43 protein-coding genes and 2 pseudogenes are annotated in these 51,298 nt (G+C 71.0%); 24 read left to right on the top strand and 21 right to left on the bottom strand.

From position 1 onward, the window contains the following. Positions 1–133: 133 nt before the first annotated feature. The 6 genes from ACIGJO_RS26690 to ACIGJO_RS26665 all read right to left on the bottom strand — a co-directional run bounded on the left by ACIGJO_RS26690 (position 134) and on the right by ACIGJO_RS26665 (position 7,986). Entirely contained in the window at positions 134–964 is an 831-nt protein-coding gene (locus tag ACIGJO_RS26690; protein ID WP_399962198.1) for a M55 family metallopeptidase, read from the bottom strand. 129 nt (positions 965–1,093) lie between these two features. Further along, positions 1,094–2,623, bottom strand: a complete 1,530-nt coding sequence (locus ACIGJO_RS26685) for an SDR family oxidoreductase (protein WP_399962196.1) — start codon at positions 2,621–2,623, stop codon at positions 1,094–1,096. Between the two features lie 82 nt (positions 2,624–2,705). Then, positions 2,706–3,812, bottom strand: coding sequence for a hypothetical protein (locus ACIGJO_RS26680; RefSeq protein ID WP_399962194.1), 1,107 nt, complete (start codon positions 3,810–3,812; stop codon positions 2,706–2,708). Positions 3,813–3,953: 141 nt separating this feature from the next. Continuing rightward, entirely contained in the window at positions 3,954–5,615 is a 1,662-nt protein-coding gene (locus ACIGJO_RS26675) for an ABC-F family ATP-binding cassette domain-containing protein (RefSeq protein ID WP_399962192.1), read from the bottom strand. A 320-nt stretch (positions 5,616–5,935) separates the two neighbouring features. Further along, positions 5,936–7,396, bottom strand: coding sequence for a polyprenol phosphomannose-dependent alpha 1,6 mannosyltransferase MptB (mptB, locus tag ACIGJO_RS26670; RefSeq protein WP_399962190.1), 1,461 nt, complete (start codon positions 7,394–7,396; stop codon positions 5,936–5,938). A 320-nt stretch (positions 7,397–7,716) separates the two neighbouring features. Next, the gene (locus ACIGJO_RS26665; RefSeq protein ID WP_399962188.1) at positions 7,717–7,986 is read right to left on the bottom strand and encodes a hypothetical protein; all 270 of its coding nucleotides are present in this window, start codon (positions 7,984–7,986) and stop codon (positions 7,717–7,719) included. A 189-nt stretch (positions 7,987–8,175) separates the two neighbouring features. Between ACIGJO_RS26665 and ACIGJO_RS26660 the strand changes: the two genes are divergently transcribed. From ACIGJO_RS26660 to ACIGJO_RS26645, 4 genes are all read left to right on the top strand, one after another. Beyond that, a complete protein-coding gene (locus ACIGJO_RS26660) occupies positions 8,176–9,006 on the top strand; it encodes a PP2C family protein-serine/threonine phosphatase (protein ID WP_399962186.1) in 831 nt (276 codons plus the stop codon). A gap of 70 nt (positions 9,007–9,076) precedes the next feature. Further along, complete coding sequence (locus ACIGJO_RS26655) at positions 9,077–10,096, top strand: MASE1 domain-containing protein (RefSeq protein WP_399962184.1); 1,020 nt, start codon at positions 9,077–9,079, stop codon at positions 10,094–10,096. Positions 10,097–10,381: 285 nt separating this feature from the next. After that, positions 10,382–10,576 carry an antitoxin gene (locus tag ACIGJO_RS26650; RefSeq protein ID WP_399962182.1) on the top strand — a complete coding sequence of 65 codons (195 nt, stop codon included), beginning with the start codon at positions 10,382–10,384 and terminating at the stop codon, positions 10,574–10,576. Between the two features lie 173 nt (positions 10,577–10,749). Next, positions 10,750–12,366 (top strand): sigma-70 family RNA polymerase sigma factor, encoded by a 1,617-nt coding sequence (locus tag ACIGJO_RS26645; protein ID WP_399962181.1) that lies wholly within the window; start codon positions 10,750–10,752, stop codon positions 12,364–12,366. Between the two features lie 75 nt (positions 12,367–12,441). Here the strand turns inward: ACIGJO_RS26645 and ACIGJO_RS26640 are convergent, their stop codons facing one another. The 4 genes from ACIGJO_RS26640 to ACIGJO_RS26625 all read right to left on the bottom strand — a co-directional run bounded on the left by ACIGJO_RS26640 (position 12,442) and on the right by ACIGJO_RS26625 (position 16,478). Further along, positions 12,442–12,783 carry a hypothetical protein gene (locus ACIGJO_RS26640; protein ID WP_399962180.1) on the bottom strand — a complete coding sequence of 114 codons (342 nt, stop codon included), beginning with the start codon at positions 12,781–12,783 and terminating at the stop codon, positions 12,442–12,444. 44 nt (positions 12,784–12,827) lie between these two features. Then, complete coding sequence (gene ctaD / locus ACIGJO_RS26635; RefSeq protein ID WP_399962177.1) at positions 12,828–14,558, bottom strand: cytochrome c oxidase subunit I; 1,731 nt, start codon at positions 14,556–14,558, stop codon at positions 12,828–12,830. 175 nt (positions 14,559–14,733) lie between these two features. Beyond that, on the bottom strand, positions 14,734–15,747 hold the full coding sequence (adhP, locus tag ACIGJO_RS26630; RefSeq protein ID WP_399962174.1) for an alcohol dehydrogenase AdhP: 1,014 nt from the start codon (positions 15,745–15,747) through the stop codon (positions 14,734–14,736). A 179-nt stretch (positions 15,748–15,926) separates the two neighbouring features. Beyond that, positions 15,927–16,478, bottom strand: coding sequence for a glycoside hydrolase family 25 protein (locus ACIGJO_RS26625; RefSeq protein WP_399962464.1), 552 nt, complete (start codon positions 16,476–16,478; stop codon positions 15,927–15,929). A 190-nt stretch (positions 16,479–16,668) separates the two neighbouring features. Between ACIGJO_RS26625 and ACIGJO_RS26620 the strand changes: the two genes are divergently transcribed. Beyond that, positions 16,669–17,328, top strand: a complete 660-nt coding sequence (locus tag ACIGJO_RS26620) for an NADPH-dependent F420 reductase (protein WP_399962172.1) — start codon at positions 16,669–16,671, stop codon at positions 17,326–17,328. Positions 17,329–17,414: 86 nt separating this feature from the next. On the opposite strand, the gene ACIGJO_RS26615 is transcribed toward ACIGJO_RS26620, so the two are convergent. Together ACIGJO_RS26615 and ACIGJO_RS26610 are read right to left on the bottom strand one after the other, a co-directional pair. Further along, on the bottom strand, positions 17,415–18,809 hold the full coding sequence (locus ACIGJO_RS26615) for a radical SAM protein (RefSeq protein WP_399962170.1): 1,395 nt from the start codon (positions 18,807–18,809) through the stop codon (positions 17,415–17,417). Between the two features lie 234 nt (positions 18,810–19,043). Then, entirely contained in the window at positions 19,044–19,883 is an 840-nt protein-coding gene (locus ACIGJO_RS26610) for a pentapeptide repeat-containing protein (protein ID WP_399962168.1), read from the bottom strand. Positions 19,884–20,031: 148 nt separating this feature from the next. Here ACIGJO_RS26610 and ACIGJO_RS26605 point away from each other — a divergent pair, with 148 nt between their 5' ends. The 4 genes and pseudogenes from ACIGJO_RS26605 to ACIGJO_RS26590 all read left to right on the top strand — a co-directional run bounded on the left by ACIGJO_RS26605 (position 20,032) and on the right by ACIGJO_RS26590 (position 22,148). After that, positions 20,032–20,694, top strand: a complete 663-nt coding sequence (locus ACIGJO_RS26605) for a hypothetical protein (RefSeq protein WP_399962166.1) — start codon at positions 20,032–20,034, stop codon at positions 20,692–20,694. Beyond that, entirely contained in the window at positions 20,694–21,170 is a 477-nt protein-coding gene (locus tag ACIGJO_RS26600) for a hypothetical protein (protein ID WP_399962164.1), read from the top strand. The genes ACIGJO_RS26605 and ACIGJO_RS26600 overlap by 1 nt, the downstream gene beginning before the upstream one ends. Before the next feature lie 130 nt (positions 21,171–21,300). Then, positions 21,301–21,823 (top strand): annotated as a pseudogene (locus tag ACIGJO_RS26595) (hypothetical protein). A 97-nt stretch (positions 21,824–21,920) separates the two neighbouring features. Beyond that, complete coding sequence (locus ACIGJO_RS26590; RefSeq protein ID WP_399962162.1) at positions 21,921–22,148, top strand: hypothetical protein; 228 nt, start codon at positions 21,921–21,923, stop codon at positions 22,146–22,148. Between the two features lie 64 nt (positions 22,149–22,212). Here ACIGJO_RS26590 and ACIGJO_RS26585 read toward each other — a convergent pair whose 3' ends face one another. Next, on the bottom strand, positions 22,213–23,295 hold the full coding sequence (locus tag ACIGJO_RS26585; RefSeq protein ID WP_399962160.1) for an enoyl-CoA hydratase/isomerase family protein: 1,083 nt from the start codon (positions 23,293–23,295) through the stop codon (positions 22,213–22,215). A 273-nt stretch (positions 23,296–23,568) separates the two neighbouring features. Here ACIGJO_RS26585 and ACIGJO_RS26580 point away from each other — a divergent pair, with 273 nt between their 5' ends. After that, positions 23,569–25,713 (top strand): SpoIIE family protein phosphatase, encoded by a 2,145-nt coding sequence (locus ACIGJO_RS26580; protein ID WP_399962158.1) that lies wholly within the window; start codon positions 23,569–23,571, stop codon positions 25,711–25,713. 157 nt (positions 25,714–25,870) lie between these two features. Here ACIGJO_RS26580 and ACIGJO_RS26575 read toward each other — a convergent pair whose 3' ends face one another. The 4 genes and pseudogenes from ACIGJO_RS26575 to ACIGJO_RS26560 form a co-directional block, all read right to left on the bottom strand. Beyond that, on the bottom strand, positions 25,871–26,494 hold the full coding sequence (locus ACIGJO_RS26575) for an LAETG motif-containing sortase-dependent surface protein (protein WP_399962156.1): 624 nt from the start codon (positions 26,492–26,494) through the stop codon (positions 25,871–25,873). Positions 26,495–26,707: 213 nt separating this feature from the next. Next, positions 26,708–27,196: a GNAT family N-acetyltransferase gene (locus tag ACIGJO_RS26570; protein WP_399962154.1), complete on the bottom strand. Its 489-nt coding sequence runs from the start codon at positions 27,194–27,196 to the stop codon at positions 26,708–26,710. Positions 27,197–27,652: 456 nt separating this feature from the next. Then, positions 27,653–28,472: pseudogene (locus tag ACIGJO_RS26565) on the bottom strand (DUF6397 family protein); the annotation flags it as partial. Positions 28,473–28,583: 111 nt separating this feature from the next. After that, entirely contained in the window at positions 28,584–28,997 is a 414-nt protein-coding gene (locus ACIGJO_RS26560; RefSeq protein WP_399962462.1) for a roadblock/LC7 domain-containing protein, read from the bottom strand. Between the two features lie 137 nt (positions 28,998–29,134). Between ACIGJO_RS26560 and ACIGJO_RS26555 the strand changes: the two genes are divergently transcribed. The 5 genes from ACIGJO_RS26555 to ACIGJO_RS26535 all read left to right on the top strand — a co-directional run bounded on the left by ACIGJO_RS26555 (position 29,135) and on the right by ACIGJO_RS26535 (position 33,986). After that, positions 29,135–29,563 (top strand): PPOX class F420-dependent oxidoreductase, encoded by a 429-nt coding sequence (locus ACIGJO_RS26555; RefSeq protein WP_399962152.1) that lies wholly within the window; start codon positions 29,135–29,137, stop codon positions 29,561–29,563. A gap of 320 nt (positions 29,564–29,883) precedes the next feature. After that, entirely contained in the window at positions 29,884–30,249 is a 366-nt protein-coding gene (locus ACIGJO_RS26550) for a metalloregulator ArsR/SmtB family transcription factor (RefSeq protein ID WP_329941487.1), read from the top strand. Continuing rightward, positions 30,233–33,016, top strand: a complete 2,784-nt coding sequence (mgtA, locus tag ACIGJO_RS26545; RefSeq protein ID WP_399962150.1) for a magnesium-translocating P-type ATPase — start codon at positions 30,233–30,235, stop codon at positions 33,014–33,016. Before ACIGJO_RS26550 ends, mgtA begins: the two co-directional genes overlap by 17 nt. An 86-nt stretch (positions 33,017–33,102) precedes the next feature. Continuing rightward, positions 33,103–33,267, top strand: coding sequence for a Sec-independent protein translocase subunit TatA (tatA, locus tag ACIGJO_RS26540; protein ID WP_266927042.1), 165 nt, complete (start codon positions 33,103–33,105; stop codon positions 33,265–33,267). 143 nt (positions 33,268–33,410) lie between these two features. Then, positions 33,411–33,986, top strand: a complete 576-nt coding sequence (locus ACIGJO_RS26535; RefSeq protein WP_399962147.1) for a TerD family protein — start codon at positions 33,411–33,413, stop codon at positions 33,984–33,986. Positions 33,987–34,226: 240 nt separating this feature from the next. On the opposite strand, the gene ACIGJO_RS26530 is transcribed toward ACIGJO_RS26535, so the two are convergent. After that, complete coding sequence (locus ACIGJO_RS26530) at positions 34,227–35,162, bottom strand: oxygenase MpaB family protein (RefSeq protein WP_399962145.1); 936 nt, start codon at positions 35,160–35,162, stop codon at positions 34,227–34,229. Between the two features lie 174 nt (positions 35,163–35,336). Here ACIGJO_RS26530 and ACIGJO_RS26525 point away from each other — a divergent pair, with 174 nt between their 5' ends. Beyond that, positions 35,337–36,317, top strand: a complete 981-nt coding sequence (locus tag ACIGJO_RS26525) for a hypothetical protein (protein WP_399962143.1) — start codon at positions 35,337–35,339, stop codon at positions 36,315–36,317. Positions 36,318–36,442: 125 nt separating this feature from the next. Here the strand turns inward: ACIGJO_RS26525 and ACIGJO_RS26520 are convergent, their stop codons facing one another. Both ACIGJO_RS26520 and ACIGJO_RS26515 read right to left on the bottom strand, forming a co-directional pair. Beyond that, positions 36,443–36,625, bottom strand: coding sequence for a hypothetical protein (locus ACIGJO_RS26520; protein ID WP_399962140.1), 183 nt, complete (start codon positions 36,623–36,625; stop codon positions 36,443–36,445). A gap of 85 nt (positions 36,626–36,710) precedes the next feature. Beyond that, positions 36,711–37,757, bottom strand: a complete 1,047-nt coding sequence (locus ACIGJO_RS26515) for an acyl-CoA desaturase (RefSeq protein WP_399962460.1) — start codon at positions 37,755–37,757, stop codon at positions 36,711–36,713. 451 nt (positions 37,758–38,208) lie between these two features. On the opposite strand from ACIGJO_RS26515, the gene ACIGJO_RS26510 reads away from it, so the two are divergent. The 8 genes from ACIGJO_RS26510 (at position 38,209) to ACIGJO_RS26475 (ending at position 50,169) form a co-directional block, all read left to right on the top strand. Next, positions 38,209–41,127: a DEAD/DEAH box helicase gene (locus ACIGJO_RS26510; protein WP_399962138.1), complete on the top strand. Its 2,919-nt coding sequence runs from the start codon at positions 38,209–38,211 to the stop codon at positions 41,125–41,127. Next, on the top strand, positions 41,124–42,575 hold the full coding sequence (locus tag ACIGJO_RS26505; protein ID WP_399962136.1) for an SWF or SNF family helicase: 1,452 nt from the start codon (positions 41,124–41,126) through the stop codon (positions 42,573–42,575). The genes ACIGJO_RS26510 and ACIGJO_RS26505 overlap by 4 nt, the downstream gene beginning before the upstream one ends. Before the next feature lie 199 nt (positions 42,576–42,774). Beyond that, positions 42,775–44,136 (top strand): esterase-like activity of phytase family protein, encoded by a 1,362-nt coding sequence (locus tag ACIGJO_RS26500; RefSeq protein WP_399962134.1) that lies wholly within the window; start codon positions 42,775–42,777, stop codon positions 44,134–44,136. A 355-nt stretch (positions 44,137–44,491) separates the two neighbouring features. After that, on the top strand, positions 44,492–44,851 hold the full coding sequence (locus ACIGJO_RS26495) for a hypothetical protein (RefSeq protein ID WP_399962131.1): 360 nt from the start codon (positions 44,492–44,494) through the stop codon (positions 44,849–44,851). A gap of 487 nt (positions 44,852–45,338) precedes the next feature. Continuing rightward, positions 45,339–46,355: an acetamidase/formamidase family protein gene (locus tag ACIGJO_RS26490; RefSeq protein ID WP_399962129.1), complete on the top strand. Its 1,017-nt coding sequence runs from the start codon at positions 45,339–45,341 to the stop codon at positions 46,353–46,355. Positions 46,356–46,392: 37 nt separating this feature from the next. Beyond that, complete coding sequence (locus ACIGJO_RS26485; RefSeq protein WP_399962126.1) at positions 46,393–46,974, top strand: N-acetylmuramoyl-L-alanine amidase; 582 nt, start codon at positions 46,393–46,395, stop codon at positions 46,972–46,974. A 135-nt stretch (positions 46,975–47,109) separates the two neighbouring features. Next, positions 47,110–48,363 (top strand): GAF domain-containing protein, encoded by a 1,254-nt coding sequence (locus ACIGJO_RS26480; protein ID WP_399962124.1) that lies wholly within the window; start codon positions 47,110–47,112, stop codon positions 48,361–48,363. A 282-nt stretch (positions 48,364–48,645) separates the two neighbouring features. After that, a complete protein-coding gene (locus tag ACIGJO_RS26475; protein WP_399962121.1) occupies positions 48,646–50,169 on the top strand; it encodes an aldehyde dehydrogenase family protein in 1,524 nt (507 codons plus the stop codon). Between the two features lie 898 nt (positions 50,170–51,067). Here the strand turns inward: ACIGJO_RS26475 and ACIGJO_RS26470 are convergent. Beyond that, positions 51,068–51,298: IS3 family transposase (locus ACIGJO_RS26470; protein WP_399962119.1), on the bottom strand; the 231-nt coding region annotated here is incomplete at its 5' end.

Below are 51,298 nucleotides of genomic sequence, written 5' to 3'. Positions count from 1 at the left end.
GCCCGGGGGGGGGGGGCGGCCCGCGCGGCCCCCCCCGGGCGGCCCCCCCCCCCCCCGGGGGCGCCGCGGCCGCCCGCGGCGGGGGGGGGGGGGGGGGCCCCCCCGGGCGGGCCCCCCCGCCACTGCCCGCCGGTCAGCAGTAGGGCGCCTGGTTGGTCAGCGAGGACGCGAGGCGGGCCCACACCCCGAAGAGCCGGTACAGGACGGGCAGCGACCCCTGCGCCTGGACGGTCCGCGAGTCCGTCGACGTCACCCCGGGGATGCCCTGGAGCATGGAGGCGATCGAGGCCGACTGCCAGCGGACGGTGAGGGTCGCCCGGCCGTCCGCCGTCGCCGGACGGGTCGGCGGCGTGGCGAGACGGGCGGCGACCGCTTCCTCGATGGCCGCCCGTGCCTCGTCCGCCGGGCGCAGCTCCGCGGCGAAACGGTCCTTCGCGTACTTCACGGCCACGGTGGTGACGGAGCCGTCCCACTTCGCCATCTCCTCGCAGGCGCTGTCGTCCCCGGTGAGAACGAGCACGGGAACGCCGATGGCCGCCGCCGTGGCCCGGGCCAGACCGATCTCGCCCACGGGCGCCCCGTCCAGCCACATGTCCTCGATCTCATGTCCCAGGAAGCTGTGGCTGAGCACCCCGAGCGCTCCGGCCCGCGCGTGGTAGCCGACGCAGATCACCGCGTCGTGCTCGGGGCCGAGCCCTTCGAGCATGCCCATGTTCTTGGGCCTTCCCCGGATCAGGCGGACCGCGGGGTGGAGCATCTCGGGCAGCAGGTTCCGCATGGGGCCGTGCGCGTCGTTGACGGTGATGTCGGTGGCTCCGGCCGCGAGGGCACCCCGGACAGCGGCGTTGACGTCCTCCGCCATCATCAGCCGCCCGCGTTCGTAGTCCCGGCCTCCGGGCTGGACGTCCTCGACATCGACCAGCCCGGTGACGCCTTCCATGTCAACGCTGATGTAGATCCGCACAGCACGTTCTCCTCGGGCTCGCTTGCCTGCCGACTCTCCACCGGAGAACGTAGCAAGGGCGTGACCGCGCGGTACGTGTATAAGTCAGCCAACAAGGACGGAGGAAACCTGCCCCGGGGTCACACCGCTTCAGAGAGCCGCGGCCGCCTCGGCCTGCTCCACCCGCGTCGGCTTCAGTGCGGCTCGCGTGATGTTCCGCGCCATGCCGCCGAACACGACGGAGTGAAACGGAAAGACACTCCACCAGTAGGCGTGGCCCAGCAGCCCCCGGGGATGGAACAGCGCACGCTGTCTGTACCGGGCACCGCCCTCCCCGTCCTCCTCCGCGTACAGCTCCAGCCAGGCCAGGCCGGGCAGCCGCATCTCGGCGCGCAACCGGAGCAGATGTCCGGGCTCGATCTCCTCGACGCGCCAGAAGTCCAGTGCGTCGCCCACTCTGAGCCGTCCGGCGTCCCTGCGTCCGCGCCGCAGGCCGACACCGCCCACGACACGGTCGAGCCACCCTCGGACGGCCCAGGCCAGCGGGAAGGAGTACCAGCCGTTGTCGCCTCCGATGCCTTCGATGACACGCCACAGCGCCTCGGGGGACGCGTCGATCCCCGTGTCCCGTTCGTCGGTGTACAGGCTGCCGCCCGCCCAGTCCGGGTCGGTGGGCAGCGGGTCGCTCGGTGCGCCGGGTACGGAGGCCGACGACCACCGCGTGGTCACGTTCGCCTCACGCACCCGTTGCAGTGCGAGGGTGAGCGCCCGCCGGAAGGTGAAGGGCTGCCCCGGGGCGTCGGGCACATACCGCCGGATGTCGTGTTCGGCGCAGACGACCTCGTACTTCAGCGACTCCGCGAGCGGCCGGGCTATCGAGCGGGGCACCGGTGTGACGAGTCCGATCCAGTGGCTGGACAGGCGTGGCGTCAGCATCGGGACGGGCAGGATCAGCCGGGGCCGCAGCCGGGCGACGGAGGCGTACTCCTCCATCATCTCCCGGTACGTCACGATGTCCGGGCCGCCGATGTCGAAGGTGCGGTTCACCTCGGCGGGCATGGCGGCGCTGCCCACCAGGTACCTCAGTACGTCGCGGACGGCGATCGGCTGGATCCTGGTAGACACCCAGCTGGGGGTGACCATGACGGGCAGGCGTTCCGTGAGGTAGCGCAGCATCTCGAAGGAGGCCGAGCCCGAGCCGATGATCACGGCCGCGCGCAGCACCGCGGTCGGCACTCCGGACCCCAGCAGGATGTCGCCGACCTCGGCACGCGAGCGAAGGTGCGGCGAGAGTGCTTCCTGCGGCACGCCGGCGGGGGTGAGGCCGCCCAGGTAGACGAGGCGGGACACGCCGGCGGCACGTGCCTGTTCGGCGAAGTTCCGGGCCGCTTCACGGTCCGTGGCCTCGAAGTCCCGGCCGCTGCCGAGCGCGTGCACCAGGTAGTAGGCGACGTCCACCCCCCGCATGGCCGTACGGAGCGATTCCGGGTCGAGGACGTCACCGCGGACGATGTCGGTCCGGTCCGTCCAGGGGTGGTCGCGCAGCTTCTCGGGGGTCCGCGCGAGGCACCGTACGCGATGCCCGGCGTCGAGCAGCTCGGGGACGAGCCGCCCTCCGATGTAGCCGGTCGCACCCGTCACCAGGCAGTGAAGTCCCGGAGCGGTGTCCTGCTGGTCCATGGTGCCTCCGTGTCTCGCGGTCACCGGCCCTTCCACCGTGCCCGCCCCCGGCCGATTCCGCTTCCGGAACCGTGGGGAACCGCTAGAAGGCTCCCCCGCTGTCCACCCATGTGATGTCCTCGCGTTCCCACGGCTCGACGCGTACGCGGCTCTCGCTCAGCCGCCTGCGGCGTTCCTCGTCGAGGGCGCTCATCACCGGTCGCGGGAGCGCGGCGCAGTGGGTGCGGAAGGGGTCATGGCGCTGCGGCCAGGCGCTCAGCGCGAGCCAGACGAGGGGGACGGCGATCATCAGGCCGGTGATCACGGTGAGGAACAGCGCGAAGAGTATGTCCGCCGGCTCGGCGGCTACCGGTTCGCGCCAGAACGCCAGCTGGACGGCGTAGAAGAAGGACAGCGCGAACGCGGTGGCACACGCCGCGGCGCCCAGGTGGTCCTTCTGCCGGCCTGCCCAGCGGGGCACCGCGGCATCCTGTTCACGGAGGAATGCCTCGCACCGCACGCGCAGTCCGGTGTCCCAGCGGAGCCGGCGCAGAGTGACGGGGGCGCGGGAGCGTACGGCGTCCAGCAGGGCGTCGCAGACCGGATGGCCCGCATCGCCCTCGCCAGTCACCTCCAGCCGCCCGTCGCCGTCGATCCGCAACCGGCCCTGGAGCAGCAGCGCCGCGGCCGCGTGCTCGACGGCGTCATGTCTGTCGCCCGCCGTGGCCGCCGCGTGACAGGGATCGATGTCCACGTCGCCCAGCCGCGCGGCGGCTGCCCGGTCGGCCCTGGCCCGTAGCATCCAGAGGACGGCCAGGACGGTGTACACACCCGCCGCGCTCACCAAAGCGGTTACTGCCAGCTGGAGTTGGGTCACACTCTCCATGATGGCAGCGGCCCCCCGGGCCGGGCCAGAGCCCGGCGGGAGCAGCGGTCGCCCCCGGTTGACCCGTGGCCGGCCCGCACGGACTTCACGTACCCCGGCGTACGCTCCGTCCGCCGTGCCGCACCGGGCGGACCAGCCGCCCGTCCACCATCCCAGCACTCTGTCCCGATGGCGTTCGCGCGACGTGCGGTCAGGGGTGACCATGACGACAGGGCCGGTGAACCGCTCCACCGCTTCCCGCAGTTGCCCGGCCGGATCCAGGACGAGGTGGTTGCCGGGCTCGTCGAGCAGCAGCAGGTGCGGGCCTCGCGCGAACAACAGCACGAACAGCAGACCGAGTTCGAGGCGCCGCAGCCGGCCCGCGGACAGCCGGTCGACCGGAGTGCCGAAGTCCGTGGCCCCGAACGGGCCGGATCCGGTCAGTTCCGCCGCGGCGTCGTCGAGGTGACGCCGCGGCGGGAGCCGTCATTCCGCGCCCGGCGCTCCGAGCATGCCGCGGACCTCTTCGGCGGTGGTCTCCCGCAGCTCCTCGTCGACCAGCAGCCAGCGGGTGATGCCGATGGATTCCAGGAAGGGCAGATCGTGGCCCGCGATCAGGAGTGCGCCCTCGTAGTGGTCGAGCGCGCTCGTCAGCTGCCGCACGCTGGCCATGTCGAGGTTGTTGGTCGGCTCGTCCATCACCACCAGTTGGGGAGCGGGGGCGGCGAGCATCGTCGCCGCGAGCGCCGCTCGGAAGCGCTCCCCTCCCGAGAGGGTGCCCGCCGGCTGTTCGGCGCGAGCTCCCCTGAACAGGAACCGCGCGAGCTGGGAGCGAATGTGGTTGTCGTCGACACCGGGAGCCATCCGCGCCACGTTCGCCGCGACGCTCAGCTCCTCGTCCAGCACGTCCAGGCGCTGCGGAAGGAATCGCAGCGGCACGAAGGTCCTGGCCTCGCCGGCCAGGGGTGCCAGCTCCCCGGTGAGGGTGCGCAGCAGCGTCGTCTTGCCGGCCCCGTTGCGCCCGACCAGGGCGATGCGTTCGGGACCGTGCACCTGGAGGTTGCCGTCCAGCAGCTTGCCGTACCGCGGGCGAAGCTGTTCCAGGGTCAGCACGGTGCGGCCGGCGGGCACGGCCGTACGGGGCAGGCTCACCCTGATCTCGGCATCGTCGTGGATCGCGTCCGCGGCCTCCTCCCTCCGCTCGCGTGCCTCGTGCAGGCGGTCCTCGTGCAGTCCGCGGAGCTTGCCCGCGGACTCCTGCGCGGCCCGCTTGCGCGCACCGGCGAGGATCTTCGGCAGCCGCCGCTCGGCTTCCACCTTGCGGCCCTGCCGCTCACGGCGGGCCAGTTTGATGTGGGACTCCTCCAGTTCCCGCTTCTGCCGCCGTACGTCCGCGTCGGCGGCCCTCAGCATGCGCTCGGCGGCTTCCTGCTGGGTGGCCAGGGCCTCTTCGTACGCCGACCAGCCGCCCCCGTACCAGCTCACGGACCCCGACCGCAGTTCGGCGATGCGGTCCACCCGCTCCAGCAGCTCACGGTCGTGGCTGACGACGACCAGCACACCGGAGCGCCAGGAGTCGACGGCCTCGTACAGCCGGCGCCGTGCGAACAGGTCGAGGTTGTTGGTCGGTTCGTCGAGCAGCAGAACGTCGGGGCGCTCCAGCAGGAGCGCGGCCAGGCCCAGGAGTACGGTCTCGCCGCCGGACATCTCGCCCACGGTCCGGTCCAGCCCGACACCGTCGAGCCCGAGTGAGTCCAGGGTCGCCCGGGCCCGCTCCTCCACGTCCCAGTCGTCGCCGATGACCGCGAAGTGCGCCTCGTCCACGTCTCCCGCCTCGATGGCGCTCAGTGCGGACCGCCGCTCGGCGATGCCCAGGGCCCGGTCGACGCGGAGGGTCGTGTCGAGGGTGATGTTCTGCGGCAGGTAGGCGAGTGTTCCGCCGACCGTCACCGACCCCTGGGAGGGACGCAGCAGGCCCGCCAGGAGGCGCAGCAGGGTGGACTTCCCTGTGCCGTTGGCACCGACGAGGCCGGTGCGTCCCCGGCCGATGCTGACGGAGAACCCGTCGAAGAGGGGAGTGCCGTCCGGCCAGTTGAAGGACAGGCCCGAACAGGTCACGGAGGCGCTGGGCAGGGTGGGGTTGGCCATGGAGATCCTCGCAGTCGCAAGCGTGGTGCACAGGGGGACTTCGTATGCGAGCACCACACGGCGACCGAACCGGGAAAGGAGGGAGTGCGGCCTTCCGAGAAGTCAGGGACGGCTCATGCACCGAGGTCGCATCCACGCGGGGTCACGGGCGGCGGAAATGCCGGCAGCGGCGTGACGGGTGTACGGACTGTGCCGTACCGCGTGATGATCGCGGACCTCAGATGCGCAACGTCCACCTCTATCGGAGACAATGGGACCCCAGCATTATAGCCCCACGCCTCGCGCCGGTGGCAGGCCTTTACGTCCGACGCCGGGCCGGCTCAGAGGTGAAGGCGTGGGTGGAGGTCCTCCTCGGTACGGCTGTCCGGTATCAGGGGCCCGTCCGGTACGGGCCGCTCGCGGCGCACGAGACGTGCGGCCACCACACAGACGACGCCCACCAGGACGAAGCCGTACGCCGGTGTGCTCCCCGAGGGATGGGTCTCGTACACCAGTGCCGCCGACAGCACGGCCAGTACCCGGGCTGTGCGGCCGCGCCATTCGGTGGCGGCGATCACCGTCACGCCCCACAGGAGGTACCAGGGCTGCACCATCGGCGAGAGTGCGACCAGGGCCACCAGGGACAGTCCCAGGGCGTGCACCGCCGTGAGACGCCCGTTCACCGCCTGCCAGGCGAAGTGCAGGATGAGGACGAGTGCAGCCGCCAGGCCCAGGGTCTGCACCGCGCTCTTGACCGGCTCGACGTCGGATCCGATGAGCAGGTGCAGCAGTTCGCCGAGTGCGAGGCCGAGGTCGCTGGTGACCGACAGTGCCGTGTGTATGGAACCCGCGACCCCCTGGCTGCCGAGCCAGCCGAAGCCCGTGCCGCCGAGCAGTGCCGCCGCCGCGGCGACCGCCCCCGCGACCAGACCGGGCCCCAGCAGCCCCTTGGCCACGCGTCGTACCAGGGGCCCGGTCGCCGCCCTGCCCACGAGTACGCCGATGAAGAGCAGCGCCAGCGCCGCCGGGGACTTGACCATCATGGCGAGCCCGACGAGCGCGCTGCCCGCCACCCACCGTCCGCGGGTGGCGAGCACCATGCCCGCGAGCATGAGCCCGATCATCAGCCCGTCGTTGTGTATCCCGCCGACCACATGGATGAGCAGCAGCGGGTTGAGTGCGCCGAGCCACAGGGCGCCGCTCTCGCTCCTGCCGTACTCGCGCGCGAGACGCCGCAGCGCCCAGACGATCAGGACCAGCCCGACCAGGGCGATGAGCCGCATGCCCAGCACTGCGGGAACGATCGTCCCGCCCGTCGCCCAGGTCACGAGCCGCGCGAGGATCAGGAAGAACGGGCCGTACGGTGCGGGCGTGTCGGTCCAGTTCCTCCCGACGCTCGCGGCTGCGTCACCGCCGAGCCCGCCGGGGTCGAGGACCGAGGGTCCGACGCTGTAGACGTCGTGCCCCTCGATGACCATCGCACCCTGGGCAATGTAGCTGTACACATCGGCGCTGTAGAGGGGCGGTGTCAGCACGAGCGGGGCCGCCCACCAGAGGAGGGTGACGAGTGTGTCGCGCACACCGGCCCCGGCCTTGCCGTACTGCCACCAGGCGACGACCAGCAGCGTCAGCCCGGCATAGGCGAGCACGGCTGCCGCCGCGGTCACTCCGGGCCCGTAGGCCTGCCAGATCCCCCACGGGTCACGGGCCGGCAGCGATCCCGCGCCCCAGCCGCCCACGGCGGCGGCCGCGGATCCGATTGCGCCCAGCCGACGGTACCCAACAGCGCTCAATGCCCTCATGACGCGCCAACCTACCGAACCGGCGCGCGGCGAAACACCACAGCTCAACGGGGCAGGGGACGTTCCGGAAGGCTCGACGACCCGATACGGAGGGCCGGTACGTGTTCACGGATGCGGCCGGGAGGCGGACCGGAAGCACCCGGAAGGGAGAACTGGCCCGAGAGGGCCAGGGCGCGGCCGGACCACCGCCCGTAATCCGATCCTCGCGCCGGAACCGGACGTCCGCATCTGGATCTACGGCGCCCTCGGTGGCGCGGCTCCCGGTGAAGGGAGCACGCCCCGGCCCGGCCGTCCCGCCGGCGTCCGGGCGGCCGGCGCGTCTAACGCACGTCGCCCCGCCAGTCCCACCGGTCCGGATCGGCGGCGCGCGGCCCGTACTCCGCCCGCCCGCCGGGACCGTAGGCCCCGATCTCCGTGATCAGCCCCGCACCGTCGCGCAGCGCCGCGTCGCTCCAGCCCGTGACATCCAGGAGCAGTCCGTCCAGCGGACCGCCCACCAGTTCGCGGTACTCGTGGCCGGCCTTCGGTCCGGGGTGCGGGTCGTCGTGGTCCGTGCCGTAGACCCGGCGCTGCCTCATGAGCTCGTCCATGCGGGCAGCATCCCACCGGGCACTGACAACGGCGCGGTGCGTCGGGCCATCCGGCATCCGGCGGTGCCCGGCTTCCGCGGCCGTACCGGATCGCCCTGCGGCGGCCCGTCCCCGACGGCCACCGTCCGAAGTCGCCCCGCACAGGTGCCCGAAATATGATGCAGGGACTAACGCACCGCGGAGCGGCCCATGAACCCGCGTCGGACTCCCCGCTCAGCAAGCGCCGAGGAACTGCTCAACACACTGCAGAGTCTCACCGCCCGCGCTCGGCAGGAAGTGGAACTGCACCAGGCGCGCGTCGAGCTGGCGCAGGCCCTCCAGCGCGAGATGCTGCCCGCGTCGCTGCCGACACTGCCGGGACTGCAGAGCGCCGCCCGCTACGCCCCCGCCCGCCACGGGCTGGACATCGGGGGTGACTGGTACGACGGATTCCCGCTGCCCGACGGAGCGCTCGGCTTCGCGATCGGGGATGTCCAGGGCCACGACGTCGAGGCGGCGGCCTTCATGGGACAGGTACGCATCGCCATGCGCGCGATCGCGGCCACGGCCTCCGACCCCGGCGACGTCATGGCGCGTACGAACGATCTGTTGCTGTCCGTGGACTCCGCTCTGTTCGCGACCTGCACGTTCCTCCGGCTGGACCCGCGCACCTGGGAGCTGCACAGTGCGCGGGCCGGTCATGTGGCGTGCGTATGGGGGACCGTGGACGGACTGTCCGGCATCACCGAGGACCCCGGCGGGCTGCCTCTGGGCATCGAGGCCGGGGAGCACTATCCCGTCACCCGGCGCACGCTCGACACCGCCGGAACCCTCGTACTCCTCACGGACGGCGTGGTCGAGGGCCCGTCGCTGCTGATCGAGGACGGCCTGGACCGGGTGCGCCGGCTGGTCGGGGCCCATTCCGGGGCGAGCGCGGAGGAACTGGCCGACGAGGTACTGGGGGCGGCGGAGTTCACCGGCCACGAGGACGACGCGGCCGTGCTCGTCCTGCGTCATGAGGCCGCCCGCCGGCCGCGGTGACACCTTCCGGGCCGCGCCCGCCGAGCGTGTCACAGCCGCCACCCCGTGAGGCCGGTGTCTGATGACAGGTGTGATCCGCAGCAAGGAAGCCAGACATCGGGCCGTGGCCGTCGCGCAGATACTGGGCGTCGCCGCCGTCTACTACGGGTCGGGACGGCTCGGCCTGCTCAGGGAAGTGGTGGTCCAGGGGGCCATCGTCACTCCGCTCTGGCCGCCCACGGGCGTCGCTCTGGGCGCGTTGCTGATTCTGGGAACGAGGATCTGGCCGGGCATCGCCCTCGGGGCGCTCCTGACGATCACCGCGACCGGTGGATCCGTCACGTTCTCCGGTCTCGGCATCGTGGCGGGCAATACGGTCGCACCGCTGTGCGCGTATCTCATGCTGCGCAGAGTGGACTTCCGGGTCGATCTGGCACGTCTGCGGGACGGCATCATGCTGGTACTCCTCGGCGCGTTCGTGGGCATGCTCATCAGCTCGACCGTGGGCAGCGTGGCGCTGCTGCTCAGCGGCAAACTTCCGGCGAGCAGCTTCTGGCTGGTCTGGTCGTCCTGGTGGGCGGGCGATGCCATGGGGGTGCTGGTGGTCACCCCGCTCCTGCTGGTCCTGCGACGGGCGAGGCTGCCGCGGATGACCGACCGGTGGGTGGAGGCTTCGGTGCTGGCGGTCGTGACGCTGTCGGTCGGCCTGCTGGCGACACGGAGCACGCTGTCGATGATCTATCTGGTGTTTCCGGTGCTCACCTGGGCGGCGTTGCGCTTCCAGCTGCCCGGGAGCGCGCCCTGCGCCTTCCTGGTGTCCGTGCTGGCGATCGTCGCCGGAACCGATGGCGTGGGGCCGTTCGAGGACCACAGCCTGGTGGAGATCATGGTGAACCTGTCACTGTTCAACGGCTGTGTGGCGCTCACCGCGCTGCTGCTGGCCGCGATCGTGGCCGAACACACCAACATCCGCCTCAGGACGGAGCATGCCGTCGAGGAGCTGCAGGCGCTGGTGGAGCAGTTCGCACCGCTGTCGGGGGCTCCGCCTCAGCGGCGGCCCGGCGGCGGCGAGGATCACGGCCCGGACAGCGGGCCGCCCTTCACCGCGTGACGGGCCCGCCGGCCGCGCCGGATCCGCTCAGTACGGCAGCGGACGACCGGACGGGGTCCGCAGATCGAGCGGGGGCGGCCCGGACGGGGGCGGCGGACGGCGGACGATCCTGATGCGGCCCATTGCCACCACCTCCTACTGGTCAACCGGTATCTGCCCACGCAGCCGGTCTTCAACCTTCCGGCGCCCACGACGGCGCCTCAGCCCGGCGTACGCCCCCGGATGCGGGCCGGGCGCCGTGCGGTGACCCTGGATGGGTGGGGGACACAGCGAGGAGGCCCGGCGATGTCCGCACTGGACAAGCTCAAGAGGATGCTCAAGGGGCACGAGGCCCAGGCAGGCAAGGCCGTCGACAAGGGCGGTGACATGGTCGACGACCGGACAAAGGGCAAGTACAGCGGCCAGGTGGACACCGCGCAGGACAAGCTCAAGCAGCAGCTCGGCGACGACCGCGACCAGGACGGGCCGCCCACCCGCTGACCTGCGCCACCGGCCGTGCCCGCGAACGGCTTCACCACGACGGCCGGTGCGGCCGCCGTCCCCGAGAGCGGGAACTTGGGATGGCCCGGCGGATTCTTGTTATTGTCCCGCCCGCACCGCGTCTCCCGGGTGTGGGAAGAGACGGAACAGGACCCCGGAAGAGTGAGCACAGCATGGGCGAGGAACACGGCACGGCGTTGATCACTGCGGCGCGGAGCGGCGACCAACAGGCGCAGGACCGGCTCGTCGCGTCGTATCTGCCGCTGCTCTACAACATCGTCGGCCGCGCGCTGAACGGGCATGCGGACGTCGATGACGTCGTGCAGGAGACCGTGCTGCGCATGCTGCGGGGTCTTCCCGGGCTGCGTGATCCCGGGCGTTTCCGCTCCTGGCTCGTGGCCATAGCCATGAACGAGATACGCGAGCACTGGCGGGAGCAGCGGTCCGGGGCCGTGCCGGCCGATCGTCTGGACGACGCTCACGACAGGCCCGACCCGGGTGCCGATTTCGTCGATGTGACCATCCTCCGGCTCGGTCTGACCGGGCAGCGCCGCCAGGTGGCGGAGGCGACGCGGTGGCTGGACGAGGACGACCGGGCCCTGCTGTCGCTGTGGTGGCTGGAGGCCGCGGGACAGGTGTCCCGGGCCGAGGTCGCCGCCGCTCTGGAGCTCACCCCGCAGCACACGGCGGTCCGGGTCCAGCGGATGAAGGCCCAGCTGGAGACGGCCAGGGTGGTGGTGGGCGCGCTGGGGTCCAACCCGCGTTGCGTGTTGCTGGAGGAGATCGTCGCCGAATGGGACGGGGTACCCTCGGCCCTCTGGCGCAAGCGTCTGGCCCGTCATGCCCGTGGCTGCACCGTCTGCTCGGGGCACGCCTCGCAGCTCGTCCCCGCGGAGGGCCTGCTCGTCGGACTGGCCCTGGTACCTCTGGCGCCGTCCCTCCCGGGAGACGCCCCCGCCCTGCGCACCACGGCCGCCGGACGTCCCGCCGCCGCCCGTAACGCGGCCAGTTCCGCCACCACCGCGGCCGTCCGTCCGTCCCGGCCCGGACGTGCGGAGCGCCGGCGTGGCCTCCGGCGGCGACGGCGCAACACGGTCGTGGCCGCGCTGGTCGCGGTCGCGGCCCTGGGCACCGGTGGCGGCGCCGTACATCTCTACGCGGACGACGCGGACACCGACCGGGACGAGGCGGCGGTCACGGCCGGTGCGCCCGATGCCCCCGCCCGGTCCTCGGCGCCCGCGGCGGCCCCGTCGCGGGCGGCTCCCCCGGCGTCGTCCTCGCCCACCGGTTCACCGTCGCAGACGCCTTCTCCCACCGCCGAGGCCACGGCGAGCAGGAGTGCACGGCCCACACCCGGCACCCCGGCGCCCTCTCGCCGCCCTGCCACTCCGGCGCCGCCCGCCCCGCCCTCCATGTCGCAGCAGGTCACCGATCTCGTCAATGCCGAGCGCGCGAAGGAAGGATGCGGTCCGGTACGCGGAAACGGCCTGATGTCCACGGCAGCGCAGCGGCATTCCGCCGATATGGCGTCCCGCGACTACTTCGCGCACACCTCGCCCGACGGCACCGACCCGGGAGATCGCCTCACCACGGCCGGCTACCGCTGGAGCACGTACGGGGAGAACATCGCGAAGGGCCAGCGCACTCCGGCGGATGTGATGAGTTCGTGGATGGACAGTCCCGGGCACCGGGCCAACATCCTCAACTGTTCGTTCAAGGAGATCGGTGTGGGGATACAGAGCACCGGGAGCGGGCCCGTGTGGACCCAGAACTTCGGCGCCGCCGGATGAGACCTCCCGGCCGGCCGTTCTCCCGGACGGCGGTTCGCTGAGCTGCGGCCGTGATCGCGACAGGCGCGCGCCGGTTCAGCGGGTGAGGACGGTGAGCGCGGTGCAGGCGCCGCTCACGGCGCTCACCGCCACCACGGAAGCCGCCACACAGCGGGCCCGGAGCTGCTCGTAGCGCTCGGTGTACTCGCCGCGCAGCTCGGCGGCCCGGCCGGTGATCCGGGTGAGCGACTCCCGGCAGCCGGCCATCCGTTCCATGAGGTAGACGCGCTCCACGTCCTCGCGCTGCGCCGTGGTGAGCCAGGGCAGTTGTCCGGTCAGGCGACGGGCCTGTCTGCGGGCCTCCTCGATCTCGGCGTTCCACAGCAGATAGCCCTCCAACTGGGCCAGGCCGCGGGCACTGTCCTCATGTGGTTTCACCGGTCCTCCTGTCGTCGGGCTTTCCTGGTCCTGGGCTGCCGCCCTCACGCCTGCTTGTCCCCCGGGGCCACCGTCGTGGAGGCGGCGGGTCTGTTGGCCGCCTCGTCCAGGGCGCGTACGACGGGGTGGTGCAGGTCGAACGCCGGGGATTCGGAACGGATCCGCGGCAGTGTGACGAAGTTGTGCCGCGGCGGCGGGCACGAGGTCGCCCACTCCAGGGAGCGGCCGTAGCCCCACGGGTCGTCGACCTCGATCTTCTTGCCGTACTTGGCCGTCTTCCAGACGTTGTAGAAGAACGGCAGCATCGACAGGCCGAGCAGGAACGAGGAGATCGTGGAGATCGTGTTCAGCGCGGTGAAGCCGTCGGCGGCGAGGTAGTCCGCGTAACGACGCGGCATTCCCTCGGCACCGAGCCAGTGCTGCACCAGGAACGTGCCGTGGAAGCCCACGAACAGCGTCCAGAACGTGATCTTGCCGAGCTGTTCGTCCAGCATCTTGCCGGTGAACTTCGGCCACCAGAAGTGGAATCCGGCGAACATCGCGAAGACCACCGTGCCGAACACCACGTAGTGGAAGTGCGCGACGACGAAATATGAGTCGGAGACCTGGAAGTCCATCGGCGGCGAGGCCAGGATGACGCCGGTCAGGCCACCGAAGAGGAATGTCACAAGAAACCCGATGGACCAGAGCATCGGTGTCTCAAGAGACAGCGACCCCCTCCACATCGTGCCGATCCAGTTGAAGAATTTCACACCGGTCGGCACCGCGATCAGGAAGGTCATGAAAGAGAAGAACGGGAGCAGCACGGCTCCGGTGACGAACATATGGTGCGCCCACACGGTCGCGGAAAGCCCCGCGATGGCGATCGTCGCGGAAATCAGACCGATGTATCCGAAGATCGGTTTACGGCTGAACACCGGAATGATCTCGCTGACGATACCGAAGAACGGCAGGGCGATGATGTACACCTCCGGATGGCCGAAGAACCAGAAGAGGTGCTGCCAGAGCAGCGCGCCGCCGTTGGCCGCTTCGAAGACATGCGCACCGAACTTGCGGTCCGCCTCCAGCACCAGCAGCGCGGCGGCGAGGACCGGGAAGGCCAGCAGGACCAGCACACCGGTCAGCAGGACGTTCCAGACGAAGATCGGCATGCGGAACATCGTCATGCCGGGGGCGCGCAGGCAGATGATCGTGGTGATGAAGTTGACCGAACCGAGGATCGTGCCGAATCCGGAGAACGCCAGACCCATGATCCACATATCGGCGCCGATGCCCGGCGAGCGGACGGCGTCGGTGAGCGGGGAGTAGGCGAACCAGCCGAAGTCCGCGGCACCCTGCGGAGTGAGGAAGCCACCCACCGCGATGGCCGAGCCGAACAGGTACAGCCAGTATGCGAACATGTTCAGCCGCGGGAACGCCACATCGGGCGCACCGATCTGGAGCGGCATGATCCAGTTCGCGAATCCGGCGAAGAGCGGCGTCGCGAACATCAGCAGCATGACGGTGCCGTGCATCGTGAATGACTGATTGAACTGCTCATTTGAAATGATCTGCGTGCCGGGACGGGCCAGTTCGGCGCGCATGAAGAGCGCCATCACTCCGCCGATGCAGAAGAAGGCGAACGACGTGACCAGATAGAGCGTGCCGATCGTCTTGTGGTCGGTGGTGGTCAGCCACTTGATGACGACATTTCCCGGTTCCTCGCGCCGTACCGGCAGTTCATTCTGGTAGGCGGCATCGGCTTCCACCGGTTGAGAGATGTCCCTCGTCGTCACTGCGACGCTCCTTCGGTCGACGGCCCGTTACGGACTCGGCGACCAGAATGGACCCGCGGGGATCGGCGCGGTGGGACATCTCTCCGAGCGCTGCGCGAGCGCCCGCCAAGGACACTCAAATGGCCCATCGGACAGGGCCGCCCGGAAGGGGCGGGCCCGCCCGGCGGATCTCTCCTCAGCGCAGGTCGAAGACGAGGCGCCCGGAGACCTTGCCGCTCAGGACCTCGTCGATCGAGGTGTTGATGTCGCCGAGGCCGCGGGTTTCCCTGACGACTCTCGTACGGCCGAGTCGATGGAGCTGGAACACCTCGGCGAGGTCCTCGCGGGTGCCGACGATGGAGCCGACGACCTTCGTGCCGTTCAGCACCGTGTCGAATACGGGGAGTTCGAGTTTTCCCTCGGCCGGAAGCGCCACCAGCACGAGGGTGCCGCCGCGGCGCAGCGCACCGTAGGCCGCGGCGAACGATTCATTGCTCACGGCCAGGGAGATCGCCGCGTCCGCGCCGCCCAGCCTGCGGGTCTCCTCGGCCACGTCCTGGACGCGGGCGTCGATGACATGGTCGGCGCCCAGTTCCCGGGCGAGCGCCAGCTTCTCGTCGGTGACGTCGACCGCGATGGTCTCGGCGCCGAAGATCCGCGCGTACTGGAGGGCCAGGTGCCCGAGTCCGCCGATCCCGGAGACCAGGGCGCGTGTGCCGGGGCGGGCTCCGGACAGCTTCACCGCCTTGTAGGTGGTGACACCGGCACAGGTCAGGGGCGCGGCATCGAGCGGATCGACGCCGCCGGGGACGGGAACCGCGTAAGTGCCGTGCGCGAGTGCGTACTCGGCATGACTGCCGTCGACCGAGTAGCCGCTGTTCTGCTGCTGGAGGCAGAGTGTCTCCCAGCCGGAGACACAGTGGTCGCAGTGCCCGCACGCCTCACCGAGCCAGGGAATCGCCACCCGGTCCCCCACCGCGAGATGGCCCACCTGGTCCCCGGCCGCCTCCACGATCCCGATGCCCTCGTGGCCCGGGACGAACGGCGGGCTCGGTTTGACGGGCCAGTCCCCCCGGGCCGCGTGGATGTCGGTGTGGCAGAGCCCGGACGTCTCCATCCGCACCAGGACCTGGTGGCCGGCCGGGGTGGGCACCGGCCGGTCCTCGATCACGAGCGGTTCGGCGAAACTGCGGACTACGGCGGCTTTCATGGGGGCACTCCTCCGCTTCGCTCAGGCACGGGAGACACGTCGGAGACGCGGGCATGCTGAGGCATGTTGAACAAAGGCCTCAGGACAGACTATTTCGATCGCCCGGGGTTCGCTTCCCGAGCAATCGGGGGCCTGCCCTCCCGCGGGTGGCCGCACGTGCCCGGCGCGGCGGCTTCCGGCTATCCGGCCGCCCAGTCGCGCATCGCCCGCAGCGAGGAGAAGTCGGCCACGTCCTTGTCCAGCGGATGGTCGGTGTACTGGTGAATGCGCCACGACGCCTCGATACGGGGCTTGCCCGCCGAGACGTAGTCGGCGATCCACAGCCCGTCGCCCGCGTACGAAGTCGTGTCGTGATTCAGCCAGAAGGAACGGTTGCAGTACAGGAGGACGCGGCGACCGGGCCGCAGGCGCTTCACCTCACGGATGAAGCGGTCCTTCTCGGCATTGCTCGCCCGGGTGCCGTCTCCGGTCTCCTCCCAGTCGACAGCGAGCAGATCACCGGCCTTCTCCGGTGCCTTGCTCAGAAAGTACGCCGCCTGGTCCGCCACGTTCCCCGGCCACAGGAAGTGGTAGAAGCCGACGACGCATTCGGCGTCCCGTGCCCGCTTGACCTGTGCGCTCAGAGCCGGATTGACATATGAACGGCCCTCGGTTGCCTTGATGAACACGAAGTCGAGGCCGTCGGTGTCGAAGGACGGCTGATACGCGCTGATGTCGACGCCGTGCAGCATGGGCACTGCCTCCAAGTGGGGCTCTGTGGTTCCGGTTCTTGTCCTGGTATGTGCCCGCGGCGATCCTGTTCCACCCTCGGCATCGGCGGGGAATCCGCTCGGCCGGACACGGAATAGCGCACGCCGGTGCGCAGTTGGTGATGCGACGAGACCACTTCTCATCAGGCAGTCGGCGGCGGAAGGTCGGACCATGAAGATCGGCATCATCGGAGCGGGCAACATCGGCGGCAACCTGACCCGGCGGCTCACCGCGCTCGGACATGAGGTGTCCGTCGCCAATTCCCGTGGCCCGCAGACGCTCACGGCGCTCGCCGAGGAGACCGGCGCCACCCCGGTCGACGTGACCGAGGCCGCGAAGGACGCCCGGATCGTCGTGGTGACCATTCCTCTCAAGGCAGTGCCCGCTCTGCCCTCCGGCGTCCTCGACGGCGCGGCGCCGGAGGCCGTGGTCATCGACACCGGCAACTACTACCCGCAGGAGCGCGACGGCAGGATCGCGGCCATCGAGGACGGTCTGCCCGAGAGCCGCTGGACCGAGCAGCAGATCGGGCACCCGGTGATCAAGGCCTTCAACGGGACGTACGCCCAGGACATCCTGGACCGGGGCCGCCCGCAGGGCAGCAGCGGCCGTCAGGCGCTGCCGGTCGCCGGCGACGACGCCGCGGCGAAGCAGGCCGTGCGCGACCTCATCGACGAGCTCGGCTTCGACACCGTGGACGCGGGCGGTCTGGACGAGTCATGGCGGCAGCAGCCCGGAACCCCCGTCTACGGGAGCCGCGGCGATGCCGATGCCATCGTGAAGCAACTGGCGGAGGCGTCGCCGGAGCGCACCTCTCAGTGGCGTGCCTGACCCCGTCACCGCGGGGAGCCGTGCCGCGCCCCGGCGGCGTCCGGCCCTGGACACGGGCGGGACCGGGGCGGGCACGGTGCCGGGGGTCAGCCGGCCGCACCGTCCTGCGGTGCGTCCTGGTCCGGGGCCAGGCTGTCCATGAAGGAACTCACCGAGAACACCGCGCGGCCGGCGCCGGCGGGACCGTATCCGGGCGGTGAGGACAGGCCGTACTCCTCCATGGTCGACCGGTAGGCGTCCAGCAGCCTGATGTGGTATTCGAGCGGCGCCCCGTCCGGATTGGTCCTGCCGAGCGGGGTGGTGGGCTCGGGGCACCAGGTGGTGAAGCGCGGGGTGATGCCGTGCGACATGAAGAAGCGCAGGCCCTCGGTCGTGGAGTCGATGGCCTCGTCGACCGTCGCGAAGCCGGAGGGCGCGGCCATCTCCACACCGGCGACGAAGTTCGGGATGACGTTGCGCGGGCCGAAGACCTCGGCGGAGTCGAGGATGCGGCGGTGCCATTCGTCGCGCCCGACGTAACGCTCCTTCCCGGGGCAGTACAGCTCGAACAGACGGCGGTCCCACACCTCGTAGTTCGGGTGGTAGATCCGCACTCCGTAGTCGTGGAAGCGCTGCACATCGGCCTTGGGCAGGGCCTGGGCGACGACCTTGCCGATCCAGCGGCCGGGGAAGCGCTCCTCGATGGCCTTGGCGTACTGCCCGTAGAAGTCGGCCTCGTCGCGCCCGCCGAGGTGCGTGGTGATCGCACCGCCGGTGAGCGTGTAGGCGGTGGAGGTCTTCGCCGTGTCGTACCGGTCGATGATGGCGAGGGCCTCCAGGACCTCCTCGACGTCCTTCACCCCGGTGTAGGGGCGCCCTGCGGCCTTGTGCTGGCGCCAGTTGTGGTTGATGTCGCAGTACTGGCACTCCTCCTTGGCGCCGAAGTACTGGCAGACCCGGAAGACGGTGAGGTAGATGAGGTACCCCCACTGGATGGTGGGGGCCACCTCCATCACGGACTTGCCGTTCTCCAGGGTGTGCCGGTAGTAGTCGGGCATCGGGGGCAGACCGACATCGGAGATGCGCCTGCCGTCCAGATAGAGCCCCAGCACTCCGTCCTGGCCGGCCGCCACGCGGTACGGGGAAGCGGGGTTGACCCGCACGGACACCACGGTGCGCCGCAGCCCGTACGGACCACCGGTGAGCACGATCTCCTCGGGCGGACGGCGCAGCGCGGCCGCGCCGAGCTCGGGCAGCGTGCCGTGGTCGAAGGAGAAGATGAAGTACGACTTCGGCTTGACCGCACCGTGCTCGTTGTCGCTGAGCGCGGACTCGTCGAAGGCGACGCCGCCGCGGAGCAGATCCTCCTTGATGACCGCTTCCCGCGGCACGTGGGGGAACCGTTCCATGAGCTGTTCCACCAGACGCGTACGGCCGGAGCCGGTGGGACCGGTACGGGTCGTATCGGTGCCGGTGCCGCCGGTTTCGGTAGGGCTGGGCATGTGCGGGGCTCCTCGGGTCCGGTCCACTGGACGCTGTTGCGCGTACGCCACACTCTCCAACGAACCAGGGCCGCCGACCGTTCGCACCCCCTCGCGTGCCACCGCGCGGCGCCGCCCGGGACCGGACGGAACCACCCGCCGGTACGATCTGGCGCTCCGGGACTCCGGCATCACGGCAGTTCCGGCTCCCCGCGGTGGACCGGGAAGGCCGTGAACGAGGGGTCGCCCTCCGGGTCACCCCCAGTGGGTGGGGCGGGTCAGATGGCCCGGGAGTCCGGTCGCCGCGTTGCCTCTGGCCGCGTTGAGCTGGGTCTGGGTGAGGAACAGGCTGTCCGTGAGGTCGGCACCGGAGAGGTCGGCGTCCCGGAGATCGGCGCCGATGACATCGGCCAGGCGCAGGTCCGCGCCGGAGAGATCGGCCGCGATGAGGTAGGCCCCGCGCAGGTCGGCGCCCCTCAGGTCGGCGCCCTTGAGCCGGGCGCCCATGAGATCGGCGCCCCGGTGGCTGCGCTTCTTACGGCGGGGCGCGGTGGCCCGCACGAGTGTGCTGACGCGCCGGAGCAGGCCGGCGACGCCGTCCCGGTGGGCCGCCACGTCCAGTACGGCCAGGTCCGCGGCGGGGCGGCGGGTATGACGTTCCGTCGCCTCCAGGGCACGCCGGATCTCGGCGCGCAGGGGCTCGGCGGCGGGCAGATCGAGCGCCTCGGTGAGATACCAGAGCAGTTCCTGCAACTGGCGCACCACGGGGAACACCTGGAACATCTGCTGCGCGGTGTCCGGGGCCGACCGCCAGTCCTGGCCGCCGTACGTCTCCTGGGAGACCTTCTGGCCGGCGCCGAAGCAGTCGTACACCGTACAGCCGGAGAAGCCCTTCGGCCTTAGCGCGGTGTGGATGCCGCAGCGGAAGTCGTCCTGAAGATTGGGGCAGGGCTCCCCGGCGTCCTTGCTGATCGCGAAGTCCGCCGATGCGGTCAGGGTCAGCGCGACGCAGCACAGCCCGAAACAGTTCGCGCAGTCCGCGCGCAGCGCGTCCCGTCCGTTGGCGGGTGCGACGCTCGGATCGTTGTCGGACACGGGGTGCGGTTCCTCTGTTCTGAAGTGCGAGGGGGCCGAGTTTAGCGAGATATCACCCGGACGCGCCGCGCTCATGATCAGTTGCCGCCACGTGACCCGTCGTAACGTCCCGTCTCGCCCTGTTTCCCAGGCGAAAGAGCCTTCCTTCATGCATGTACGTCTTCTGACTGCCCCGGAACCCGCCGGTCCGGCCGCCGACCGCGGTGGGAGCCGCCGCCCGCTCACGCGCCGGCTGGTCGTATCCCTGCTGCTCCCCCTGCTGACCGTCATGGGCAGCGCCCTGGCCGCACCCGGCAGCGCACTCGCGTCCCCCGCGGCCGCTCCCTCGCTCTCGCGTGCGGCGGGCCCGTCGCTCGTTCCGGCCCATGCGGCCGGTCCGTCGTTCGCCCCCTCCCGCGCGGCCGTACTTGAGGCCCCGTGCACCAGCGACGATCCGGTCGTCTGCGCGATCCGGGAGATGACTCCTGAGGAGAAGGCGCAGGCCCGTGAGGTCCGCGTGCGGTACCACCTGCTGCTGGACCGGATGAAGGCGGTCGAGCAGCGGATGCGCGACGAGGGCCGTTCGGACGAGGAGATCGCCCGGGTCCTGGTCGACATGCGCAACGAGGCCAAGGACATCACGCGGGCCGGGATGTCGCCCGAGGCGGTCGCCATGCTGGAGGCGCGCAACATCGCCAAGTACGGCAATCCGCTGGGCCCGACAGCCGATCAGCTGTTCGCCAGGTACGGCAGCTGGTCCGAGGTCATCGACGCGGCGACCCGCAGCAACGCCGCTGTCGACCGGGAACTGGGGCTGGAGCCGCGGCACTGATGTCTCCCGCCGTGCTTCAGGACTACGACCACTACGGCAGGCTCTGGGTCCTGGACCCTCCCTCCGGGCACCTCTCCCCCGGCCCTGCCGACGCCTTCGCGCAACCTGCCGGTGAGCGGCTGTGCCACGGCTTCGTTCATGTCCTGTCGCACGGCGCCGGCGGCTGTGCCGCCCTGTACGCCGAGTCCTCGGTGCTCTGGTTCCAGTACGGCGGCCGCCGGTGGAACGGCGACGATGTCTCCGTCCGCTGCGGTCCACGGCCCGACGGAAGCCGGCTGCTCACCGTCACCGGCCCCGGCGCGGCACCGTGGGAGGCAGAGGTCCCCGCGCCGGACCGGGGGCCGTTCGACCCGGCGTACGACTGGACCGACACGCTGGCGGACGACTTCTTCCTGTGGGTGGCCGAGCAGCTCTCCGACGCCCGGCACCGCAGCGTCCTGCGTGAGCACTATCTGCGGGGCTTCACCCCGGTGTGACACGGGAGTTCCGCCCGGATCGGCGGCCGGCCGGGCGTGAACGGCCGGCCGCCCCCCTGGTACGGCTTCGGCGTTGTCAGTGGCCCGGCGCACACTGGAGCGCAGTGCGGTACGGGAGAAGGGGAGTGGGATGAGCGCCGAGGAGGAGACCGGGTTCGAACCGGCCACCGGGGACGGCCCGCCGCTCCCGGGGGGCGGATGACGGGGCCGGCGGTTCCCGGCGGGCGGCGGAGGCGCGGGCCGCTTCGGTGCGGACCGCGTTCGAGGGGCTGCTCCAGATCCGCAGGCTGACCAACACCGGGCAGGCGGACCCGGAGGGGGTGCCCGCGGCATGGGAGCTCCATCGGCCGGTCCGGGCCGTCGCGCTGGCCCTGGAGGCCTCCGGAGCGGCCCCTTCCGCCCTCGACGCCTCCGGCCGGCGCACGGCGGCCGGCTATCGCGTGCTGGAGGGCGAATCCCCGGGCACGGTACGGGTGGAGTGGGCCGGTCCGCCCGGCAGCGGGGCCGCCCACGAGGAGGAGGACGCGCTGCCCCGGTGCGCCGACGCGCTGCGAGGGCTCGGCTGGACGGCGCTGCTCTACCGCGGACCCCGGCGACGCAGATTCCTCGAAGTGGAGCCGCCCGTCGGCGGTCCGCGCACGGGAGGCGACTGACACCGGCCGGCCGGGGAGCGGAAGGCGGTCCGCGGGGCATTGTCAGACCCATGAGGGATGCTAGCCGGTCCGACACCTCTGACCAGGAGATGCTGTGATGGACAAAGACGAACTCGCCGCTGCCCAGGCGTATGTCCGGTTACTGGAAGCCACCCGGGCCGCTCTCTCCGATCCGGACGACATGCCTCTCTACCTGGCGTTGCTGACGTCTCCGATGGAGGAGGCGGACCAGGCGCTCGGCGGTGCGGGGCTGTCCGGCAACGAGGACAGGCTCTTCGCTCTCGTACGGGCCCTGCGGCCGAGCCTGTCCGGCAACGGCCACTGACCGGCGCCCCGGCTCGGGCCGAGGCGCTGACGGCACACAGCGTCAGGGACCGCCGGCAAGCACGTCAGGCGCTGTCCGTACCCGCGTCCACGGCGAGTCCGAGCTCCTGCTCGTCCGGGCCGAGCGGCGCGAAGAAGCGGGCGACGTCGCGGTCGGAGACCTCGGCGAGGGCGGCCGGCTTCCACTGCGGATTCCGGTCCTTGTCGATGATCTGGGCGCGTACCCCCTCCACGAAGTCGGGCTGCTCGAAAGCCCGGCTGGAGACCCGGAACTCCTGGTCGAGCGCTGCCTCCAGGCTGTCGAGCGCGCGCGCCCGGCGTATGGCGGCGAGGGTGACCTTGAGTGCGGTGGGCGACTTCGTCAGGAGCGTCGCTGCCGTCTCCCGCGCCTCCGGCACACCGCTGCCGTACAGCCGTTCGAGGATGCCCTCGACTGTTTCCGCGGCGTAGCAGGCATCGATCCAATGGCGCGCGGACGCGAGCTCGCCGCCGGGCGCTTCGGACGTGTGCCGCCGCACCGTCCGTGCGACCTCGTCGGGCGTGGCGCTCGTGGCGAGGGCCGCGCCGAGTTCCGGCAGGTGCTCCGACCGTACGAAATGGTCGGCGAGACCGCACAGCAGGGCGTCGGCGGCGCCGACACTCCGGCCGGTCAGCGCCAGATGTGTGCCCAGTTCCCCGGGAGCGGCGGCCAGAAGGTGGGTGCCCCCGACGTCGGGCACGAATCCGATACCGGTCTCGGGCATGGCGACCCGTGAACGTTCCGTGACGACGCGGATGCCGCCATGAGCCGATACACCCACGCCGCCGCCCATCACGATGCCGTCCATGAGCGCGACGTACGGCTTGCGGAACCGGGCGATCCGGGCGTTGAGGCGGTACTCGTCGCGCCAGAACTCCAAGGAGGACCGGCCCCCGGCGCGTGCGTCGTCGTGCAGGGAGCGGATGTCACCGCCCGCGCACAGACCGCGCTCCCCCGCCCCGCCGATCACCACCGAGGTGACCTCGTCCGCACACTCGGCACCGGCGAGCGCCGCATCGATGAACCGGACCATGGTGTGGGTCAGCGCGTTGAGGGCCCGTGGCCGGTTCAGCGTGATGTACAGGGCGTGGCCCTGGGTGTGCAGCAGGACGGGGCCGTCATCGTTCATGTGTGCACTCCGGGTGGGTGGGCCTGTGAACCTGTGGGCGGACCGTCCGCCGTTCGTGGACGATCATCCCTGCCCATTGTGCGACGAGCCGGTGACGGGGTGGGAGAGGGGGGTCGGCAGGGCCCCGGAGCGTGGGCGGGACGCGGTGGAGGCGGGGGCCGGGGGAGCTCTGCCGGGTGATCCGCTGTGGCAGTCCCGCCGGACCGGCTCGACAATTGAGTCCTGAGGGCCGCGCCGTCCAGCAGCCCCGGCCGGGCGATCTCCGGAGGGGGTATGACCGACCACGAGCAGCGCCAAGACGCCGACGCCCAGCCGCTCAGCCGGGTCGTCCGGAGACACAACGGCGGGCTCGGGACCGCGGAGCGCCTGGCCCTGAACCGGACCGGCAGCTTCGAGTGGGATCTGGACGCCCGGACACTGGACATCGACGATGCGGGGCTGATGGTGTTCGGCGTCGATCCCGGCACGTTCGACGCGGACCGGCACATGGTGATGGACCGGCTCGAACCGGCGGAACGGGACCGTCTGAATGACACGATCGACGAGGCCATCAGCAGCGGCAGCAGCTCCTGCAGTATCCATTTCCGGGTTTCGCTCGACGACGGAAGCAGCCAGTGGACGCACCTCCAGGCCCGGATCCTGCGGTCGGCGGACGGACAGTCCCACCGGCTGGTCGGAATCGTGCGGGACGCGACAATCGAGGCCGCCCATTCGGCCTTCGTCCTGGACCTGGAGAAACAGCGCCAGCGCCAGACCAACATAGTTGAACGCACGACAAGTGCTATGTCCCGTGCCGTGACCGTGGACGATGTGACAGCGGCGCTCACCGGACCGGGCGGACTGGCCAGGGTCGGCGCCGACGGGCTGGCGCTCGGGCTGGTGGAGAATTCCTCGCTCAACATCATCGCGCTGACCGGTGAGTCCCTGGACGTACTCGACGAACTCGACTCCGGCGATCTCAACCGCGAGATGCCACTGGCGGACGCCATTCTCAGCGGCCAGCCCCGCTTCATCACCTCGCTGGCCTCCCTGGCCCGGCGGTATCCCGTACTGGAGCCGCACATCGGACGACTGGAGTTCAGCGCCGTTGCCTGTCTGCCGCTGGTTGCCCAGGCCCGTCCGATCGGCGGGCTCGCCCTGTTCTACCGGGAGCGCACGGTCTTCAATCCGGACGAACGGCTTCTGTGCCTGGGACTCGCCGCGATCGTGGCCCAGTCTCTCCAGCGGGCAACGCTGTTCGACGAGGAACGCAAGTTCGCCACCGACCTGCAGGCGGCCATGCTCCCGCGGCGCGTCCAGGCCGTCGAGGGCGGAGAGATCGCGGTGCGCTACCACGCGGCGTGGAGCGGACGGCAGGTCGGCGGCGACTGGTACGACGTGGTCGCCCTGCCCAACAACCGCTTCGGCATCGTCGTCGGCGACGTGCAGGGCCACGACACACACGCGGCCGCCATCATGGGGCAGTTGCGCATCGCTCTGCGCGCCTACGCGGGCGAGGGGCACGCGCCGGCCACCGTCCTGGTGCGCGCCTCCCGTTTTCTCGCCGAGCTGGACACCGACCGCTTCGCCACGTGCACCTACGCCCAGATCGATCTGGTGTCGGGCTCGGTGCGCGTGGTCCGGGCCGGGCACTTCGGCCCGCTGATCCGGCACACGGACGGCCGGGTCGGCAGTCCCCAGGTACGCGGTGGCCTGCCCCTGGGAATCTCCACGGACTTCCAGGACGAGGAGTTCCCCGAGACCCGGATCGATCTGGTGCCCGGTGAAACCCTGGTGCTCTTCACCGACGGGCTGGTGGAGGAGCCCGGGAACGACATCGACGCGGGTGTGGCGACGCTTTCGCACGAGCTCAGCGCCGGACCGGCGGGCGCCGAGGAACTGGCCGACCATCTCTCGGACCGGCTGTGGGAACGGTGGGGCTCGGGGGACGATGTGGCACTGCTGGTACTGCGCCGAAGCCCCGACGTGGGGTCGTCGCTCGCGCCCCGGCTGCATCAGTACATCCACCAGGCGGACCCGGAGGGGCTCTCGGACGCCCGCGCCTTCGTCCGGCAGGCGCTGGCCGACTGGGGCATGGCCGAGCTGGCGGACGATGCCGAACTGGTCACCGGTGAACTGCTGGTGAACGTGCTCCTCCACACGGAGGGCAAAGGCGTGCTCTCCCTGGAGGTGCTGCCCGAACCAGTACGGCGCGTACGGCTGTCGGTCCAGGACCGGTCGAGCGTGTGGCCCCGCCGACGGACCCCGGGGGAAACGTCGACATCGGGCCGTGGACTGCTCCTGCTCGACGCCATCGCGACCCGGTGGGGGATCGAACCCCGCGGTGAGGGCAAGGCCGTCTGGTGCGAGATCGGCCCGGACCCCGGGCCCGCCGCGGCACCCCCGTCCACGGACGGGGCGGGCTCCGGAGCGCCCTGAGAGCTGCCGCGCCGGCACCGGTACGACGGTGAGGGGCGTGCCGCACCACCGGAAGTGATGCGGCACGCCCCTCGGCGGCCGTCCTCACACGCTCATCAGCTCGGTCCCACAGAACACGGGGTGCGGCCCGTGGGCCCTGCGTGCCGGACGGGCAGCATCAGCTCTGGGCGGTACGGCGCTTGCGGACGGCCCACAGGATGCCGCCGCCGGCGAGCAGAACCGCGACGGCGGCGCCACCGATGACCGGCGTGGCGGACGACGAGCCGGTCTCGGCCAGGTCCGGCGAGCCGGGGCTCGGCGCGGGCACGGCGGGCGCGGACTCCGAGGGCTTCTCGCTCGGGGTGGAGCTCGGCTCGGGAGTCGACGTGACCGGGGGCTCCGTCGGCTTCGTCTCACTGGGTGTGGGCTTCGGCGTCTCGTCCTCGCACACCGGGGCCGTCTCGGTCAGGTCTCGCGAGAACTTACCGCCCTCGCCGCCGTCCTTGACGATCAGTCGGACGGTCACTTCCTTGTCGTGCGCAGGCAGCGTGAGCTTCTTGTGGAACTCCCGCCCGAACGTCTCCGTCGGGAGCAGGTCCTTGCCGTCCACCGTCACCGTCACCGTGTTGGCGACACTGCTCGTGTAGTTGGTGAGGTCGACGCTCACATCGGAACAGGTCACGACCCAGGTGGGGGTGTGAGCTGCGGCCGGACCTGCGGAGATGACTCCGCCGGTCAGACCGACGACCGCAGCGGCCACGAGTGCTCCCGCGCCACGCCACGATCTCCTGGGTATGGTCATGGATTCTTCCTCCAGATGAATCTCTCATCGCCCGAATGGCGGTGGGGCGCACAGTACTGCCATCGGCACCGGGCGACGCACACACCCCGCGTATCACGGGACAGCTCAACTGATCCCAAACCTCCGCTACTTGCCACAAGACGGACATGAACCTCGGCGGAACACCTGGCCGCGGTGGCGCGATGAGAGAATGGGCCGTGCACGCGAACGGTGTCAGAGCGCCTTGTGCATGATGTGCAGCCCGACGTACCCCTCGGTCGGATGATTGAAGCCCTTCGGCAGCGTCCCCAGCACCTCGAAGCCGAGCGACCGGTACAGCTTGACGGCATGTGTGTTCGTCTCGACCACCGCGTTGAACTGCATGGCCCGGAAGCCCGACGTACGGGCCCACTCCACGGAGTACTCGCACAGAGCCCGTCCCACGCCCCGCCCGGAGTGGGCGGGGTCGACCATGTACGTGCCGCTGGCGATGTGTGAACCGTTGCCCATATGGTTCCGGTTCATCTTCGCCGTACCCAGCACCGTCCCGGCGTCGTCGACCGCGACGACCGTACGGTTGGGCGCCGCGAGGAACCACCAGTCCTTCGCGTCGTCCTCGCCGAGCTGGAGCGGGTAGGTGAGCGTCTCGCCTGCGGCGACGATGGTGTGGAAGAAGGGCCAGATGGCGGGCCAGTCCTCAGCGGTTGCTTCCCTGATCAACATGCGGCTCAGCATGCCTGTGCGGGGCTGCCGTCCGCCAGCGCTTATCGGGCCCCCGCCGTCGCCACCCCAGCCGGGCGAGGAGCCCCCGTGCGGACGCGGGCATGCGCCGGAGGGAGGGCGGATGCGCGGCAACGGATACGGCGCGGGGGAGATCGCCGCCGGATGCACCGAAGGAGCCTGCGGACGGCTCTTCGGCCACGCCCTCGCACCGCCCCCGGAAGGAGCCTTCGGACGAGGCAGGACGCACGAAGCCCGGGGCGGGCCCGGGGCGGGAATCGGGCCCGGGGCGAGACGCACGGGCAGGAACGGGGCGGGATGCCGGCCCGGGTCGGGGGGCCGGCATGGACGGACCGGCATCCCGCGCGGGCCGCCACGGCAGAACCACCGCCCCCTCAGGGGTGGAATGCCTGCCCTGTCCGGGCGGCGGCCCGTCCGGCAAGGCCATGGGCGGAACCCGCTCCTCACCGGGGCGCGGCGCGGCCCGGTACTCGCGGGCCCGGTCCAGCTCCAGGTTGAGCCCGACCCGCCGCCACAGGATCTCGTCGGGATCGTCCGCCAGCATCAGCTCCCCCATGACCTCCCTGGCGGACACGGATCCCGGCCGGCCGAACACGGGCTCCGGCCGGACCCTGGCCAGGTAGGCCCGCTCGTAGGGATCGTCCACCACCTCGGCGAGCTGGACGGGATCCAACGCGGACGCCTGCACGGCGGCCCTCGCCCATGCGTCCGCCGTGCGGTCGAGCAGCCTGTCGATCCGCTGCGACCGCCAGTTCCGGGCGCGCCAGTCGGCTCCGGCTTCCAGCATCGTCCGCATGCCCGCAGGGCTCGTACCGGCGAGCAGCGCGGGCTCGCGGGTGGCGAACGCGGCCAGTTCGTCGGCGAGGTAGAGCCAGACCACCGCCCGGTAGCGGTTGAGATAGAACGTGACGGGGGCGAAGCAACCCGCCCGTGCGAGCCTGGTGAACCGGGCCGGGCTGATGGCGAGCAGCGCCGCCCCTTCCGCGGTGCCCACCGTGCGTACGCGCTCCCCGAGGGCGTCGGGGAATCCCGGCTGTGCCCGCAGCCGCTCGATCTCGTCCTTGCCGACCCGTGGGCGCCCGCCGCCCGGTGCGGTGGTCATGGCGATCAGCCCCAGATGCACCGCGAGCTCGAACTCCCCGCGTTTCACGCCCAGTTCCTGTGCGGCCCGGCCCGCGGCGACCGTGACCGCCGGGTCATTGCCCTCCTGCCCGCGCGCTTCCTCTTCGTACGCGCGGGTGACGTCCGTAACGGTCATGCCCAGTCCTCCCCCGTGAGGTTCGAATACTCTCCGTAATCACGGTAGCCCGGAGGAGGCTGCTGCCGCGAGGCCTGTGGACAACTCCCGAGGCCCGGAGAAAAATGCAGGTCAGGGGCGGTCGTTATCGGTGTCGCCGCCCTGACGGACCGCGACACCGAGGTGTTCGCCGACCCGGTTCACGAGCAACGTCATCTCGTAGGCGACCTGGCCGACATCCGCCTCGGCCGCGGTGAGCACGCACAGACAGCTGCCGTCGCCCGCGGCCGTCACGAAGAGCAGCGCCTCGTCGAACTCGACCATCGTCTGCCGGGCCCGGCCGGCCCTGAAGTGCCGTCCCGATCCGCGGGCCAGGCTGTGCAGGCCGGAGGAGACCGCCGCCAGATGCTCCGCGTCCTCGCGCGCCAGTCCGGTGCTCGCCCCGGTCACCAGACCGTCGTTCGACAGCACCAGTGCGTGCCGTATGTGTTCCACCCTGCTGGTGAGATCGTCAAGGAGCCAGTCAAGTCCCCGGTCCAGCGCCATGTGCTCGTCCTCCCCGCTCATACGTTCCCCGTTCCCCGCTCGCGCGTAAGCCTTGCGTACGGCTCCCGTACGGGCAAGCGCCCCCTTCCCCGGGGCGTCGCTTCGCGCCACGCGAAACTTCGTCCGAGGATGGGGCCATGGCACACCACATGACCGATGAAGAGCGGCGGGCCTTCCTCTCCGAGGGCACCCGTACCGCCAAGGTGTCGACCGTCCGGGCCGACGGCAGTCCGCACATCGCCCCCGTCTGGTTCCTGCTCGACGGCGACGACCTGGTGTTCAACACCGGCAAGGAGACCGTGAAGGGCCGCAATCTCGCGCGTGATGCCCGTGTGGCCGTGTGCGTCGACGACGACCGGCCTCCCTTCGCCTTCGCCGTGCTTCATGGGCGCGCCGGACTGAGTGAGGACCCTGATCAGCTCAGGCGCTGGGCGACGCGCATCGCGGCCCGGTACGTGGGCGAGGATGCGGCCGAGGAATTCGGGAGGCGCAATGGCGTACCCGGTGAGCTGATCGTGCGTGTCCATGTGGACAAGGTGCTCGCCATGGCCGCGGTGGCGGACTGAGTGCGCCCGCCGGGCCCGCGAGCCGCAGCTCACCAAGGCCCGCTCCCCGGGATGCCGGCATGGCCCGCTTGGACAGTGATGGCCGTAGTCGACTTCAGAGTGATTGTTTTTGGGCCATGATCGCCCTACCGCGATCGAATGATGAGCGTCCATCGCCCACATTCGGTCCTCTTTCGATTCGGAAGGGGACCGGATCGTCCAATGAGCGAGCAGGCCGCGCCCTCTACACTGGCCGTTTCGGGTGACTGGCCCCTGTCGGTGCAGGGAACGCGTGCGGCGATGGATACGCGCGGGCGGCCCCGTGGACGGAGAGGTCAAGCGTGTCGACAGGTTCCGGCGGCGGTTTCGATGATCCGCCCGCGGAAGTACTGGCCGAGGCGGCTGCCGCGTTCGGGCTCCTGGCGTCGCCCGCCCGGCTGCACATCGTGTGGGCGCTGTCCCAGGGCGAGAGCGATGTGACCGGGCTCGCCGAGCGGGTGGGCGGCACGCTGCCCTCGGTGAGCCAGCATCTGACGAAGCTGAAATTGGCCGGACTCGTACGCTCGCGCCGCGAGGGGCGGCGTCAGGTCTACCTGGTCGACGATCCGGGTGTCGTGAGCGTGGTACTGCTGATGGTCGGCCAGCTGGCGGAAGAGGCGGGGCACCCGGCAGCGCGCCCCGTCCGCCTGCGTGAGCTCGGTGCCTGACACCACCTCAGCCGCCGGATCGGGACGCGAGGACCTGGACGAGGCCCCGGCCAGGGTGATTCCCCTGATGGCGGCCCACCACCGCGGTGCGGGCTCCGCCGTCGGCGGCCGCGGTTCCGCGACGGACGAGCCCGCCGACATCACGGATGACGGCGCCGGCGCTGCCGGAACCGGGCTCACCCCGCTCCAGGTGCTGCGCTCGCTGGACAGCGGACCGCGCGGGCTGCTGGAGACCCGGGCCGAGGAGCGCCTGGCGCGGCTCGGTGAGAACGTCCTTCCCGCCTGGCGTCCGATGTCCTGGCCCCGGCGCTTCCTGGGCAGCCTCCGCGACCCGTTCACCTCGGTGCTGCTCTGCCTGGGGCTGGTGTCCGCTCTCGTGACAGCGTGGGGAACGGCCTGCGTCATCCTGGTCCTCGTCCTGGTCAGCTGCTTGCTGCGCTCGGGCGAGGAACACCGCGCCGATCGCTCGACGGCCGCGCTGAGAGAGCTGGTCGCGACCACGGCGACCGTGTTGCGCCGTACGTCGGCCGATGCCTCACCCCGTGCCCGTGAGGTTCCGGTGGCCGACCTGGTGCCGGGCGATGTGATCCGGCTCGGTCCGGGAGACCTCGTGCCCGCCGATGTGCGGCTGTTGCGCGCGAGCGGCCTCACCGTGCATCAGTCCGCGCTCACCGGGGAGTCCGCGCCGGTGCCGAAGCACCCCGTCGAGTCTCCGGAACCACCCGGGTCCTCCTCCGGCCCGTTCACCCAGCCGCACCTCTGTTTCCAGGGCAGCAGTGTGACCTCCGGCAGCGGTACGGCGGTGGTGACCGCGACCGGCGGGGACACCCTCTTCGCCGCCGCTCACGACGGTCGCGCCCGCCGCCGGGGCACCAGCGCCTTCGACCGGTCGGTACAGGGGATCTCCTGGACCCTGATCCGCTTCATGCTGCTGACACCGCCCCTGGTCCTCATGGCCAACGCGGCGCTGCGCGGCCGGGGCCTGGAGACCCTGCCGTTCGCCGTCGCCGTGGCCGTGGGCCTGACCCCCGAGATGCTGCCCGTCATCGTCACAACGGCGCTGGCCCGGGGCGCCACCCGGCTCGCCCGCACGAGCGGCGTCATCGTGAAGCGACTGCCCGCGCTGCACGATCTCGGAGCGGTCGATGTCCTGTGTCTGGACAAGACAGGCACCCTGACCGAGGACCGGCCGGTCGTCGAGGGTTCGGTGGACGGGACCGGGCGGCCGGATCCGGAGGCATTGCGCTGGGCCGCGGTCGGCGCGCTGTGGACTCTGGAGCTCGCCGAACTGCCGGCTCCCGACGCACTGGACGAGGCGGTTCTCGACGCGGCGCAGGACGACGAGGAGTGCGGGGGCGCGGGCTCGCCGCTGTCCGTGTACGACGGAGTGGCGGCGTTGCCGTTCGATCCGGTACGTCGGCTCGCCACCGCCGTGGTCCGGCGGCCCGGCCGCCCCGGCATCCACACACTGGTCACGAAAGGCGCGGTCGAGGCCGTGCTCGACCGCTGCGTGCTGGTGGAACAGGAACGGGAGCGGCTGCTCGCCCTCGCCGCCCGGGAGGCGGAGCGCGGGCTACGCCTGCTCGCCGTGGCGCGGGCCGACCGTCCGGCACGGACCGGCGCCTACGCCCCGGCCGACGAGCGGGGGCTGACGTTCCTCGGCCTGGTCACCCTCCGGGACCTCCCGGCTCCCAGCGCCGCCGACGCACTCGGTGTCCTGGCGGCGCGCGGCGTGGCCGTGAAGGTCCTCACCGGTGACCATCCCGGTACGGCGTCCCGCATCTGCCACGATCTGGGTCTGCGGCCGGGCGACGTCGTGACGGCCGACCGGATCGATGTGCTGCCTGACGAGGAGCTGGCGCGGCTGGCGGGCAGTACCACTGTGTTCGCCCGGTGCACGCCGGAGCACAAGGCCCGCATCGTTGCGGCCCTGCGCACGGGCGGGCACACCACCGGATTCCTCGGTGACGGCGTCAACGACCTCCCCGCTCTGCACGCCGCTGACGTCGGCATCTGCCCCCGCAACGCGGTGGACGTGACGCGGGAGGCGGCGGACGTCGTCCTGGCCGAGAAGGACCTCACGGCGATCGACCGGGCCGTGGTCGCGGGCCGCCGCAGCAGCAGCAACATCGCCACCTATCTGCGCGTCACGCTCTCGTCGAACCTCGGCAACGTCATCGCCATGCTGACCGCGGGGCTGCTGCTGCCGTTCCTCCCCATGCTCCCGGCACAGGTGCTGGTGCAGAATCTCTGCTTCGACGCGGCGCAGCTGGCGTTCGCGTTCGACCGGCCCGCGGCATCGGTCCTGCGCCGGCCCACCGTGCTGCGTCCCCGTGACTTCCTGCGCTTCATCACGGGCTTCGGGCTGCTCAACGCCGCCGCCGACCTCGCGACGTTCGGCGTGCTCGCGCTGGCCCTGCGCGACCCGGCGGCACCGGGCGACGAGGCCGCGTTCCACGCCGGGTGGTTCACCGAGAACCTGCTCACCCAGGCCCTGGTGATGGTGCTGCTGCGCACCGGGCGCACCGCCGCCGAGCGCCGTGCCGGCGGACCGTTGCGTGCGGCGGCGGCAGGTCTGGCCTGCGTCGGTGTGCTGCTGCCCCTGACCGCTGCGGGCCCGCTGCTGGGCATGTCCGCCCTCCCGCCGCTCTACTACGTGCTGCTCGGCACGGTGCTCGGGCTGTACGCGGCCGGGCTGACGGCGGCGCGCAGGCATGCCGACCACCGCCGTGAAGGCAGCACGGTCTCCGGCGGCCGGCCGGGGTGAGGAGCGGCCGGCCCACCCCTCCACCACGGTTGTACAGTTGCGCAATACGGCAACTGTTGCCGGACGGAGAGAAGGGCGGGACCAGAATGTTGCGCAACGGCCTGGAGCCCTGGCACCTGCTGATCGTGGCCATCGTGCTCATCGTGCTTTTCGGATCGAAGAAACTCCCGGACACGGCCCGCGCCCTGGGGAAGTCGATGCGCATCCTCAAGAGCGAGACCAAGGCCATGAAGGAGGAGGAGTCCCGGTGAACCCCGGGCACCCCTCTCCCAGCGCTTTCACTTCATGACTTGCGCAATCAGGGAACCATGAGGACCGCGCCGCACGTTCGCATGAACGACGGCTGTACGGCACGGCCAAGCCGTGCGGAACGACGTAACACTGGAGGAATTTCATGGGTGTGACCCTGGCGAAGGGCGGCAACGTCTCCCTGTCGAAGGAGGCGCCCGGCCTGACCGCCGTGACCGTCGGCCTGGGCTGGGACGTACGGACCACCACCGGCGCCGATCACGACCTCGACGCCAGCGCCCTGCTCTGCTCCGAGGCCGGGAAGGTCCTCTCCGACGCGCACTTCGTCTTCTACAACAACCTCAACAGCCCGGACGGTTCGGTCCGTCACACCGGAGACAACCTGACGGGCGAGGGCGAGGGCGACGACGAGTCCATCGATGTCGACCTGGCGGGGGTACCGGCCGAGGTCGCGAAGATCGTGTTCCCGGTGTCGATCCATGACGCCCAGAGCCGCGGCCAGAGCTTCGGCCAGGTCCGTAACGCGTTCATCCGCGTGGTGAACCGGGCGAACAACGTCGAGCTGGCCCGCTACGACCTCAGCGAGGACGCGTCGACCGAGACCGCGATGGTGTTCGGCGAGCTGTACCGGCACGGCACCGAGTGGAAGTTCCGCGCCGTGGGCCAGGGTTACGCCTCGGGGCTCGCAGGGATCGCCTCCGACTACGGCGTCAACGTCTGACGAGGTTCACCCGCACCGTCCGTCCGCTCCGGAGCCCTGGCACCAGGAGCGGGAATCCGGGACCTGGGACCCGGGACCCGGACCCGTGGATCGCCGCGCGGAGGATCCGCCCCCCGGGCAACCGCGCCGGGGAGTACGCGACATCCTTCGGGGGTACGGGCCGGCCGGCCCGTACCCCCGCGCCGCTTCTCCCCGTTCCGTCGGGGCGTCCCCACGCTCGTACGGACGGCCGGCGAGTCCCTACTGCACCGGCTCCGGCCCGCCGGGGCTCCGCTCTCCCCGATTCTGCGGTGTCCGGCCGTGCGGGACCGGACATCCACGGACGCCCGGCGTGGGAAACGTGCCGAGCCCGGCGACCTCGTACCCGTCCCGGTACCCCTTGACCTCGGGGTTCTGGCGCGCGTAGTGCGGTGCCCTCCGCGGCGGCAGTAGCCGTACCGCACGGGCGCGCAGCCGCAGCGCGCCGTTGGTCAGCCGGCGGGCGGCAGGGCTCGGCCGCTCGTACCGGAACGCCCGCAGCAGCGAGTCGTCCAGGAGCGCGAGGACGGCTCCGCGTACGACGGGCGCCAGTACGGCCGGATACCAGGAGCCCACGAGCGCCAGCGTGGCATCGGCGACCCTGCGGCCCCCCTCGTCCCAGCCGAAGTGCTCGTGCTCGTACGCGTCGAGGGTGCGCTCGAAGTCCTCGTACGTGCTGGGCACGTCCTTGATCCCCAGGTGGGTGCCGAGCGTGCGGTAGTACGCCACGAAGGCACGGATCTCGTGGCCGGACAGCCTGCGCCAGCCATGGCTGTCGATCCAGCGCTTCGGGGTGACGACGAATGTGCACAGGACGTAGCGCATGTCGTCGTCGCTGATGTCGTAGCTGCGGTGCATCCGGTTGATCCGGCGGATGGCGGTGCGGCCCTGTCCGGTGTCGAAGCCGTGCTCCACGACCGTGTCCAGGAGCAGGACGGTGTCGTCGTACCGCTTCTGCGGACGGTCCGTCAGTTCGGCGGTCTCCGCGAGTAGCCGGCCGATGCTGGGGACGGCATACGTGCGGTAGAGGGCCAGTTCGAGTGCTCTGGTGATGTCCCAGGGGAACTCGTAGCAAGCGGTGAGGCGGTAGATCTCCAGGAAGTCCCGTTCCGGGTCGAGTCGCTGAATCTCCTTCAGCCGGTCGTACCTCTTCACCACGCTGTCCCCTCGTTCGGCCGGAGGTCCAACCCTACGCAGCGCTTGCGGCGGCGGCGCAGGTGTCCGCCCGCCCCTCCGCCGGCGCAGGGGTGTGGGCAGCGGCCTTCCTCCGTACTTGTCAGGGCCTCGACGACAGGGTTACCGAGTAGTTAAGGTGCGCCGACAGATCAAGCCATGAGGGACGAGGAGGACGCTGTGGCCGGGACGGACGACATGGCCGCCGATGACGACGCGCTGCTTGTGCTGACCGCAGTGCTGCTCACCCCCGCGCAGTTCCCGAGCGTGCTCGGTGACGACTATGTCGCCGCGTGCCGGGCTCTCGCCCTCGAACCGTACGAGGAGGGCTACGGTCTGGTGCTCGGCCAGGACGGCACGGGCGCCCGCTGGACCGTGGTCGTCGAGGACGTCTCCCTGGTCGCGGTCGCCATCTCCGCCTGGGACTGCGGAATGGAGTACGACCTCTCCCCCGACGACCGCTCCGTGGTGTGCGCGCTGCCCGGCTGGCCGCTCGCCGTGGCCGTCGCCGCTCCCGGTGTTCCGGCCCCGCACGACCCGCTGCCGCACCCGGCGGCGGACGGGGGCGGCCCCGCGCCGCTGACACCGCCCGACACCGAGGCCTGGGGGCCGGCGCAGCGGCGGCTGGGGGCGGACGAGATCGCCGCGCAGTGGGCGCAGTGGCGCGAACGGATCGACGACGCGGCGTTCGCCCGGCCCGGCGAGGGACAGACCGGGCAGTCGCGGGGTGGCGGAAAGCGGACCGGCGAGGCCGGACCCTCCGCATCGCGTACGGGGACGTCAGCGTCGGCCGGGCACCGGGAAGCCGATGCCGGGGGCCCCGGCACAGCCGACGGCCCCGGAACAGAAGGGGCGGGCCACCGTTCCCTCCAGCACCCCGGTGTGCGCCGGGTGCTGGAGGAGGCGCGCGCTTATCTCCGGACTCCGCCGCCGCCCGGCCGGATACGGTCCGCGTTCGCCACCGCCGACGCCCGCACCCTGCGTGCCGACGGGCCGGGATGGTCGTTGGTGGCGAGGACCGACGACATCGCGTTCATCCTGCTGGACGAGACGCCCGGGGAGGTCCTGCCCGTGGGCCGTGGCCCCGAGTTGCCCGGTCTGCTGAAGGCCCTGGACGAACTGGCCGTACGCCCGTCCTGACACCCCGGCGCCCCAGGGCCCGTCCTGACCACGGCACGCCTCCGGTTCGGCCGCCGCGCCACGGCCGACGGGCGACGCTCCACGGGCGGGCGTCGCCGTCGCACGGCCGGTCCGGCGCCCGGCGGTCAGCGGCCGATCTGCTTGCGGCCGGCTCTGCGCAGCCTGCGCCGCTGGGACGGGTCAAGCATCAGATAGCCCACCACAGGCACTCCGATCAGCACCAGCAGCGCCCACCAGAACCCGATGAGGGGCCACAGGACGGCTGCCGCGACAACTCCCCCGATGGCGATCTTCGCACCGTTCGACATGGTCCACGCCTCCTTCGCGGCCGAAGCCGCTCCCTGCTGTGTGAACGCCTGTACGCCCTGATCGGTTCCACATCGCGGCCCATGTCTACCGCAGTGGTTCGCCGACCTCGTGCATGTGGGTCAGCGCCTGCCGGTAGGACTCGATGAGTCCGGTCTCCGCGTACGGCATGCCGATGTCCTCGCAATGGGCCTTGACCAGCGGCTGGGCCAGTCGCAGGTGGGGACGCGGCATGCTCGGGAAGAGGTGGTGCTCGATCTGGTAGTTGAGGCCGCCGAGGAACCAGTCGGTGAGGAACGCACCGCGCACGTTGCGCGAGGTCAGGACCTGCCGCTGCAGGTGGCCCCAGCGGTCTCCGTCCGGGTCGGGCATCTCCATGCCCTTGTGGTTCGGCGCGAAGGCCATGCCGAGGTGGAGTCCGAACAGCGCGTGGTGCACCAGGGCGAAGACGACGGCCTTGCCGAGGGACATCGTGCTCAGGAGCAGCGTGGCGTACAGCGCGAGGTGCGCGATCAGCAGCAGGCCGGAGAGGGACCGCTCCTTGACGGGCTGGTTCCGCAGGAACTGGAAGCCGGAGATCTTCAGGGCGATGCCTTCGAGGAGGAGCATCGGGAAGAAGAGCCGGGCCTGGTTACGGGTGAGCCAGCGGGCGAATCCCTCGCGCTGGGCCGCCTGCTTCTGGGTCCAGACGAGGGCGCCGACGCCGACGTCGGGGTCCTTGTCGATGTGGTTGGGGTTGGCGTGATGACGGACGTGCTTGTCGTTCCACCACGCCTCGTTCATGCCGAGGAGCAGGTTGGCGTGGAAGAGCCCGATGATCCGGCTCTTCCCGCGGTCACCGGTGATCTGGGCGTGTCCCGCGTCGTGCCCGTAGAAGGCGGTACGGCTCCACAGGATCGCCAGCGGCAGTGTGAGGAGCAGCGTCCACCAGGTGTTGCCCAGGAGGACGAGACCGGTGATCACCCCTCCCAGGGCGATCAGATTGGCCGCGATGCCCGCGCTGTACCAGCCGGTCCGGCGGTCCAGGAGTCCTTGTTCCTTGACGGCCCGCAGGAGCGGGGCGAAATCGCTTCCGGAACCGGCCTGTCCGGAGCCCGGCGTTCCCGCGACCGGCCCTTCCGGACTCCCGCTCACCTCGCCTGGAAGGCCGGTGACGCTCACGTCACTGGCGACGCTCGTGGCACTTGCATCGCTTACGGCGCTCGTGACACTCACATCACATATGGAGCTCGCAGCGCTCGCGGAGGTCGCGTCACTTCCCGTGCTTCCGGAACTCTCCGATCCGTCGCGGGTGTGCTCCGCAACGGTGGCTATCGCCTGGGGCATGACGTCTCCGGTCTCTGGGCATGTGCGCTGACCTCATGAAACGTACGGATTGGGGACCCGCGGCAGCCATGGCGCCACCACCCCGGACATCCGGGGGGCTGCCCCCGTGTCCCAAGGTGGTGCTGGCTGCACCACAGACTTCCGGAAGGCAGGAAAGTGAGACCTGGATCACGGCACGGAGTTGCCGCAGTGGACTCCTGGTGGAGTACCCTCGGCGACCCCGGACCCACTAGTCAAATTTGAGGAATCTGACATCGCTGTGCACAGGCACCCTGCGGAAACGCTTTCCGAGATCTCTGAACTGTCCCGCTGCTCCGCAGTCTTCCTCCCCGCGGATCCGGCCCGTACCGGCCTGATCGCGTTCTGGAACCCGGACGGTAGCACCCCGCCCGGCTCTCCCGGGTTTTCGCGGGAGCTGACCGTGGTCGGAGCCGACGCGCGGCCCTTCTCCGTCACCGCGCTGCACCTGCCCGTCCGGGATGCTCTCGCGGTACTCACCCGGGCCCGGGTGAGTGCGCACGCCTCCCCTTCGGCCGTCTTCTGGGGCGCCGCCGGAATCCTCGCGCTTCAACTCGCCGCCCGTGGGCTGCTGCTGCCGGGGCTCAGCGCCATGGACCACGACGCGTGGCGGACCGGGCCGCTCGCGGCGGACGATCTCGAACGGATCCGGGCCCTGGCGGCGTCCATGCCTCCCACCGCCCATGCGGTGCCCCTCGGTGCCGGCTCCGACACCACCGCGGGCGGACCCGTTCTGCTGCCCGAGCCGGAGCGGCTGCTGCGCGCGTTCCTGGACGCGGTGGCCGACGCGCTGCCCCGGACACCCGCCGCCCCCCTCGCCGCGGCAGGACCTGCCTTCGCGGCCGACGAGCCGCAGCGTGTCCCCGCTCTGCGCGGCTGGGCGGCCGATGTGGCGGCCGGACACGACGCGGGCGTCCGGCTCTCCCTGCGGATCGAGGTGTCGGGGCTTGCCGTGCCGGACACCGCGACGGACTCCTCAGGTGCCGGGCCGTCCTTCCGTGCCGTACTGCAGATCCATAGCGTCAGCGACCCCACGCTGGTCGCCGACGCAGCCGAGGTGTGGGCGGGCAGCACACCGGCGGCCGCCGCCTTCGGCCCGCGCGCCCGGATGGACGCCCTGCTCGCCCTGCGCCGCGCCGCGCGCGCCTGGCCGCCGCTGGCTCCCCTGCTGTCGGCGGCGGTGCCGGACTCCGTCGAGCCCGCCGACGAGGAGATCTCCGAACTCCTGGGGCCCGCCGCACGGGCACTCGCCGCGACGGGGGTCCAGGTGCACTGGCCGAGGGAACTGGCCAGGAAGCTCACCGCGCGTGCGGTGATCGGCCCGTCCGGCCAGGAGCATGGCCAGGACGGGCCCGAGGACGGCAGTCCTGCCCCCGCCCGCACCGGGTCCGACACCCCCTCGTTCCTGTCCGCCGACGCGCTGCTCGCCTTCAACTGGTGGTTCGCTCTGGGCGACCAGGAGCTGAGCCGGGCGGAACTGGACCGGCTCGCGGAGTCCAGCAGGCCGGTCGTGCGGCTGCGCGACCAGTGGGTGCTCATCGACCCCGAGGAGGCCCGGCGGGCCCGGGAGTCCCAGGACCGCAAGGTCACCCCCATCGACGCGCTGGGTGCCGTGCTCACCGGTTCCACCGAGGTGAACGGACGCCGGGTCGAGGTCGCCGCGACGGGCTGGCTGAAGGGACTGCGGGACCGGCTCGCCGATCCGGAGTCGGGCGGACAGCAGACGATCGGTCAGCCGGCCGCGCTCGCCGCCACCTTGCGCGACTACCAGTTGCGCGGGCTGAACTGGCTGAACACCATGACCTCGCTCGGCCTCGGCGGGTGTCTCGCCGACGACATGGGGCTCGGCAAGACCATCACCCTGATCGCGCTCCATCTGCACCGGCAGAGCGATCCGGCGGCCGCCGGGCCGACCCTGGTGGTGTGCCCCACGTCCCTGATGGGCAACTGGCAGCGGGAGATCGAGAGGTTCGCTCCCGGCACCCCGGTACGGCGCTTCCACGGTGCGGCACGCTCGCTGGACGGGCTCGGGGACGGCGAGTTCGTCCTCACGACGTACGGCACGATGCGGCTGGACACCTCCCGGCTGGCCGGGGCCGACTGGGGAATGGTGGTCGCCGACGAGGCACAGCACGTCAAGAATCCGCATTCGGCGACGGCGAAGCAGTTGCGGGCGATCGGCGCGCGGGCCCGCGTCGCGCTCACCGGCACCCCGGTGGAGAACAACCTCTCCGAGCTGTGGGCGATCCTCGACTGGACCACGCCGGGGCTGCTCGGCCGCCTCGGTACCTTCCGCAGCCGGTACGCGGCGGCGGTCGAGGGCGGCAACGATCCCGCGGCCGCCGACCGCCTCGCCGCGCTGGTGCGCCCGTTCCTGCTGCGGCGCCGCAAGTCCGACCCGGGCATCGCGCCCGAACTGCCGCCCAAGACGGAGACCGACCGCGCGGTGTCGCTGACGGCGGAACAGACCGGACTGTACGAGGCGGTGGTGCGCGAGACCCTGGCGGAGATCTCCGGGTCAGACGGATTCGCCCGGCGTGGGCTCGTCATGAAACTGCTGACGTCGCTCAAACAGATCTGCAACCACCCGGCGCAGTACCTCAAGGAGGAGCGGCCGCGGATCGCGGACCGTTCGGGGAAGGTGGAGCTGCTGGACGAACTGCTCGACACGATCCTGGCCGAGGACGCGAGCGTGCTGGTGTTCACCCAGTACGTCCAGATGGCCCGGATCCTGGAGGAGCATCTGGCGGCACGCGGGGTGCCCACCCAGTTCCTGCACGGCGGCACGCCCGTCGCGCGGCGGGAGGAGATGGTGGGCCGGTTCCAGACGGGCGAGGCACCGGTCTTCCTGCTCTCCCTGAAGGCGGCCGGCACGGGGCTCAATCTCACCCGGGCCGAACATGTGGTCCACTTCGACCGCTGGTGGAACCCTGCCGTCGAGGCACAGGCGACGGACCGCGCCTACCGGATCGGCCAGACCAGGCCGGTCCAGGTGCACCGGCTCATCGCCGAAGGCACCATCGAGGACCGGATCGCCGAGATGCTGGCCCGCAAACAGGGACTCGCGGACGCGGTGCTGGGCTCGGGCGAGGCGGCCCTGACCGAACTGACCGATGCCGAACTGGCCGATCTGGTCCAGCTGCGAGGGGGCGCACGATGAGACACGCCTACGGGGATGACGCGTACGAGAACGACGCCTACGACGACGACCGGAGCAGCGCGCTGAACGGGGAACTGGGCGACGAGCCGGACCACGGCCAGGGCTACGGTGAGGCCTACGGGCACGGCCACGAGGCCGGATACGGGCAGGGCGCTGACGAACACGGCGGTCCCGAGCGTACGTTCGCGGCTCTGCCGCCGGCACAGGGACGCGGATTCGCGTCGTCCTGGTGGGGCCAGGCATGGCTGAAGGCCCTGGAGGACACGGCACTCGAGGCTGAGCAGCTCAAGAAGGGGCGGCGGCTGGCCAGGGAGGGCAAGGTCGGTGCGGTCTCCGTACGGCCGGGCCGCATCACGGCCATGGTCCAGGACCGGGACGCGACACCGTACCGCAGCGATGTGCTGCTCCAACAGCTGAGCAAGGAGGAGTGGGACCGCTTCCTGGACATGGCGGTCGACCGGGCCGGGCACATCGCGGCGCTGCTCGACCGGGAGATGCCCCCGCATCTGGTGGAGGACGCGGCGGCGGCCGGGGTGGATCTGCTGCCGGGCATCGGCGACCTGGAGCCGGAGTGCGGCTGCGAGGCGTGGGACCACTGCCCGCACTCGGGTGCCCTGTGCTACCAGGTGGCGCGGCTGCTGGACCAGGATCCGTTCGTGCTGCTGCTGATGCGGGGGCGCGACGAGCGGCGGCTGCTGGACGAGCTCCAGGTGCGCAGTGCCGCACGCGCGGTCCGGGACGTCCGCGGCGAGCCGTCGGACACCGCGGACCGGGGTGGCACCGGAGCACGCGCTGGTGTGCCTGCCGAGGAGGCCTATGCGGCCGGCGGGATGGTCCCGCCGCTCCCGGAGCCCCCGCCGGTCCCCGCGGAACCCGGTCTTCCGCCTTCCCTGGACACGGAGACCGACCCGGCGCCGGGTCTCGATCCGGCGGCTCTGGAGCTCCTGGCGACGGACAGCGCCGCACGAGCCCACCGGATGCTGCTGGACGCCCTGGCACCAGGGCACGAACATCAGCCACTGCCCGCCGAGTTGACGCCGGAGCAGGACGCGGTACGGCTGGCCGCCGAGGCCGCGCCGGAGTCATGGATCACCACCCGGCTCGCGACGGGCTCCCGCCGCCGGCGGGCGGAGCTGGACGCCGCCGTGCGGGCCTGGCGGTACGGCGGGAGCGCCGCGCTGGCGGTGCTGGAGGAGGAGTGGGACCCGGACCCGGAGTCCCTGGCACGGGCGCAGGCGCAGCTCGCCGGGGCCTGGGAGGAGGGCGAACGGCCACAGCTGCGGGCCGGGCGGGCCCGCTGGACGGTGGCGGGCGCCGACGTCCAGCTCCGGTACGGGCGGGACGGACGCTGGTGGCCGTACCGCAAGGACCGGGGTCGCTGGATTCCGGCCGGTCCGGCGGACGACGACCCGGCGGGGGCCCTGGCCGCCTCCCTGGCCGACGCCTGACGCGGGGGCACACTCCTCGGTGCACCGCCCCGCCGCCCCCGGCTGACGTACACGGGTCCGGCGGACTTACACGGGTCCGGCGGCACACGGGGCCGGGTTCGTCATGTGGTGCCCCCACGTTCAACTCGATGTCACCGGGAGTTGCGCGTGGGGGCAGAACCTGACGTCGCCGAAGAATCCTTGTGCCCCTGGAGGCCCCATGTCCGCGCGTGTTGTCCGTCGTACCCTTGCCGTCGGGCTGCCGCTCGCTCTGCTGTCCACTCTCGGTGTCGCCGCCACCGCGGCCGCCGGTCCGCAGGAGCGCCACGGACACCACGAGCGTCCCGACCGGACCGCGCGGATCACCGGAAGCGCCGTGCTGGGCGACATCCCGCTCGCCGGCTTCAGCAACGGTCTGCTGCCCGGCACGGTCCGGGACGACCGCGGTGTGCAGCTCGGCGGCATCGGCAGCGATATCTACCCGGCCGGCCGCAAGGGCGAGTTCTGGACGGTGACGGACCGCGGGCCCAACGGCCAGATCAAGGTCGACGGCAAGAAGCGCCGTACGTTCCCCGTGCCGGGGTTCGATCCGGCGATCGTGAAGATCCGGGTCGCCGGCAAGCGGGTCGAAGTCCTGAGCGCCATCCCGCTCACGACCCGGTCCGGCGCTCCGGTCACCGGGCTGCCGAACCAGCAGAGCCGCGACGAGGCCCCCTACACCTACGACGCGACGACGCCGCTGACGTACAACCCGAACGGCCTCGACACCGAGGGCATCGTCCGTGCGGCGGACGACTCGTTCTGGCTGGTGGACGAGTACGGCCCCTCGCTCGTCCATGTCTCCTCGCGCGGCCGTGTGCTGGCCCGCTACGTACCCGAGGGCCTGCGGCTGAAGGGCGCCGACTACCCGGTGGTCGAGGCGCTTCCCGGAGTGCTGCTGCACCGCAAGATCAACCGGGGTTTCGAGGGACTGGCCCTGCTGCCAGGCGGCGATCTGGTGATGGCGGTGCAGAGTCCGCTCGCGCTGCCCGACGGGGACGCGGGCGAGGCCTCGCGCAATGTCCGGCTGCTGCGTTTCTCGACGAAGAAGCACGCGGTGACCGCCGAATACGCCTACCGGTTCGACCCGGTCGAGGTCGTCGACCCGGGCGAGGACGACACCTCCGAGCTGAAGGTCTCCTCGGTCGTCGCCCTGGACCGGGACACACTGCTGGTCGAGGAGCGCACCGACAAGGCGGCCCGGCTGCACCGGGTGACGCTCCCCCGCGGCTCCGGCATCCTGGGTTCGCCCTGGGACGACCCGAAGACCTCGCCCTCGTACGAGGAACTGACGGACCCCGCGGCGGCCGGGGTCCGGGTGCTGCGCAAGCGCCTGGTCATCGACCTCGGTACGGTCCCGGGCATCCCCGGCAAGATCGAAGGTGTGGCGGTCACGGGCCGGAGCACTCTCGCGCTCATCAACGACAACGACTTCGGGATGACGGACGGCACCGAGGCCTTCGACGCGAACGGACGGCTGGTCGACAGCGGCATCGAGACATCGGTGACCTCCCTCAAGCTGCCGCGCCCGCTCAACGGCTGAACGACCGGACCACTGATACAGCGATCCGGCCGGTGCGGGCGCACGGCCGGATCGCTCACATCGCGCGGCTGTCGCCGGGCCCGGCGCAGGTTCTCCATGTCCACCGCCCACCTCGCGCGCACCCTGAACATCACCACGGCCCACGTCATCCGCCTGCTGTCCCAACACCCCGTCGGCCGGGGCCCCGCCCCGGTTCCGCCGCACTGTGGATCACCGGCGCCGCTGTCACCCCTGACGCGCGCCTGTGGTGGTGGGGCGCCGCGGCCCTCATCGAGCTCACCGGCACATGGCTCGCCCACCCCCTCATAGAGTGGCGATCGGAGATCACATTCTCGTTCGATCCAGGGGAAACGTCGTGAGCAAGAACGCGGTGGAGCCGACCGAGGCGGAGGCCGAGAGCACTAACGACGCCGGGCTACAGCAGATCCCGATCACGATCCCGGCCCGGGAGTTGCCCGCGGCCGACGCACGGGACCGGATTCTGGCCGCCATCGCTACCGAGGCCGAACACGTCAATGCCCTCCACCCCGGGGAAGGAGCCGCGGCCCTGGGCGAACTCGCCCGCGCCTACGCACTGATCACCGGTGCCGGAGATCCGCGCCCCGCTGTCGCCGTCTCCCCGCCGGGGGCGCCCGCGCTGCTTGCCAGGAACGGTGTCCCCACCGTGCCGGGCGGAGCGACCGGCACTCTGCCGTTCGTCCTCACCGACAACTGAGCCCGGCCCCTCCCTCACGGTCCCCTCCCCGAATCGGCCCCGGCCGAGCCCTCGAAGAGCTCCATGGCTTCGCGCACATGACCATGCTCCTGAGACAGGAGCCTGGCCATCAACGTGAGACAGCCTGGATGCAGGCAGGTCACAGCCTCGCGTTGGGAAGCGGGCGTTGACATGCCGCACCCAGCTCTCGGATGACGTGCGCCTGCCGAGGGTGGTGCCCGGCGATCGCCGTGCTGCCGCCCGCCCCCTCCTGCCCACGCGTGCCGCCTTCCGGCCCCTCCGCGGCGGCCGTACGGTAGGCCTCGCCGGACGCTCGCCCGTACAACGGACAACGCATTACGGGCATCGGACATGACGAGTCCTGGGGTGTCGGCCCACGAGGGGTCACGTCGCGTAGCGCTCGGCGCATCCGTCCGGGACCGAACCCAAGCCCACGCCTGCGCACGAGCCCGAGCCCGAGTCAGCCCGAGACAGGAGCGGCACAGCGATGAGTGACCCCAGGATTCTGACTGTACGACCGCGCGAGGGCGAGTACGCCTGGACGTTCGGCGGCGCCGCTCCGGTGGCACGGATCGAACCGGGCTCCTTCCTCGACCTGTACACCGAGGACTGCTTCGCGGGACGGGTGCGTTCCGAGAGGGACCTGGTGTCGCAGGTGTGCGAGTTCCCGTTCCTCAATCCGCAGACGGGACCCTTCCACGTGGTGGGGGCCGAGCCGGGCGACACCGTGGCGGTGCACTTCGTGTCGATCGAACCGGCCAGGGACTGGGCCGCCTCGACGACCGTGCCACTGTTCGGGGCGCTGACCTCCACACACACCACGGCCTCGCTCCAGGCCCCGCTGCCCGAGGTGGTGTGGATGTGGCAGTTGGACCGGGCCCGGCGGACCTGCCTGTTCAGCGCCAGGGACAGCGACATCCAGGTGGAGCTGCCGATGGACCCCATGCACGGCACGGTAGGTGTCGCCCCGGCCAACCTGGAGGTCCGGTCCGCCCTGGTTCCGGACGCGCACGGCGGCAATATGGACACCCCGGAGATGCGCGCCGGGGTGACCTGCTATCTGGGCGTCAATGTCGAGGGCGCGCTGCTCAGTCTGGGCGACGGCCACGCCCGCCAGGGCGAGGGGGAGACCTGTGGTGTCGCCGTGGAATGCGCGATGAACACCGTGGTACTGGTCGAACTGCTGAAGGGTGTCGCCACCCCGTGGCCGCGGATCGAGTCCGACACGCATCTGATGTCCACCGGTTCCGCCCGTCCGCTCGAAGACGCCTTCCGGATCTCCCAGCTGGACCTCGTACGGTGGCTGGCCCGCGACTACGGGCTTTCCGAACTGGACGCGTACCAACTGGTCAGCCAGGCGGGTGAGGCGCCGCTGGCCAACGTCTGCGACACCAACTACACCTGCGTGGCCAAGATCCGCAAGGAATGGCTGCCCGCCGGGGAACCGAACCGCGGTCTCCATCGTCATCTCCGGGAGACAGCCTCGGTGTTGCCACGATCCTGATCCTGTGTCACCGTCCCGTCCTCTCCCAGGAGTGCCGATGCACCGCAGAAGGATTCTTCAGGGCGCCGCCGTCACCGCCGCGGCGGCTTTGCTGCCCGCCTCCGTCCGGGCGGTCGCCGCCTCGACCGCCGAGACGGACTACCCGGCCGCGAACTGGGCCCCCGCCTCCACGTCCAACTACACGGCCTCGAAACGCCCTTCGGCGTATCCGGTCGACTTCGTCGTCATCCATGTCACGCAGGAAACGTTCAACGAGACGATCGGCATCTTCCAGAACCCGGCCAAGCAGGTCTCCGCCCACTATGTGGTGCGTTCGGGCGACGGGTACGTGGCCCAGTGCGTACGGGAGTGGGACATCGGCTGGCACGCGGGGAACTGGGACTACAACACCCGCAGCGTCGGCATCGAGCACGAGGGCTGGGTCGACCAGCCCGCCTACTTCACCGACGCGATGTACGAGCGGTCGGCGAAACTCACCGCGGACATCTGCGACCGCCACGGCATCCCGAAGGACCGGGCCCACATCATCGGCCACCACCAGGTCCCGGGCAGCGACCACACGGATCCCGGCGTCCACTGGGACTGGGTCCGCTACATCCGCCTCGTGAATCTCTCCTGACCCACCTGCCCCGGAGTCTCCCGCCGCCTCGGCCCGCCTGTCCGGCGGACCGGGGCATTCACTCTCCGCGCCGAGGTTGTCACAGCGACGGGCCGGGGTGACGATGGGCGCGAAACCCATGGACGGGAGGGTGAGTTGACGGACCCCTGGGTGGCCCTGGCACCCGACGCGGACCCCGGCGAACGGCCCGGCGCGCTGCACCGCGCGCACGAGGTGTTCGCCTCGGCGGGACGGCTGGAGCGGCCGGTACGTTCCGTGGTGGCGGAATCATGGCGCCGCTCGGCGCGGGCCCGGGTCAGCCCGGACGGGGCGGCCCTGATGGAACTCGGCGCCGAGGAACTGAACCCCTATCGCGAGGCCCACCCGCTGGCCCGTGCCATGCCGGTGATCCGCGAGCTGATGAGCGCGTACGCCACGGACGGGGAGCACCTCCTCGCGGTCTGCGACTCGCACGGCAGGCTGCTGTGGGTCGAGGGACACGCGGCGACCCGACGGCGCGCCGGGATGATGGACTTCGCTGAGGGCGCGCGGTGGGCGGAGTCCGTGGCGGGGACGAACGCGCCGGGGACCGCCATCGCGCTCGACCGGCCGGTCCAGGTGTTCGGCGCCGAGCACTTCCTGCGGCCCGTGCAGCAGTGGACGTGCGCCGCGGCCCCGCTGCACGACCCGAGGACCGGGCGCGTGCTGGGCGCCGTGGACATCACGGGCGGGGACCGGCTGGCGCACCCGCACAGCCTGGCGTTCGTCCAGGCCGTGGCGCGTGCGGCCGAGTCACAGCTGGCGCTTCTGGCGCCGCCGCCGGCCGGCGAGTCCGTGCGGCTCGCGGCGCTGGGACGGGACGAGGCCGTGCTCGTCGCCCAAGGCCGGAGGATCCGTCTCAGCAGGCGTCACAGCGAGATCCTGGTGGCGCTGGCCCGCCGTCCCGAAGGCGTCGGGGGCGACGAACTGCTGGTCGAGCTGTACGAGGACGAGTCGGTGACCCCGGTGACCCTGCGGGCCGAACTCTCCAGGCTGCGACGGCTGTTGGGGCCCGACCTGCTGCGCTCCCGGCCGTACCGGCTCGCCGCCCCGGTGGACGCCGATTTCGACACGGTGGCGCGTCTGCTGGGTTCCGGGGCGGTGGCGGCGGCGCTGGGCGCGTACGCGGGTCCGCTGCTGCCAAATTCGCAGTCCCCCGCCGTGGTCCGGCTGCGCCGGCGGCTCGCCGACCAGTTGCGTGCGGCGCTGATCGCCCGGGGCGATCCGGGGCTCCTCGCCGACTGGGCGTACAGCCCGTGGGGCGAGGAGGACCTGCCGGTGTGGCGGGCCCTCGCCGGTGCGGTGCCGGCCGAGCGGCGGGCCCCGCTGCTGGCCCGGGTGCGCGGTCTCGACACGGAGCAGGGCGGGTGATGGGCGAGACGGTCTCCCCCGGGCACGGGGCCCGCCGCCAACGGGCGTGAGGTGCCCGTCCCTCGTCGGCGTGAGGTGCCTCCGCCTCCGGCCGCCGTGAGGTGCCCGTCCCCGGTGGCCGAGGAGTGCTCCCCGTCCCCGGTGGGCGAGGGGTGCCCGTCGTTCGCGCGAGCCGGATCGCTCGCGGGAGCGGGATGCAACGACCTTGCAACGTCGTGCTCCCTAGCCTCGCGCCGAGGGCCGTCCAACGGCGGGCGGCACCGGATCCGGGAGGCCACAGAGATGACCCGTTACGCTGCGCCGGGCACCGAGGGCGCCATCGTCTCGTACGAGTCGCGCTACGACCACTGGATCGGCGGCGCGTACGTCCCGCCGACCCGGGGCCAGTACTTCGAGAACCCGAGCCCCGTCAACGGCCGCCCGTTCACCGAGATCGCGCGCGGTACCGCTGAGGACGTCGAGCTGGCCCTGGACGCGGCGCACGCCGCGGCACCCGGCTGGGGGGCGACCTCCGCGGGCGACCGCGCCCTGGTCCTGAACCGGATCGCCGACCGGATGGAGGCCCATCTGGAGGAGCTCGCGGTCGCCGAGAGCTGGGAGAACGGCAAGCCGGTACGCGAGACGCTGGCCGCCGACATCCCGCTGGCCATCGATCACTTCCGGTACTTCGCGGGTGCGCTGCGCGCCCAGGAGGGCTCGCTCGGCGAACTCGACGACGACACCGTCGCGTACCACTTCCACGAGCCGCTGGGCGTGGTCGCGCAGATCATTCCGTGGAACTTCCCCATCCTGATGGCCACCTGGAAGCTCGCCCCGGCGCTCGCCGCCGGCAACGCGGTCGTGCTCAAGCCGGCCGAACAGACCCCGGCATCCATCCACTTCTGGCTCACACTGGTGGCCGACCTGCTCCCGCCGGGCGTCGTCAACATCGTCAACGGCTTCGGGGCGGAGGCCGGCAAGCCCCTCGCGTCGAGCCCCCGTGTCGCGAAGATCGCGTTCACCGGCGAGACCACGACGGGGCGGCTGATCATGCAGTACGCCTCCGAGAACATCAAGCCGGTGACTCTGGAACTGGGCGGCAAGTCACCGAACATCTTCTTCGACGATGTGTCCTCGTCGAACGACGACTTCCTGGACAAGGCCCTGGAAGGGTTCACCATGTTCGCCCTCAACCAGGGTGAGGTGTGCACCTGTCCGTCACGTGCGCTGATCCAGCGCGGGCACTACAACGAGTTCCTGGAAGCCGGCATCGCCCGGACCGAACAGATCGTGCCGGGGCACCCTCTGGACACCGACACCATGATCGGCGCCCAGGCCTCCAACGACCAGTTGCAGAAGATCCTGTCGTACCTGGACATCGGGCAGCAGGAGGGCGCGAAGATCCTGACCGGTGGTCAGCGTATCGAGCACGGCGGTGAGCTGGAGGGCGGCTACTACGTCCAGCCGACGGTGTTCGAGGGTGACAACCGGATGCGGGTGTTCCAGGAGGAGATCTTCGGCCCGGTCGTCGCGGTGACGTCCTTCACCGACTTCGACGACGCGATCGCCACGGCCAATGACACGCTCTACGGCCTCGGCGCGGGTGTGTGGACCCGTGACGTCAACACCGCCTACCGGGCGGGCCGCGCCATCAAGGCGGGCCGGGTCTGGACGAATTGCTACCACGCGTATCCGGCACATGCCGCGTTCGGCGGATACAAGCAGTCGGGCATCGGCAGGGAGAACCACAAGATGATGCTGGAGCACTATCAGCAGACGAAGAACCTCCTCGTGTCGTACTCGCCGAAGAAACTGGGCTTCTTCTAGACACAGAAGAAGGGTGCCTGAGCAGGTGTTTTACCTGCCAGGCGCCCTTCACGTCACGCATCCAGACCATGGAGCGAGATGTGAGGTAATTCCCAATATCTCCCGCACCTGTCCCACTTCTGACCAGCTGTTCCGGGGCATTTCCGGGCCAAGGCCGGGGCTCATGTGTCCCGTGCGGTGCCGTCCGGCCCTTCCCATCGCCGCATCGACTCCTCTATCAAGGTGTTGGCATGATTCCGCGCCTCGGCCAGGAATTTGGCGTAGTAGCGAAAGAGCACCTGGATGCTCTGCCCGGCCCGGCCCGGCGCGCGCACCCCGCAGGGTCGACACCCGAGGCAAGCCAGAACGAGACTCCTGCGTGTCGCAGGTCGTAGGGACGTTTCACCAGCTCAAGGGCGTGCTCGTCGAGGGTGAGCACCGCCTCACGTGCCCGTCCCCACGTGATGCCGTACGCCGAAGCGTCAAGGTAGTTGCCGGCGGGATCGGCACCGGCCGCGTCGCCTTGGCTGCACGCCGTTTCAGCGAGTGGACCTCGTGGACGGCGCCATCATCGGTCCACTCCTTCCCCGCAGTCACGACCCCGCCCTTGAGATTGAGGAGTCCCCACCCACTCGTCGGCAGCGGCACTGAGACTTCTGCAAGTGGATGACCTCACCAGGGCGCATGGCTGCGTAGTACATGCAGCCGAAGAAGGCATACAAGTGCGGGCCGCGACCGGGCAGTGCCTTGACCGCGGCAAGCAGACGGTCCACCTGCGCCGGGTTGGGCACGCAGTCCGGATCGACCTCGTCGGCGACTTCCGGTGCAGACCATCACAGACCGCCCAACGGGTTCTGGCTGAAATACCCCCGCTCCACAGCAACGCCGAACACCTCGTTCACCGCGGCCTTCTTACGCTTCACGGTCTTTGCGGCAGCAGTTGTCCCATCGACCTTGCGGCACAATGAGGTTCCCCCGTCACTCGGGAGTCGCTGATCAGCTGATCAGCGACGGGTTGGCGGGCGTTCAGGTTCGCTTGTTTGGCTGTCGCCTGCTCGGCGTAGTGCCTTTCCTCGAACTCGATCGGGCTGAGGAAGCCGAGCCGTTCCTGGATGCGGCGGGAGTTGTAGAAGCCGTCGATGTACTCGAA

Origin of the sequence: Streptomyces sp. NPDC079020 (genome assembly GCF_044542225.1) — a bacterium.
In the GTDB taxonomy this organism is placed as follows: Bacteria; Actinomycetota; Actinomycetes; order Streptomycetales; family Streptomycetaceae; genus Streptomyces.
The sequence above is the reverse complement of the archived record's forward strand: the minus strand, read 5'-3'. Positions and strand labels throughout refer to the sequence as shown.

Bases quoted from the DNA above. Each gene is read 5' to 3' on its own strand.
- ACIGJO_RS26620 (WP_399962172.1), top strand. From the start codon at position 16,669: ATGAAGATCGGCATCATCGGAGCGGGCAACATCGGCGGCAACCTGACC.
- ACIGJO_RS26650 (WP_399962182.1), top strand. From the start codon at position 10,382: ATGTCCGCACTGGACAAGCTCAAGAGGATGCTCAAGGGGCACGAGGCC.
- ACIGJO_RS26525 (WP_399962143.1), top strand. From the start codon at position 35,337: ATGAGGGACGAGGAGGACGCTGTGGCCGGGACGGACGACATGGCCGCC.
- ACIGJO_RS26490 (WP_399962129.1), top strand. From the start codon at position 45,339: ATGAGTGACCCCAGGATTCTGACTGTACGACCGCGCGAGGGCGAGTAC.
- ACIGJO_RS26485 (WP_399962126.1), top strand. From the start codon at position 46,393: ATGCACCGCAGAAGGATTCTTCAGGGCGCCGCCGTCACCGCCGCGGCG.
- ACIGJO_RS26520 (WP_399962140.1), bottom strand. From the start codon at position 36,625: ATGTCGAACGGTGCGAAGATCGCCATCGGGGGAGTTGTCGCGGCAGCC.
- ACIGJO_RS26665 (WP_399962188.1), bottom strand. From the start codon at position 7,986: ATGGACGAGCTCATGAGGCAGCGCCGGGTCTACGGCACGGACCACGAC.
- ACIGJO_RS26475 (WP_399962121.1), top strand. From the start codon at position 48,646: ATGACCCGTTACGCTGCGCCGGGCACCGAGGGCGCCATCGTCTCGTAC.
- ACIGJO_RS26615 (WP_399962170.1), bottom strand. From the start codon at position 18,809: ATGCCCAGCCCTACCGAAACCGGCGGCACCGGCACCGATACGACCCGT.
- ACIGJO_RS26570 (WP_399962154.1), bottom strand. From the start codon at position 27,196: ATGTTGATCAGGGAAGCAACCGCTGAGGACTGGCCCGCCATCTGGCCC.
- ACIGJO_RS26575 (WP_399962156.1), bottom strand. From the start codon at position 26,494: ATGACCATACCCAGGAGATCGTGGCGTGGCGCGGGAGCACTCGTGGCC.
- ACIGJO_RS26580 (WP_399962158.1), top strand. From the start codon at position 23,569: ATGACCGACCACGAGCAGCGCCAAGACGCCGACGCCCAGCCGCTCAGC.
- ACIGJO_RS26500 (WP_399962134.1), top strand. From the start codon at position 42,775: ATGTCCGCGCGTGTTGTCCGTCGTACCCTTGCCGTCGGGCTGCCGCTC.
- ACIGJO_RS26505 (WP_399962136.1), top strand. From the start codon at position 41,124: ATGAGACACGCCTACGGGGATGACGCGTACGAGAACGACGCCTACGAC.
- adhP (WP_399962174.1), bottom strand. From the start codon at position 15,747: ATGAAAGCCGCCGTAGTCCGCAGTTTCGCCGAACCGCTCGTGATCGAG.
- ACIGJO_RS26625 (WP_399962464.1), bottom strand. From the start codon at position 16,478: ATGCTGCACGGCGTCGACATCAGCGCGTATCAGCCGTCCTTCGACACC.
- ACIGJO_RS26660 (WP_399962186.1), top strand. From the start codon at position 8,176: ATGAACCCGCGTCGGACTCCCCGCTCAGCAAGCGCCGAGGAACTGCTC.
- ACIGJO_RS26685 (WP_399962196.1), bottom strand. From the start codon at position 2,623: ATGGACCAGCAGGACACCGCTCCGGGACTTCACTGCCTGGTGACGGGT.
- ACIGJO_RS26585 (WP_399962160.1), bottom strand. From the start codon at position 23,295: ATGAACGATGACGGCCCCGTCCTGCTGCACACCCAGGGCCACGCCCTG.
- ACIGJO_RS26560 (WP_399962462.1), bottom strand. From the start codon at position 28,997: ATGGCGCTGGACCGGGGACTTGACTGGCTCCTTGACGATCTCACCAGC.
- mptB (WP_399962190.1), bottom strand. From the start codon at position 7,396: ATGAGGGCATTGAGCGCTGTTGGGTACCGTCGGCTGGGCGCAATCGGA.
- ACIGJO_RS26590 (WP_399962162.1), top strand. From the start codon at position 21,921: ATGGACAAAGACGAACTCGCCGCTGCCCAGGCGTATGTCCGGTTACTG.
- ACIGJO_RS26600 (WP_399962164.1), top strand. From the start codon at position 20,694: ATGTCTCCCGCCGTGCTTCAGGACTACGACCACTACGGCAGGCTCTGG.
- ACIGJO_RS26605 (WP_399962166.1), top strand. From the start codon at position 20,032: ATGCATGTACGTCTTCTGACTGCCCCGGAACCCGCCGGTCCGGCCGCC.
- ACIGJO_RS26645 (WP_399962181.1), top strand. From the start codon at position 10,750: ATGGGCGAGGAACACGGCACGGCGTTGATCACTGCGGCGCGGAGCGGC.
- tatA (WP_266927042.1), top strand. From the start codon at position 33,103: ATGTTGCGCAACGGCCTGGAGCCCTGGCACCTGCTGATCGTGGCCATC.
- ACIGJO_RS26535 (WP_399962147.1), top strand. From the start codon at position 33,411: ATGGGTGTGACCCTGGCGAAGGGCGGCAACGTCTCCCTGTCGAAGGAG.
- ACIGJO_RS26675 (WP_399962192.1), bottom strand. From the start codon at position 5,615: ATGGCCAACCCCACCCTGCCCAGCGCCTCCGTGACCTGTTCGGGCCTG.
- ACIGJO_RS26555 (WP_399962152.1), top strand. From the start codon at position 29,135: ATGGCACACCACATGACCGATGAAGAGCGGCGGGCCTTCCTCTCCGAG.